The sequence below is a fragment of the Chitinimonas taiwanensis DSM 18899 genome, assembly GCF_900119825.1.
GTDB classification, from domain to species: domain Bacteria; phylum Pseudomonadota; class Gammaproteobacteria; order Burkholderiales; family Chitinimonadaceae; genus Chitinimonas; species Chitinimonas taiwanensis.
Map to the genome: position 1 here is coordinate 57170 of NZ_FPKR01000015.1, position 57671 is coordinate 114840.

At 63.1% G+C, this 57671-nt stretch carries 50 protein-coding genes and 1 pseudogene (2 of these 51 running past the window's edge); 38 read left to right on the top strand and 13 right to left on the bottom strand.

Annotated elements, in window-relative coordinates; all coding sequences use genetic code 11:
• Both BT173_RS17120 and BT173_RS17125 read left to right on the top strand, forming a co-directional pair.
• Positions 1–54, top strand: partial view of a hypothetical protein gene (locus BT173_RS17120; RefSeq protein ID WP_072429891.1) — the end only. It extends 285 nt beyond the left edge of the window; 54 of the gene's 339 nt are visible here — the last part of the coding sequence; the start codon falls outside the window, past its left edge; it ends in the stop codon at positions 52–54.
• A 121-nt stretch (positions 55–175) separates the two neighbouring features.
• Positions 176–1558, top strand: coding sequence for an MATE family efflux transporter (locus BT173_RS17125; RefSeq protein ID WP_308417592.1), 1383 nt, complete (start codon positions 176–178; stop codon positions 1556–1558).
• Between the two features lie 52 nt (positions 1559–1610).
• Here the strand turns inward: BT173_RS17125 and cysK are convergent, their stop codons facing one another.
• Entirely contained in the window at positions 1611–2540 is a 930-nt protein-coding gene (gene cysK / locus BT173_RS17130; protein ID WP_072429893.1) for a cysteine synthase A, read from the bottom strand.
• A gap of 97 nt (positions 2541–2637) precedes the next feature.
• Between cysK and BT173_RS17135 the strand changes: the two genes are divergently transcribed.
• Genes BT173_RS17135 through BT173_RS17145 form a run of 3 tightly spaced genes read left to right on the top strand, consistent with a single transcriptional unit; the run spans position 2638 to position 5346 of the window.
• Positions 2638–3852, top strand: coding sequence for a multifunctional CCA addition/repair protein (locus tag BT173_RS17135; RefSeq protein WP_072429894.1), 1215 nt, complete (start codon positions 2638–2640; stop codon positions 3850–3852).
• A 10-nt stretch (positions 3853–3862) separates the two neighbouring features.
• Positions 3863–4216 carry a phage holin family protein gene (locus BT173_RS17140; protein WP_072429895.1) on the top strand — a complete coding sequence of 118 codons (354 nt, stop codon included), beginning with the start codon at positions 3863–3865 and terminating at the stop codon, positions 4214–4216.
• The gene (locus tag BT173_RS17145) at positions 4213–5346 is read left to right on the top strand and encodes a PrpF domain-containing protein (protein ID WP_072429896.1); all 1134 of its coding nucleotides are present in this window, start codon (positions 4213–4215) and stop codon (positions 5344–5346) included. Before BT173_RS17140 ends, BT173_RS17145 begins: the two co-directional genes overlap by 4 nt.
• Here the strand turns inward: BT173_RS17145 and BT173_RS17150 are convergent.
• Positions 5343–7067, bottom strand: coding sequence for a sensor domain-containing diguanylate cyclase (locus BT173_RS17150; RefSeq protein WP_072429897.1), 1725 nt, complete (start codon positions 7065–7067; stop codon positions 5343–5345). The genes BT173_RS17145 and BT173_RS17150 overlap by 4 nt on opposite strands.
• Before the next feature lie 36 nt (positions 7068–7103).
• Positions 7104–8618, bottom strand: a complete 1515-nt coding sequence (locus BT173_RS17155) for a cyclic-di-GMP receptor FimW-related protein (RefSeq protein WP_072429898.1) — start codon at positions 8616–8618, stop codon at positions 7104–7106.
• A 147-nt stretch (positions 8619–8765) separates the two neighbouring features.
• Between BT173_RS17155 and BT173_RS17160 the strand changes: the two genes are divergently transcribed.
• Positions 8766–10370, top strand: a complete 1605-nt coding sequence (locus tag BT173_RS17160) for an ABC-F family ATPase (RefSeq protein ID WP_072429899.1) — start codon at positions 8766–8768, stop codon at positions 10368–10370.
• A gap of 324 nt (positions 10371–10694) precedes the next feature.
• Complete coding sequence (gene fabG / locus BT173_RS17165; RefSeq protein WP_072429900.1) at positions 10695–11435, top strand: 3-oxoacyl-[acyl-carrier-protein] reductase; 741 nt, start codon at positions 10695–10697, stop codon at positions 11433–11435.
• Between the two features lie 74 nt (positions 11436–11509).
• On the opposite strand, the gene BT173_RS17170 is transcribed toward fabG, so the two are convergent.
• Together BT173_RS17170 and BT173_RS17175 are read right to left on the bottom strand one after the other, a co-directional pair.
• Positions 11510–12766: a L,D-transpeptidase family protein gene (locus BT173_RS17170; RefSeq protein ID WP_072429901.1), complete on the bottom strand. Its 1257-nt coding sequence runs from the start codon at positions 12764–12766 to the stop codon at positions 11510–11512.
• Between the two features lie 6 nt (positions 12767–12772).
• Entirely contained in the window at positions 12773–13876 is a 1104-nt protein-coding gene (locus BT173_RS17175; RefSeq protein ID WP_072429902.1) for a nuclear transport factor 2 family protein, read from the bottom strand.
• A gap of 72 nt (positions 13877–13948) precedes the next feature.
• Here BT173_RS17175 and BT173_RS17180 point away from each other — a divergent pair, with 72 nt between their 5' ends.
• The 3 genes from BT173_RS17180 to BT173_RS17190 are packed head-to-tail and all read left to right on the top strand — an operon-like array spanning position 13949 to position 16647.
• Positions 13949–14302 (top strand): DMT family protein, encoded by a 354-nt coding sequence (locus BT173_RS17180; protein ID WP_072429903.1) that lies wholly within the window; start codon positions 13949–13951, stop codon positions 14300–14302.
• A 57-nt stretch (positions 14303–14359) separates the two neighbouring features.
• Positions 14360–16060, top strand: a complete 1701-nt coding sequence (locus BT173_RS17185) for a glutamine--tRNA ligase/YqeY domain fusion protein (protein WP_072429904.1) — start codon at positions 14360–14362, stop codon at positions 16058–16060.
• The gene (locus BT173_RS17190; protein WP_072429905.1) at positions 16060–16647 is read left to right on the top strand and encodes an HD domain-containing protein; all 588 of its coding nucleotides are present in this window, start codon (positions 16060–16062) and stop codon (positions 16645–16647) included. The genes BT173_RS17185 and BT173_RS17190 overlap by 1 nt, the downstream gene beginning before the upstream one ends.
• A 49-nt stretch (positions 16648–16696) precedes the next feature.
• On the opposite strand, the gene BT173_RS17195 is transcribed toward BT173_RS17190, so the two are convergent.
• Positions 16697–17380, bottom strand: a complete 684-nt coding sequence (locus BT173_RS17195) for a DUF502 domain-containing protein (RefSeq protein ID WP_072429906.1) — start codon at positions 17378–17380, stop codon at positions 16697–16699.
• Positions 17381–17531: 151 nt separating this feature from the next.
• On the opposite strand from BT173_RS17195, the gene hemE reads away from it, so the two are divergent.
• From hemE to ubiD, 5 genes are all read left to right on the top strand, one after another.
• Positions 17532–18596: a uroporphyrinogen decarboxylase gene (gene hemE, locus BT173_RS17200; RefSeq protein ID WP_072429907.1), complete on the top strand. Its 1065-nt coding sequence runs from the start codon at positions 17532–17534 to the stop codon at positions 18594–18596.
• Between the two features lie 406 nt (positions 18597–19002).
• Positions 19003–21162 (top strand): primosomal protein N', encoded by a 2160-nt coding sequence (locus tag BT173_RS17205; RefSeq protein ID WP_072429908.1) that lies wholly within the window; start codon positions 19003–19005, stop codon positions 21160–21162.
• Positions 21162–22898, top strand: a complete 1737-nt coding sequence (locus BT173_RS17210) for a CAP domain-containing protein (RefSeq protein WP_072429909.1) — start codon at positions 21162–21164, stop codon at positions 22896–22898. The genes BT173_RS17205 and BT173_RS17210 overlap by 1 nt, the downstream gene beginning before the upstream one ends.
• A 15-nt stretch (positions 22899–22913) precedes the next feature.
• Complete coding sequence (gene dacB / locus BT173_RS17215) at positions 22914–24365, top strand: D-alanyl-D-alanine carboxypeptidase/D-alanyl-D-alanine endopeptidase (RefSeq protein WP_217651502.1); 1452 nt, start codon at positions 22914–22916, stop codon at positions 24363–24365.
• Positions 24362–25885, top strand: a complete 1524-nt coding sequence (gene ubiD / locus BT173_RS17220) for a 4-hydroxy-3-polyprenylbenzoate decarboxylase (RefSeq protein ID WP_072429911.1) — start codon at positions 24362–24364, stop codon at positions 25883–25885. The genes dacB and ubiD overlap by 4 nt, the downstream gene beginning before the upstream one ends.
• Before the next feature lie 192 nt (positions 25886–26077).
• Here ubiD and BT173_RS17225 read toward each other — a convergent pair.
• A pseudogene (locus BT173_RS17225) lies at positions 26078–26365 on the bottom strand (DUF3579 domain-containing protein); the annotation flags it as partial.
• A gap of 92 nt (positions 26366–26457) precedes the next feature.
• Between BT173_RS17225 and BT173_RS17230 the strand changes: the two are divergent.
• The 14 genes from BT173_RS17230 (at position 26458) to BT173_RS17295 (ending at position 42203) form a co-directional block, all read left to right on the top strand.
• Positions 26458–28437, top strand: coding sequence for an aminotransferase class I/II-fold pyridoxal phosphate-dependent enzyme (locus tag BT173_RS17230; protein ID WP_072429913.1), 1980 nt, complete (start codon positions 26458–26460; stop codon positions 28435–28437).
• 21 nt (positions 28438–28458) lie between these two features.
• On the top strand, positions 28459–30249 hold the full coding sequence (locus BT173_RS17235; protein WP_072429914.1) for a tetratricopeptide repeat-containing diguanylate cyclase: 1791 nt from the start codon (positions 28459–28461) through the stop codon (positions 30247–30249).
• Positions 30250–30389: 140 nt separating this feature from the next.
• Positions 30390–31310, top strand: coding sequence for an ornithine carbamoyltransferase (gene argF, locus BT173_RS17240; protein WP_072429915.1), 921 nt, complete (start codon positions 30390–30392; stop codon positions 31308–31310).
• A 3-nt stretch (positions 31311–31313) separates the two neighbouring features.
• Entirely contained in the window at positions 31314–31685 is a 372-nt protein-coding gene (locus BT173_RS17245; protein ID WP_072429916.1) for a 5-carboxymethyl-2-hydroxymuconate Delta-isomerase, read from the top strand.
• Between the two features lie 19 nt (positions 31686–31704).
• Entirely contained in the window at positions 31705–32922 is a 1218-nt protein-coding gene (locus BT173_RS17250; protein WP_072429917.1) for an argininosuccinate synthase, read from the top strand.
• A gap of 175 nt (positions 32923–33097) precedes the next feature.
• Positions 33098–35470 carry a penicillin acylase family protein gene (locus BT173_RS17255; protein WP_072429918.1) on the top strand — a complete coding sequence of 791 codons (2373 nt, stop codon included), beginning with the start codon at positions 33098–33100 and terminating at the stop codon, positions 35468–35470.
• Positions 35471–35532: 62 nt separating this feature from the next.
• Positions 35533–36309, top strand: coding sequence for a TatD family hydrolase (locus BT173_RS17260; RefSeq protein ID WP_072429919.1), 777 nt, complete (start codon positions 35533–35535; stop codon positions 36307–36309).
• Positions 36306–37073 carry an MBL fold metallo-hydrolase gene (locus tag BT173_RS17265; RefSeq protein WP_072429920.1) on the top strand — a complete coding sequence of 256 codons (768 nt, stop codon included), beginning with the start codon at positions 36306–36308 and terminating at the stop codon, positions 37071–37073. Before BT173_RS17260 ends, BT173_RS17265 begins: the two co-directional genes overlap by 4 nt.
• A 135-nt stretch (positions 37074–37208) precedes the next feature.
• Positions 37209–38528: an NAD(P)/FAD-dependent oxidoreductase gene (locus BT173_RS17270; protein ID WP_072429921.1), complete on the top strand. Its 1320-nt coding sequence runs from the start codon at positions 37209–37211 to the stop codon at positions 38526–38528.
• 260 nt (positions 38529–38788) lie between these two features.
• The gene (gene rpsF / locus BT173_RS17275) at positions 38789–39160 is read left to right on the top strand and encodes a 30S ribosomal protein S6 (RefSeq protein ID WP_072429922.1); all 372 of its coding nucleotides are present in this window, start codon (positions 38789–38791) and stop codon (positions 39158–39160) included.
• A gap of 14 nt (positions 39161–39174) precedes the next feature.
• Positions 39175–39492: a primosomal replication protein N gene (priB, locus tag BT173_RS17280; RefSeq protein WP_072429923.1), complete on the top strand. Its 318-nt coding sequence runs from the start codon at positions 39175–39177 to the stop codon at positions 39490–39492.
• A gap of 27 nt (positions 39493–39519) precedes the next feature.
• Positions 39520–39747 carry a 30S ribosomal protein S18 gene (gene rpsR, locus BT173_RS17285; protein ID WP_072429924.1) on the top strand — a complete coding sequence of 76 codons (228 nt, stop codon included), beginning with the start codon at positions 39520–39522 and terminating at the stop codon, positions 39745–39747.
• A gap of 15 nt (positions 39748–39762) precedes the next feature.
• Positions 39763–40212: a 50S ribosomal protein L9 gene (rplI, locus tag BT173_RS17290; protein ID WP_072429925.1), complete on the top strand. Its 450-nt coding sequence runs from the start codon at positions 39763–39765 to the stop codon at positions 40210–40212.
• Between the two features lie 164 nt (positions 40213–40376).
• Positions 40377–42203 (top strand): GGDEF domain-containing protein, encoded by a 1827-nt coding sequence (locus BT173_RS17295; protein WP_072429926.1) that lies wholly within the window; start codon positions 40377–40379, stop codon positions 42201–42203.
• A gap of 6 nt (positions 42204–42209) precedes the next feature.
• On the opposite strand, the gene trmL is transcribed toward BT173_RS17295, so the two are convergent.
• From trmL to BT173_RS17310, 3 genes are read right to left on the bottom strand one after another with little or no spacing between them, the layout of a single operon-like run.
• Positions 42210–42677, bottom strand: a complete 468-nt coding sequence (gene trmL / locus BT173_RS17300) for a tRNA (uridine(34)/cytosine(34)/5-carboxymethylaminomethyluridine(34)-2'-O)-methyltransferase TrmL (RefSeq protein ID WP_072429927.1) — start codon at positions 42675–42677, stop codon at positions 42210–42212.
• Positions 42678–42679: 2 nt separating this feature from the next.
• The gene (locus BT173_RS17305) at positions 42680–43192 is read right to left on the bottom strand and encodes a cupin domain-containing protein (RefSeq protein ID WP_072429928.1); all 513 of its coding nucleotides are present in this window, start codon (positions 43190–43192) and stop codon (positions 42680–42682) included.
• Positions 43193–43201: 9 nt separating this feature from the next.
• On the bottom strand, positions 43202–43924 hold the full coding sequence (locus BT173_RS17310) for a ComFC family protein (RefSeq protein WP_217651503.1): 723 nt from the start codon (positions 43922–43924) through the stop codon (positions 43202–43204).
• A 58-nt stretch (positions 43925–43982) separates the two neighbouring features.
• Between BT173_RS17310 and bioB the strand changes: the two genes are divergently transcribed.
• The 3 genes from bioB to BT173_RS17325 all read left to right on the top strand — a co-directional run bounded on the left by bioB (position 43983) and on the right by BT173_RS17325 (position 50679).
• Positions 43983–44978 (top strand): biotin synthase BioB, encoded by a 996-nt coding sequence (gene bioB / locus BT173_RS17315; RefSeq protein WP_072429929.1) that lies wholly within the window; start codon positions 43983–43985, stop codon positions 44976–44978.
• Positions 44979–45291: 313 nt separating this feature from the next.
• A complete protein-coding gene (locus BT173_RS17320) occupies positions 45292–48828 on the top strand; it encodes an alpha-1,6-glucosidase domain-containing protein (protein WP_084658822.1) in 3537 nt (1178 codons plus the stop codon).
• A gap of 255 nt (positions 48829–49083) precedes the next feature.
• Positions 49084–50679 (top strand): carbohydrate-binding module family 20 domain-containing protein, encoded by a 1596-nt coding sequence (locus tag BT173_RS17325; RefSeq protein ID WP_175545631.1) that lies wholly within the window; start codon positions 49084–49086, stop codon positions 50677–50679.
• 61 nt (positions 50680–50740) lie between these two features.
• Here BT173_RS17325 and BT173_RS17335 read toward each other — a convergent pair whose 3' ends face one another.
• The 3 genes from BT173_RS17335 to BT173_RS17345 form a co-directional block, all read right to left on the bottom strand.
• Positions 50741–51889 carry a M14 family metallopeptidase gene (locus BT173_RS17335; protein ID WP_072429930.1) on the bottom strand — a complete coding sequence of 383 codons (1149 nt, stop codon included), beginning with the start codon at positions 51887–51889 and terminating at the stop codon, positions 50741–50743.
• 100 nt (positions 51890–51989) lie between these two features.
• The gene (locus BT173_RS17340; RefSeq protein WP_084658825.1) at positions 51990–52385 is read right to left on the bottom strand and encodes a YchJ family protein; all 396 of its coding nucleotides are present in this window, start codon (positions 52383–52385) and stop codon (positions 51990–51992) included.
• Positions 52378–53493: a cupin domain-containing protein gene (locus BT173_RS17345; RefSeq protein WP_072429932.1), complete on the bottom strand. Its 1116-nt coding sequence runs from the start codon at positions 53491–53493 to the stop codon at positions 52378–52380. Before BT173_RS17345 ends, BT173_RS17340 begins: the two co-directional genes overlap by 8 nt.
• 89 nt (positions 53494–53582) lie before the next feature.
• Here BT173_RS17345 and BT173_RS17350 point away from each other — a divergent pair, with 89 nt between their 5' ends.
• The 6 genes from BT173_RS17350 to ccoP form a co-directional block, all read left to right on the top strand.
• A complete protein-coding gene (locus BT173_RS17350) occupies positions 53583–54053 on the top strand; it encodes a peroxiredoxin (protein WP_072429933.1) in 471 nt (156 codons plus the stop codon).
• A gap of 26 nt (positions 54054–54079) precedes the next feature.
• Positions 54080–54565: an FKBP-type peptidyl-prolyl cis-trans isomerase gene (locus tag BT173_RS17355; protein WP_072429934.1), complete on the top strand. Its 486-nt coding sequence runs from the start codon at positions 54080–54082 to the stop codon at positions 54563–54565.
• A 524-nt stretch (positions 54566–55089) separates the two neighbouring features.
• The gene (gene ccoN, locus BT173_RS17360; protein WP_072429935.1) at positions 55090–56541 is read left to right on the top strand and encodes a cytochrome-c oxidase, cbb3-type subunit I; all 1452 of its coding nucleotides are present in this window, start codon (positions 55090–55092) and stop codon (positions 56539–56541) included.
• 14 nt (positions 56542–56555) lie between these two features.
• A complete protein-coding gene (ccoO, locus tag BT173_RS17365; RefSeq protein ID WP_072429936.1) occupies positions 56556–57170 on the top strand; it encodes a cytochrome-c oxidase, cbb3-type subunit II in 615 nt (204 codons plus the stop codon).
• A gap of 14 nt (positions 57171–57184) precedes the next feature.
• Positions 57185–57352, top strand: coding sequence for a cbb3-type cytochrome oxidase subunit 3 (locus BT173_RS17370; RefSeq protein ID WP_072429937.1), 168 nt, complete (start codon positions 57185–57187; stop codon positions 57350–57352).
• Positions 57352–57671: the beginning of a cytochrome-c oxidase, cbb3-type subunit III gene (gene ccoP / locus BT173_RS17375; RefSeq protein ID WP_072429938.1), read on the top strand. It continues 601 nt past the right edge of the window; the window shows 320 of its 921 coding nt (coding positions 1–320); it begins with the start codon at positions 57352–57354; its stop codon lies off the right edge, out of view. Before BT173_RS17370 ends, ccoP begins: the two co-directional genes overlap by 1 nt.

Sequence of the window (57671 nt, forward strand, 5' to 3'; positions counted from 1 at the left end):
GGGCGCGAGCTGGCCTGCGAAGCGCAGATCGCCAGCGCGGCCCAGTACGGCTAGGCGCGCCTGGCTGCGCGCTGTCCCTGTGCGGGGCGGCGTGGGCGGCTAGAATGGGCTGTCCTGCCCTCAGGGCGTTTTTCAAGCGCGCTTTGCCGCGCTGCCTGTTGCCATGCCGCATACCGTGTCCCGCTCCCAGCCTATCCGTACCGAAGCCCGCGCCCTCTGGCAGCTGGCCTGGCCCATGCTCATCGGCCAGCTGGCCACCGTGGGCATGGCGGTGGCCGACGTGGCCATGGCCGGCCATGCCTCGGCTGAGGACTTGGCCGCCGTTTCGTTGGGTGCCTCGGTCTGGTCCATTGTCATCGTCACGCTGATGGGGGTGATGATGGCGGTCAACCCCATCGTCGCCCATCATGTTGGCGCTGGCGAGCACGCTCGCATTCCGCATGTGGTGCGTCAGGCGCTGTGGAAGGCGTTCGGGGTGGGCTTGTTGGCCATGGCCGCTGCCAATCTGTCGGCCCTGGTGTTCGACCATATGCAGATCGAGCCGGCCGTACGCGATATGGCCAAGGCCTTCCTGCATGTGACCAGCTTCGCCTTGCCGGCCTTTGCCTGTTATCGCGTGCTGTATGGCTATAGTGCGAGCCTGAACCAGACCAAGCCGATGATGGTGATTGCGCTCGGGGCGCTGGCGCTGAATGTGCTGCTGAACTGGCTGCTCATCTATGGGCGCTTCGGCCTGCCCAAGCTGGGCGGGGTGGGCTGCGCCTGGGCCACGCTGTTCTGCGTGTGGTTCAACCTGATCGCGCTGATCGTCTGGATGCACCGCGCGCCGGTCTATCGCAGCTCCTGGCCGCTCAGCCATTTCGAGCCACCGCATTGGCCGGAAATCCGCCAGCTGCTCAAGGTGGGGCTGCCAATCGGCGTCACCTATTTCGCCGAGGCAAGCGCCTTTGGCCTGATCGCGCTGCTGGTGGCCAAGTTCGGCACTGCCCAGGTGGCGGCACACCAGATCGCGCTGAATTTCTCCTCGCTGGTCTTCATGGTGCCGCTCAGCCTTGGCGTCGCCATGCTGACCCGCGTCGGCCATGCCTTGGGCGAGGGCGACCCGGTCGCGGCGCGTTTTCGCTCCTGGGTCGGGGTCGGCTTATCGCTGGCTTTCGCCACCTTGTCGGCCAGCTTTATTGCACTCTTCAATTGGCAGATCGCGTCTGCCTATACCTCGGATGGCAATGTGGCTGCGCTGGCCGCGCAGCTGCTGATCTTCGCCGCGCTGTTCCAGCTCTCGGATGCCACCCAGGTTGCCACCAGCTGCGCGATCCGCGGCTATAAGGTGACCCGCCCGCCGATGCTGATCCACCTGGCCGCCTTCTGGGGCTTCTCGCTGCCGCTTGGTTGCGTGCTAGGCCTGGCGCCAGACTGGCTGCCCTGGCGCCCGGTCGAAGCTATGGCCGCCAAGGGCTTTTGGATTGCGCTGGTGGTCGGTTTGACGGTAGCTGCACTGGGCCTGAGCTGGTTCCTCGATAGATTGTCGCGTAGCCGCTTGCCCCGAGCCACCACGTAGAAAAACGGCCCAGCGGGGCCGTTTTTCTTGGGCTGGTACTAGGCAGGTGGCCTCAGTCGACCAGGCCCTGGAACAAGGCCGTGGACAGGTAGCGCTCGCCATAGGACGGGATGATCACCACGATCAGCTTGCCGGCGTTCTCGGGCCGGGCCGCCACCTGCAGGGCCGCCCACACCGCCGCACCGGACGAAATGCCGACCAACAGGCCTTCCTCGGTGGCCATGCGCCGCGCGGTGCTGAACGCGTCCTCGTTCTTCACGCGCAGCACTTCATCGTACAGATCCGTCTTCAGCACACCGGGCACAAAGCCCGCACCGATGCCCTGGATCGGATGCGGGCCCTTGGGACCGCCGCTCAGCACCGGGCTGGCATCGGGCTCGACGGCAATCGCCTGGAAGCTTGGCTTGCGCGCCTTGATCACTTCGGTTATGCCGGTGATGGTGCCGCCGGTGCCCACGCCTGAAACCAGGATATCCACCTGGCCGTCGGTGTCAGCCCAGATTTCCTCGGCCGTGGTTTCGCGGTGGATCTTGGGGTTAGCGGGGTTTTCGAATTGCTGCGGCATGAACCAACCATGCTCTGCGGCCAGTTCCTTGGCCTTGGCAATCGCGCCGCCCATGCCGTCCGGGCCGGGGGTCAGCACCAGTTCGGCGCCATAGCCGCGCAGCAGTGCGCGGCGTTCCTTGGACATGGTTTCCGGCATGGTCAGCACGCATTTATAGCCGCGCGCCGCGCACACCATGGCCAGGCCAATGCCGGTATTGCCCGAGGTCGGCTCAACCACGGTATCGCCCGCGGTCAGTGTGCCATTCGCTTCGGCGGCATTGATCATGCTCACCGCGATGCGATCCTTCACGCTATGGGACGGGTTGAAGAATTCCAGCTTGGCCACCACGCGACCGGGCATTCCCTGTGTGACGCGGTTCAGCTGGACCAGCGGGGTCTTGCCGATCAGCTCGGTAATATCGTTGGCAATGCGCATGGGGGGCTCCTTGGGAATGGGCTTAGGGGGTCTGAGGCGTGATTCTAGGCCAGTCGCGCCGCTACAATGCAGTCGATTCCATTGTTTTGAGCCTGTCATGAAGATCTATACCGTGGGTGGCGCGGTGCGCGACCAGTTGCTGGGCCTGCCAGTCAAAGACCGCGACTATGTGGTGGTGGGGGCAACGCCCGAGCAGATGCTGGCCCTGGGCTACCGCCCGGTGGGCAAGGATTTTCCGGTCTTTCTGCATCCAAGCACCCATGAGGAATACGCGCTCGCGCGCACTGAACGCAAATCGGGCAAGGGCTATAAAGGCTTCAGCGTGTATGCGGCGCCCGATGTGACGCTGGAGGACGATCTGGCGCGGCGCGACTTGACCATCAATGCGATGGCCGAGGATGAGGACGGCGAGCTGATCGACCCCTATGGTGGTCAGGAAGACCTGGCGCGGCGCCTGCTGCGCCATGTGGGGCCGGCCTTTGTCGAGGACCCGGTGCGCATTCTGCGCCTGGCGCGCTTCGCCGCCCGGTTCGACTTTGCCGTGGCGCCCGAGACCCTGGCCCTGTGCCGCGAGATGGTCGCGCTGGGCGAGGTCGACCATCTGGTCGCCGAGCGGGTCTGGGCCGAGCTGGCCAAGGGACTGATGGAGGACCGCCCGGCGCGCATGCTGCAGGTGCTGCGCGATTGCGGCGCGCTGGCGCGTTTGCTGCCCGAGCTGGACGCGCTGTTTGGCGTGCCGCAGCCGCCGCAACACCATCCGGAAGTCGACACCGGCCTGCATATGCTCTTGGTGCTCGATTACGCGGCCGCGCAGGGCTGGCCGCTCGACACCCGTTTTGCCGCGCTCTGCCACGATCTGGGCAAGGGCAATACGCCTGAGGCCGAGTGGCCGCGCCATATTGCCCATGAACAGCACGGTGTCGCGCTAGTCGAGGCGCTGTGCGAGCGCATCCGTGTGCCCAATGATTGCCGCGAGCTGGCGCTGCTGGTCTGCCGTGAGCACGGCAATATCCATCGCGCGCGCGAGCTGCGCCCGGAAACGGTGGTCGAGTTGCTCGGCCGCTGCGATGCCTTGCGCAAGCCCGAGCGTTTTGCGCGCCTCCTGGATGCCTGTCTCGCCGATGCGCGCGGGCGCACCGGGCTGGAAGACTGTGCTTATCCGCAGGCTGCCTATCTGCTCGCCTGCCGTGATGCGGCGCGCGCGGTGGATGCCGGTGCGATTGCCGCCGCCACGGTCGACAAGGCGCAGATTCCGCTGGCCGTGCAACACGCACGCCGTGACGCGGTCCGACAAGTTCCCAAACCCCTGTGAAGGACACCTCATGCGTCTACTCGCCGTCTGGTTGATCAATGCCGTCAGCCTGCTGCTGCTGGCCTGGCTGATGCCGTCCATCCGCGTGGATGGCTTTGCCACCGCGCTATGGATTGCCTTCGTGCTGGGCCTGGTGAATGTGTTTATCCGCCCGCTGCTGCTTTTGCTGACCCTGCCGGTCAATCTGCTCACGCTTGGCCTGTTCACCTTTGTCATCAATGGCTTTTGCTTCTGGCTGGTGGCCGATTGGCTGGGTGGCTTTGCGGTGCCCGGCTTTGGCAGCGCCATCGTGGCGGCCATTGTCTACAGCGTGATCAGCTGGCTGGCCTCCAGCCTGCTGCTGGGCGACAAGGCGCAGGCATGAGCGTGCTGCGCCTGCCCGCCAGCTGGCTGCGCGGCGGCAGTTCGAAGGGCGTGTTCCTGCGCGCCGCCGATTTGCCCGCCGACCCAGAAGAACGTGATCGTCTGCTGGCGCGCCTCTTGGGCAGCCCCGACCCCTACGGGCGCCAGACCGATGGCCTGGGCAGCGGTGTGTCGTCCACCAGCAAGGTGGTGCTGCTCAGCCGCTCGCAGCGGCCCGATGCGGATATCGACTATCTATTCGGCCATGTGGCCATTGAAAGCGGGCGCATCGACTGGTCGGGTAGCTGCGGCAATCTGAGCGCGGCGGTCGGCCCGGCCGCCATCCTGGCCGGTTTGATCGCCGCCCCCGAGGCTGGCGAGCTGTTGGTGCGCATCTGGCAGGTGAACACCGCCAAGCACATCCTGGCGCGCGTGCCGATTCAGGATGGCCTGCCCGCCCAGCATGGCGAGCATAGTCAGGATGGCCTGGCCTTTCCCGGCGCACCCATCCAGCTCGATTTTCTCGACCCGGCCGGCAGCAGCGGCGGGCCACTATTCCCCACCGGCCAGCCCTGCGATCTGCTCGCGCCCGAGGGCATGGCGCCAGTGCCGGCAACCTTGATCGATGCAGCGAATCCCCTCGTCATTGTGGCGGCCAGTGATCTGGGCTTGCAGGGCGATGAGCACCCGGCGCAGCTGAACCAGGATGCCGCGCTGCTGGCACGCTTGGAAGCCCTGCGCTGCCAGGCCAGCGTGCGCATGGGCTTGGCGCCGGATGCGCAGGCGGCCGGTTTGCGCACGGCCACCCCCAAGCTGGCCTGGGTGGCCCCGGCCTGCGCGCACCTGACCCAGGATGGCCGGGCGATTGCTGCCCATCAGGTCGACCTGCTGGCGCGTACGGTGTCGATGGGCAAGGTGCATCAGGGCTTTACCGGCACCGGCACGATTGCGCTCGGCGCGGCGGCGGCCATGGCCGGCACCGTGCTCAGCCGCTTGCTGGGCGGCCCGCTGCAGGGACGGCCACTGCGCTTTGCCCATCCAGGTGGCATCAATGACATCGAACTGCAGATGCAAGCCGGGCGGATAGCCGCGGCGCGGCTGACGCGCAGTGCGCGCGTGCTCATGCACGGCGAGGTCTGGGTGCCGGCCTAGCCGATCCAGGCCTCGACGCGATTGCGGCCCTTGTGCTTGGCCGTATACAGCGCTTGGTCGGCCTGGGCGATCAGCGCATCCATGGCCTGCTCGGGCCGCCATTGCGCGACGCCGAAGCTCAGGGTCAGGCGGATCACGCCGCTCGGATAGCTGATCTGCAGCTCGGCCGCAGCCTGGCGCATGCGCTCGGCCACCCGGCGCGCCGCCTCCAGATCGCTGTCGGGCAGCAGGGCGACGAACTCCTCGCCGCCAAAGCGGGCCAGCACATCCATCTCGCGCAGCCATTCCTGGGCGGCGAGCGCCAGCTGGCGCAGCGCTTCGTCACCCGCCTCGTGTCCGTACAGATCGTTGATCTGCTTGAAATGATCGATATCGAAGATCAGCACCGATAGCGCCGTGTGCTGCCTGGCCTGGCGCTGGACTTCCTGTTGGGCTCGCTCGTGGAAGGCGCGCCGGTTCAGCAGCCCAGTCAGGCTATCGGTATTGGCCTGGGTCTCCAGCTGTTTGACTAGACGCTGGCGCTCTTCCAGCGAGAGCAGCAGGTGGCGGTTGGCGGCATCGAGCGCCTCGGTGCGCTCGGTCACCTGGTTTTCCAGATTGGCATTCAGCTCGGCCAGCTTGGTCTGTTCCTGCCGCAGCGTGGCCAGCAGATGACGCAGCGCATCGGCCAGCAGCTTGGGCTCGTGAAAGCGCTTATGGCTCGGCAGCACGGCATCGGCCTCGCCCGACTGCAGGCGATGGGCGACGCGGGTCAGCTCGCGCAGGGGCTGCGAGATGCGCCCGGCCAGCCAGATGCCGAACAGCGCGAACAGCACGGCGAAGCCCGCACCGATCGTCAGTACGGCGCTACGCAGCTCGCGCACCGGCGCATAGGCCTGTTCGGCATCCTGGCGCACCAGCACGCTCCAACCCAGGCCGGCGTAGTCGCCAAAACCCCGCGTGCTGACCACCGCGGTCAGATACCAGCCGCCATCCGGCCATTGCAGCAGCTGGCCGCCATCCTGATGTGCGCGGGTCAGGCCGGTCGGCAGCTTGGTGGCTTCGCGCCCGGCCGGTGCAAGCAGGATCTGCCCATTGCGGTTGAGCACAAAGGTCTCTACCCCCTTATTGCGCCGCCCCAGGCTGAACACGGTCTGCTCGATATTGCGTGCCCATTCCCAGGACAGGTGCACGCCCAGCACGCCGCTCAAGCGCCCCTGCAGATCAAACACCGGCGCTGCCACATCGACGAAGCGCAGCGGCTCGCCATTGGCGGGCGCGGGCAGCAATTTGGCCAGCAGCTTGGCCTCGTGCACATCGCCGACGAAAGGGCCTTCGCGACCGGCTTTGAACCAGGGGCGCGCGCCGACATTGGCACCCTCAAGCAGGCCGTCAGCAGAGTAGACAACTAGTCCATCGTTGCGGGCAAAGCCTATCCAGGCAATCTCGCCGGTGCTGCGGCGCAGCTTTTCCAGCACCAGGCGGTTATCGCCAACCCGGGTGGCTGGGTCGCGCAGCTGGCGCAGCACGGTCAGCGTGTCCACATCGCGCAGCCTTTCATACAGGCCCATGTCCAGGCGCGAGCGCATCTGCTCGGCCAGCTCGGTCAGCGCGGTGCCGATATCGCGGCGTATCGCGTCCGAGGCGATCTGGTTGATCGACCAGGAAATCACCAGCGCCATCAGCACCGACACCGCGCCAAAGGCGAGTGCCAGGGTGGAGCGTAGCGAAATGGTGGGCATGCGGGTCTCCTGCTGGGGGCCCAAGCGTGGGCGGCCTTATTTATGCGCGGGGGCAGTGGCACTGGCCGCCCCCAGGCTACGCTTTTCCAGAACCTTGAATGGGCACAGCAGCTGGGCCGGCAGGCGCTCGAGCGCCGGGCCGAACTGGATGCGGAACTGTTGCGGGCCAGCTTGTAGTAGCGCCTCGTCTCCCTCGTGATACAGCCCATGGTCTAGCAGCAGGATACGCCCGCCAAACTGGCTATCGGCGCAGAACAGGGCGAGTGCCCTATCGCTGCCGTGCTGCAGGCGTACCAGCTGCACCTGTGGGCTAATGCGCTCGGCACCCACGCGCACCTGACCATCGCGTTGCTTGTGCAGGCGGCGCACCACATACAGGCCGACCTGCTGTTCATGGCGCATGGCCAGCAACTCGCCTACCGCCAGGCGGTCGTCATAGCGCGCCCGGTAGTGAGCGCCGATGCCGCAATGGCTTTCATCGCATAGCGACCAGCTTTCCCATTCCGCCGCGCTGGCATTGCGCTGCAGCGCGCGGGCAATCTGCGCGAGGCCAAGCGCGATCGGCACCGGGCTGTCCTTGGCACGCCGTTCATTGCGCCGCGCGCGCGACTGGCCGGCGCGCGAATAGACGATGGCCAGATCATTGAGCAATTGCTGGCGCAGGCTGAGCGCGAGCGGCTCCAGTGCTGGGCCATCAAGCGGATGCGGGCTCATTTCGCGCAGATGGGTGGCCAGCGGCTCGGTGTCCAGATAGCGATAGCGCTCGCCAACCATATTGCGGCGCAGCTTCATCGGCGGCTTGGTGTCGTCCAGATTGATGGCAAAACTCTGCTCGCGCACCCGGATCACCTTCTCCAGGCGCAGCAGCTTCAGCCATTCGGGCAGCATGCTGTCGAGGTAGTGCAGGGCTTCCGGGCTGCGTCGCTCGGGCTCGGCCAGCTTGAGCAGCACGATATGCAGGTAGTAGCTGCTGATCTGGCTGGGCGCCTCGTGCGGATAGCGCTGCAAGGGCTTGTGCGCGAAGCCGGCCGAGTCGGCGATCAGATAGAGCCGGTTCAGATTGCGCCAGATGCGCGCCTCAGGTTCGAAATTGCGCAGATAGGTCCAGCGTGCCTGCTCGGTGTAATAGGCGAGCGCACGCAGGGTGATCAGCTCAGCCTCACCGGCAAAGCGCGCGGCCGGTTGCTGCGCATGCTGCTTCAGACACAGCTTGTAGGCCGAGGCCAGCTCCTGCCAGCAAGCCATCAGGCTGGGCAGCACCTGGCGCGCAGCGATGCCCTCGATCTCGATTTCGCCCCGGTACACGCTCACCAGCGTGTGCATGAGCGGCCGCGCCTTGTCATCGAATGCCTGCACGGCACGATGGCGTTCCTTCAGGCCGACCTTGGGATTACGGTTCAACGCCGCGACGGCCTTGACGATTTCGGTCAGGGCGCGCAGCGATTCATCGCGCGGCAAATCCACCATCAACCGGGTCAGGGATGGGCCAGAGTCCTCCTCAGCGCGCGCACGCCGCAGCAATGCGTCGATCAAGCCTTTGAAATCGAACATTTTTAATTGTGCCGGACGTTTCAGGTCGACCGGTCGGAGCGGACGGGTATGGTAAAATTAATGAATATTCTCGCACCGCGCCATGCGCGGATTTTTTTATTTTGATGACGTGCGTGCTTTACGCCACGCCAGCCTGGAGTTTTCACGGTGATCAACACCTTTAATATCACCATGCAATTCGGCGCCAAGCCGCTGTTTGAAAAAGTCTCGGTCAAGTTTGGCGGCGGCAATCGCTACGGTTTGATCGGCGCCAATGGCTCGGGCAAATCCACCTTCATGAAGATTTTGGGTGGCGATCTCGAACCTACGGCCGGCAATGTCAGCCTCGATCCGGGCGTGCGCCTGGGTAAGCTGCGCCAGGACCAGTTCGCCTATGAAGACCAGCGCGTGCTGGACGTGGTGCTGCAAGGCCATGCCGAGCTGTGGGCGACCATGCACGAGAAGGACGCCATCTACGCCAATCCGGAAGCGAGCGAAGACGACTATATGCGCGCCGCCGACCTGGAAGTGAAGTTTGGCGAAATGGGCGGCTACGACGCCGAAGCGCGCGCCGGGGCGCTGCTCTTGGGCGCCGGCATCCCGACCGAACAGCACAATGGCCCGATGTCGGAAGTGGCGCCGGGCTGGAAGCTGCGCGTACTGCTGGCCCAGGCCCTGTTTGCCGACCCGGACGTGCTGCTGCTGGATGAGCCGACCAACAACCTGGACATCAACACCATCCGCTGGCTGGAAGACACGCTGAACGAGCGCAACTCCACCATGGTCATCATTTCGCACGACCGTCACTTCCTGAACCAGGTCTGTACCCATATGGCTGACCTGGACTACAACACCATCCAGCTCTACCCGGGCAATTACGACGACTATATGGAAGCTAGCACCCAGGCGCGTGAGCGTCAGCTGGGTGCCAATGCCAAGGCCAAGGAACGCATCACTGAGCTGCAGATGTTTGCCGCGCGCTTCTCGGCCAACAAGTCCAAGGCGCGTCAGGCCACCTCGCGCCTCAAGCTCGCCGACAAGCTCAAGGAGAGCATGGTCGAGGTCAAGCCGTCTTCGCGCCAGAACCCCTATGTGCGTTTCGAGTTCGATGACAAGCTCAAGCTGCATCGCCAGGCTTTTGAGGCGAGCAATCTGTCCAAGTCCTTCGACAAGCCGCTGATCCAGAACCTGAACCTGATCTTTGAAGCCGGCCAGAAGCTGGCGGTGATCGGTGGTAACGGCGTGGGTAAATCGACGCTGATGAAGATGTTGGTTGGCGCACTGAAGCCGGATGCCGGCAATGTGAAGTGGGCCGAGAAGGCCGAGCTAGGCTACTTCGCCCAGGACCATGAGGAAGATTTCGACTGTGATGACAATCTGTTCGACTGGCTCAAGCAGTGGAGCAAGCCGGGCGATGACGACCAGGTGATCCGCGGCGTGCTCGGCAAGCTGTTGTTCAGTGGTGACGATGTGAAGAAGTCGGTGCGCGTGCTGTCCGGTGGTGAGAAGGGCCGCATGCTGTACGGCAAACTGATCCTGCAGCAGCCGAATGTGCTGGTCATGGACGAACCGACCAACCATATGGATATGGAATCGATCGAATCGTTGAACCTGGCGCTTGATCTGTACAAGGGCACGCTGATCTTCGTTTCGCACGACCGCCTGTTCGTATCCTCGCTGGCGACCCAGATTCTTGAATTGAAGGGCGATGGCAGCTATGTCCACTATATGGGCGGCTACGAGGAGTATCTGAGCAGTCAAGGTATTGCGTAATTGCTCTAATTTTGAACTGTTGTAAATCCGCTGCGCTGTGGCGAAATGCAGTAAAAAGTTCAAAGTTCGAGTTGCTACTCTAAGTCGGGCGTACTATAGTTGCGCACATCTTCAGTGCGCCCGATGAACCAAGATTGGGCGATCAAGCCGGCAAAAAGTAGAACCGCCGTCTCCCGAGCCGCCGCAATGGCCGCTCAAGCGAATATATACAAAGAAGAAGCATGGAGCAGACAGAACGCAGTGTCCCGTAAGGGCGCTGCGTTTCCCCTTGTGTATTCGGATGTGTATCGCTGCAATGGCGCAGCAAGCTTAGGGAGAAGATCTATGCGTTTAGCGAACAAAGTTACCGTGATTACCGGCGCCGCCAGCGGCATCGGTCAGGCTACCGCCTTGCGTTTTGCCAAGGAGGGCGCGCGCGTGGTGGTGTGCGATATCAACCAGGCTGGCATCGACAATGTGGTCAGCGAGATCGTCGCAGCCGGCGGCCAGGCCATCGGTTATGTGGTCAATGTGACCGACAAGGCCAGCATTACGGCCATGGTGGCGGGCGTGAAGACGCAATGGAGCCGCGTCGACGTGCTGGTCAACAACGCTGGTATCGTGGCCGATGCCCAGCTGAGCAAGATGACCGACGAGCAGTTCGATCGCGTCATCGACATCAATCTGAAGGGTGTCTACAACTGCACCAAGGCCGTGGTCGATACCATGATTGAACAGGGCAGCGGCGTGATCCTGAACGCGTCCAGCGTGGTGGGTCTGTATGGCAACTTCGGCCAGACCAATTACGCGGCGGCCAAATTCGGTGTGATCGGTTTCACCAAGACCTGGGCCAAGGAGCTGGGCAAGCGCGGTATCCGCTCGAATGCCGTCTGCCCGGGCTTTGTGGCGACGCCCATCCTGAAGGACATGCCGGAAAAGGTGATCCAGGCCATGGAAGAGAAGGTGCCGATGCGTCGCCTCGCCCAGCCCGAGGAAATCGCCAGCGTTTATCTGTTCCTGGCGAGCGATGACGCCAGCTATATCAATGGCGCCGTGCTGTCGGTGGATGGTGGGCTGGTGATTTGATCCGCTTATGTTTACCAATAAAAAACCCGTCCTAGGACGGGTTTTTTATTGCGTATCGGTGCAGGTGCAGCGGCTTAGCCGAGTGCGCCCTCATACACGATGCGCCAGTCGCGTGCCTCACGCTTGAAGTAGAGGCGCTTCTTGCTTTGATTGCTGAGGTTGCTGCTGCGATAGTCCTGCAGGAAGTTCGCCATCAGCAGGTCGCCCTCGCTGCTCGGGTAGCTGAACAGGCTTAGTTCACCGAGGCGTATCTTGGCCCACTGCTTGCCGGCATTCACGGCGACCTTTTGTGCTTTCCATTCCGCCAGCTCCGTCTTGCCACTGCGGAAGTCGCTTGCGTAGTGGCCGAGGTAGTTGCGGGTATCCAGGCTTTCCCAGTCGCGACGCCAGGCTTCCAGCTCGGCTTGCGCTGCGCTGCGCCTGGCCTGCCACTTGGCTTGCGACAGCCATTCAATCGATGGCGTGATTACCACCGGCGTGCCGGGCAGCAGGTATTCGCCCAGGGCGGCCATATCCGGGTTGGACAGTGCCACGCAGCCGTTCGAGGCCTTCGGTGCGCGGCTGTAAGTGTCGTAGGGCACGCCATGCAGCCAGATGCCGCTGCCGGTGCGACCCTGCTGGCGGTCCCAGTCATTTGGATAGCTGAGCGGCCAGGCGCCCACACCATAGAGCTCGGCCAACCTGCCATAGGTCTTGTCCAGCTGCTCGCGCGGCATATGGCCGGTGATGAAGTACACGCCCAGCGGCGTGCGCTGATCGCCCTCACGGCTCTTGTCGAAGCCGAGCTTGCCGATGGTCATATAGAAGTCGAGCACATAGCGCGGCACGCCAGCGTCGTTGCGATACAGGAACAGTCGTGAGCTGCCGGCATCCACGACCACCGCATAGCGCTGGCTGGGGTCGAGCTGGAGCAGATTGGCCGGAATCGCATCGGTCGGTGGTGGTGCGCTATGACGTTGCAGGCGGGCGTTCGCTTCTTCGCGCAGATCGTTAAGCTTGTCATCGACGAAGGGGCTGCTGCCGATGCCGGCCAGCGGTTGCGCGCGCGCCATGAGCAGGTCGCCCTTGAGCAGATGGGCGAGGCGGTAATTCGGGCGATGGCTGAGCAGGGTGTCGACCAGCTTGTCGGCATCGGCCAGCCTGTCCTCGCGAATTGCAGTCACCGCGGCAACGATGACTTCCTCGGGGTGGGCCTTGTCGGACAGCAGCGCGCTTTGGACCAGGGCAGGTGCCAACAGCTTACCCTGCGGCCACTGCATGGAATTGGCGGCCGGGGCGAGATAGAGGCCGGCGGTGAGGCAGACGGCGATTTTCAACCAGGAACGGGACATGAGGTCTTATCCTACCCGCTCTTCTTGAATGAGCCAACGGCTACCATTTCTCTCCAGAATCAAGGTCTTGCCGGTGGAAGTTTCCAAACGATCTGAACGATAGCGCTGAATGAAGCGCACGGTGGCGCGCTCGCCATCGAGCTTGATGCGCAGCTTGTCGAGCTTGACGGAAATCTTCTTCGCGGCACTGATGCGCTCGCGGCGCTGTGTTTCCCAGCTGCTGCGGCTTTGTCCGGCCGGTTTGAAGTCGCGCGCATAGCTGGCCAGATAGGCGCTGACCCGCTTGTCCGACCAGGCATCGGCCCAGGCCAGCACGCTCTTCTGCACCGCGGCTTCCTGTTCCGCTTTGTCATCCCGAGCGGGCTCGGGCGGCTTGGCTGTGGCGGGAGCCGCCGGCTTGCTGACTTCTGCGGGTTTCGCCTGCGGGGTGGGGGCAGGCTTGCTGGCGGGAAGGCTGCTCGGCGGCATGGGTAGGGGCTTGTTGCTGGCAACGACCAGCGGCGCTTGGGTGGGCTGGGGCTTGGCGGTGCTGGCCACCACGCTGGCGGGAGGCGTACTGAGCGTCGGCGTGTTGCCGCGACTCAACAGGTCCTGCACCAGGGCCAGTTTGGTCTGGCTGATGGCGGCTGGCTTGGGGCGCGATACGCCGCTCTGCTTCTGTTCGACCACATCGCGCTGCAGGGCTTTCTCGTAGGCCTGTGCGGCCAGCTTTGCATACACATCGGCCAGATTGGCGTGCGCGGTGGCATAGGCAGGATTGGTCTGCAGCGCCATCTGCAAGGTGGTGCGCGCCCGATCGAGCTGGCCCTGCTGCGCATACAGGGCGGCCAGATTGTTATACGGCTCGGGTAGCTGCGGGTAATCGTTGGTCAGCGCGCTGAACACCTGAATCGCTTCGGCCTGGCGGCCCAGCGCGGCCAGCGCATTGCCGCGCAGCAGGCGCAGGCGGGCATCGCGCGGGGACTTAAGTAGCGCCTTGTCGGCGGCGGCCAAGGCGGCGCTGGCCTCGCCACGCTTGAGGTCGGCAGCAATTTCCTCAGCCACGCCAGCGTGGGCAGGCAGCAGCAGGGCTGCGCAGAGCATCAGACGGGCAATACGGAAAGCGGGCATTGGCTGGACGAGTGGGAGGCTGGCATACAAACTGTCGATTTTATCAGACTCCCCGCGCTCGCCGTGTTTGCCATGCTTGCTCATTTTCCCCCTGGTCTGCAGGCCATTCTGCTGCTGGTCTGCTCGAACATCTTCATGACCTTTGCCTGGTACGCGCACCTGAAGGATATGGCGGCCAAGCCCTGGTATATCGCCGCGCTCGCCAGCTGGGGCATCGCGCTGTTCGAATACCTGCTGCAGGTGCCGGCCAACCGCATCGGTTTCACTGTGTACGACCTTGCCCAGCTGAAGATCCTGCAAGAGGTGATCACGCTGAGCGTCTTCGTGCCCTTCGCGATCTTCTACATGGGTCAGCCCTTCAAATGGGATTTCGTTTGGGCCGGTTTATGCCTGATGGGCGCCGTGTACTTCATGTTCCGCGGCTGAAACCCGCGTATCGGTTAAAATCGCCGCATTGCACACACTTCAAAGCCTTGTCACTACATGAGCAACGATAACAACACGCCCGTCGTCAGCAATTTCATCCGCTCCGCCATCGATGCCGATCTGGCCAGTGGCAAGCATCAGCGCACCGTGACGCGCTTTCCGCCCGAGCCGAACGGCTATCTGCATGTCGGGCATGCCAAGTCCATCTGCCTGAACTTCGGCATCAAGGAAGACTACAAGGCGCGCGGCCTGGCGTCTGAATGCAATCTGCGCTTCGATGACACCAATCCAGAAAAGGAATCGGAAGAGTACGCGCTGAGCATTCAGGAAGACGTGCACTGGCTCGGCTATGAATGGGACGGCCAGGTACGCTGGGCCTCCGACTACTTTGAGCAGTTGTATCAGTACGCAGAAGAGCTGATCGGCAAAGGCCTCGCCTATGTGTGCGAGCTCAATGGCGAACAGATGCGCGAATACCGCGGCGACTTCGGCACGCCGGGCAAGAACAGCCCTTTCCGCGAGCGCAGCGTCGAAGAAAACCTGGCCTTGTTCCGCGCCATGCGCGCGGGCGAATTCGCCGATGGCAGCAAGACCCTGCGCCTGAAGATCGATATGGCTTCGCCGAATCTGAATATGCGCGATCCGGTCATCTACCGCATCCGCCGTGCGCATCACATCCGTACCGGCGATGCCTGGTGCATCTACCCGATGTATGACTACACGCATTGCATCTCGGATGCGCTCGAGGGCATCACTCATTCGCTGTGCACGCTGGAGTTCGCCGACCACCGCCCGCTCTACGACTGGGTGCTCGACCACATCAGCATCGACTGCCATCCGCAGCAGATCGAATTTTCGCGTCTGGAGCTGCTGTATGCGCTGACGTCGAAGCGCAAGCTCAACCAGCTGGTCAGCGAAGGCAAGGTCAGTGGCTGGGACGACCCACGCATGCCCACCGTCAGCGGCATGCGTCGTCGTGGTTACAGCCCGGCTGGTATCCGCCTGTTTGCCGAGCGTTGCGGCATCTCCAAGAGCGAGAACGTGATCGACTACGCCGTGCTGGAAGGCGCGGTACGCGAAACCCTGGAAGCAGAAGCGCCGCGCGTGATGGCCGTGCTTGATCCGATCAAGGTCACGCTGAGCAATTTCGAACCAGGCGTCAGCGGTAGCCGCAGCGCACCGTTTCATCCGCACCATCCCGAATTTGGCGAGCGTGAAGTGCCGCTGGCGGCCACGCTGTATATCGACCGCGACGATTTCGCCGAAGTACCGCCACCAGGTTGGCAGCGCCTGACCCTGGGAGGCGAGGTGCGTCTGCGCTACTCCTATGTGATCAAGTGCGATGAGGTGATCAAGGATGCGGATGGCCGCGTGGTGGAGCTCATCTGTTCGCTCGACCCGGCCACGCTGGGGCAGAACCCGGTCGGCCGCAAGGTCAAAGGCGTCATCCACTGGGTATCGGCCGAACATAGTGTCGCGGCCGAAGTGCGCCTCTACGACCGCCTGTTCACGGTTGAGCGCCCCGATGCGGTGCGTGGCGAAGACGGTCAGTACCTCGACTTCGTGCAGTTCCTCAATCCCGAGTCCTTCAAGACCGTGACCGCCCATGTGGAAGCCGCCGTGCAGGGCGCGGCGCCGGAAACCCGCTACCAGTTCGAACGGCTCGGCTACTTCGTTACCGATCGCCGCGACCATGTGCCGGGCAGCAAGCTGGTGTTCAACCGCACCGTGGGTTTGAAGGACAGTTGGGCTAAGTGATGTCGAACGCCCATCTGATCGCCCAGCTCGACTTCCTACTCGAGCTCGACAAGCTCAAGGCCATTCTGCGCCGTACACGCCCGGCTGGCATGCAGCGGCTGGAGAATTCGGCCGAGCATAGCTGGCATGTGGCGCTGATGGCCCTGCTGCTGGCCGAGCATGCCGAGCCGGCCGTGGATGCCGAGCGGGTGATGAAGATCCTCCTGCTGCACGATATCGTCGAGATTGATGCCGACGATACCTTTCTGTATGACGAGACGGGCACGCTGGAAAAGGTCGCCAAGGAAGAAGCGGCGGCCGAACGCATCTTCGGCCTGTTGCCCGCGGCGCAGCGCGAGGCGTTTACCGCGCTCTGGCGTGAGTATGAGGACCGCGTGACGCCGGAGGGCAAATTTGCCTACGCCTGCGACCGGCTGCTGCCCATGCTGCAGAACCTGGCCAATCAGGGGCAGAGCTGGTTGGAGAATGGTGTGCGCTTCGAGCAGGTGATACGCAAGAACCTGCCAATCAAGGACGCGGCGCCCGGGCTGTGGGACTATGTCTTACCCCGCCTGGAGGCGGCGCGCGCGGCGGGCTGGTTGGCCTGAGCGCGTGAGCATCAAACGATCAAGGCAGCCCCAGGGCTGCCTTGATCGTTTATAACGCGCTGGTCGCGCGCGAGGTTTGCGCCTGCTTTACCGCGGCCTGCAAGTCGGGCGGCGCATCAATGCCCATCGAGACATAGATGCTGCTCAGCTTGTCTACGCCGATCTGGGCCGGCCGCACCCATTCGCTGGGCACATACAGCAGTCCGCCTCCAATGGGGACCGGGGCTGTTGGCACCAGGATGGCCAAGTAGGGCCGCCCATCGATATGCACGGGCTCGGGATTGGGCAGCAGGGCCAGCACGGCTGCACCATCGCCGCTGAACAGGCACCAGACCGGGCTCATGGCAGTGATATCGGCGCCATCCTTCTGATCAAGCAGTCCGACGAAGCGGTCGGCCAGGTTGTACAGGCTGCCAATCAAGGGGATGCGTCGCAGGGTCAGGTCGATCAAGGCATCGATATGCCGGCGCAAGCTCGACTGCACCAGCACACCGAGCGGATAGATAAGCAGCAGAAGCAGCAGGATGCCCAGGCCGTATTCGAGATAGGGCTGGCGGGCGAAGGGCTGGCCTAGCCAGCTGAGCAGGCTGCCGACCACGCTGCCCGGCCCCAGATAGTGGTAGAGCAGCTGGCCAGTCCAAACAAGCAGGCCGACGGTCAGAACGAGTGGTAGCAGGGCAAGCAGGCCGGCCAGCCAGGTGGCGGACAGGCGGCGAAACGGTTGGCTGGGCATGACAAAACACGGGCTGGACGATGGCGGCGAGCATAGGCCAGCGCGCGGCTTTTGTCCCGCATGGCTGGGAGGGTAGGGGGCCGGGCTGGCATAATGCGCGCCTGAATCCTCCCATTTCCATACCGAGCCGCACTGGCGGCCGGGGACCGCCATGAGCCAACTCCAGAACGACACCTTCCTGCGCGCCCTGCTGCGTGAGCCGACCGACTACACGCCACTCTGGCTGATGCGCCAGGCTGGCCGCTATCTGCCTGAATACCGCGCCACCCGCGCACGCGCTGGCAGCTTTCTTGATCTGTGCAAGAACACCGAACTGGCGACCGAGGTGACCTTGCAGCCGCTCGAACGCTATCCGCTCGACGCCGCCATCCTGTTTTCCGACATCCTGACTGTGCCCGATGCGATGGGCCTGGGCCTCTATTTCGCCGAAGGTGAAGGCCCGAAGTTCGAGCGCCCGCTGCGCGATGAGGCGGCGATCCGCGCCCTGCGCGTGCCGGATATGGCCAAGCTGCAGTATGTGTTCGATGCGGTCAGCAGCATCCGCAAAGCGCTCCAGGGTCGTGTACCGCTGATCGGCTTCTCCGGCAGCCCTTTCACCCTGGCCTGCTATATGGTCGAGGGCGGTGGTTCGGATACCTTCAGTAAGATCAAGACGCTGATGTATGACCGCCCCGATCTCATGCACCACATCCTGGCCGTGAATGCCGAGGCGGTGACCCAGTACCTGAATACCCAGATCGAGGCCGGTGCACAGGCCGTGCAGATCTTCGATAGCTGGGGCGGGGCGCTGGCCTATGGCAAGTACCAGGAATTCTCCTTGCGCTATATGCAGCAGATCGTGGCCGGCCTCAAACGTCAGCACGATGGGCGCCAGGTGCCGGTCATTGTGTTCACCAAGGGTGGTGGTCTGTGGCTGGAAGACATTGCCAACTGCGGTTGCGATGCGATTGGCCTGGATTGGACCGTCGACCTTGCCGATGCGCGCCGTCGCGTGGGTGACAAGGTGGCGCTGCAGGGCAATCTCGACCCGAACGCCTTGTTTGCCAATCCGAAGGCCATCGAGGGTGAGGTCGAGCGTTTGCTCGCCAGCTTCGGCCATGGCAATGGGCATGTCTTCAATCTTGGCCATGGCATTTCGCAGTTCACCCCGCCCGAGCATGTGACCGCACTGGTGGATGCCGTTCATCGGCATTCGCGCGCCTACCACGCAGCTTGAGCAAATGCACCAAGAGTGGGCGAGCGATTGTCCTAGCCCACTCGCGCAGTGCCGTGCGCAATGCCAGAAAAAACAGGCACTTAATCGCAGTTGTTCAAGTAAAGCACGGGGAATGGCGGCTAAGTTATGCACAGTGGCCTTCACTGCACCGCGCCAGCTTGTCAAGTCGTGATGTGCGCTGCCTTGATTCGGTGCATTTTTAACAAGTTATTGATTTTTAAGAATTTATTTCCAAGCCTATTTTTTGGGCAAGCCAGCATTTCTCCTGTTGCTACGGGGGTTTACCGAGTTTCCCCAAACTTGCCCACAAAGTTATCCACAGAAAATGTGGACAGTCGCAAAAGCCCTGTTGCGACGGGTGTTTAGGCCTCTTTGGCGGTCCCGAAAATTGTTTGCTTGACAGCCCATGCCCTATCTTCGCGTTGCCCTCGATGTCCCACTGCCCCGCCTGTTCGATTACTGGCTGGATAGCGCCACCCCGGCCGATATTGGCCGGCGCGTGGTGGTGCCATTCGGAAGCCGCCGGCTGGTGGGCGTGGTGCTGGCGATACTGGCCGAGCCCGAATACGAGGCCAGCGCGATCAAGCCGGCCGAGGCGGTACTCGACGATATGCCAGCCTTGCCGGCGCCTGTGCTCGGGTTATTCCAGTTCTGTGCCGACTACTATCAGCACCCGCTCGGCCAGGTCGTGCATACCGCGCTGCCGACCCGTTTTCGCGACCCTAACCCCTACCGGGTGGCCGAGGCCTTGCGTTACCACGCACTCGATAGCGTGGCCCTGCAGGCCCAGGTGCCCAAGCGCGCTGCCCTGCAGCAGCGTCTGGCACAGCTGCTGGCCACGCCGCGTAGCGAGGCCGAGTTGCGCGCCGCGGGCGGCACGGCCTGGAAAACCGTGCAAGCCTGGCTGCAGGATGGCCGTGTACGGGCCGAGCAGCTGCAGCCCGGTGCTAGCGTGGCTGCGCCCGGTCCGGCGCTGAATATCGAGCAGGCCGAGGCCGTGCAGGCGATCAGCGCTGCACAGGGCTTTGCGGCCTTCTTGCTGCACGGCATTACTGGCAGCGGCAAGACCGAGGTCTATCTGAATGCGATTGCTGCCGTGCTGGCGCGGGGCGAGCAGGCGCTGGTGCTGGTGCCGGAAATCAATCTGACCCCGCAGCTCGAGGCGCGCTTCCTGCGCCGCTTTCCGGGCGTGGACATCGTCAGCCTGAACAGCGCTGTGGCTGATGGCGAGCGGGCGGCCGGCTGGGTGCGCGCCGCGCGCGGCGAGGCCAGCATCGTGCTCGGTACACGCCTGGCGGTGTTCACGCCGGTACCGCGCCTGGGCCTGGTGGTGGTGGATGAGGAACACGACGCGAGCTTCAAGCAGCAGGATGGTCTGCGTTACTCGGCGCGTGATGTGGCCGTCTACCGGGCGCGCCAGGCTGGTGTACCCATCGTGCTCGGCTCGGCCACCCCGGCGCTGGAAAGCTGGCAGAACGCCGAGGCCGGCCGCTACCGCCATCTGCGCCTCAGTCAGCGCGCGGTGGTCGGAGCCCAGCCGCCGCAGTGGCGGCTGCTGTCCACCAAGCGCCAGCCGCTGCAGGATGGCCTGCATGCGCGCACCCTGGCTGCGCTGGGCGAGCGCCTAGCGCGCGGCGAACAGGCGCTGGTTTTCCTGAACCGGCGCGGCTATGCACCAGTCATGCACTGCGGTGAATGCGGCTGGATGGCGGCCTGCACACGCTGCTCGGCCCGGCTTACCGTGCACCTGCGCGAGCGCACGCTGCGTTGCCACCATTGCGGTGACGAGGCGCCGCTGCCGCGTGTCTGCCCAGGCTGTGGCAACCAGGACATGAAGCCGCTGGGGCAGGGCACTCAGCGCCTGGAAGACACGCTGGCCGAGCGTTTTCCCGGCGCACGCATCCTGCGCATCGATCGTGACAGCACGCGCCGCAAGGGCAGCTTCGAGGCGGCGCTGCAGGCCGTGCATGCGGGCGAGGTGGATATCCTGATAGGCACCCAGATGCTGGCCAAGGGGCATGACTTCCCGAACCTGACCCTAGTGGCCGTGGTGGGCGCCGATAGCGGTCTCTATTCGGCCGACTTCCGCGCCAGCGAGCGCCTGTACGCGCAGCTGGCCCAGGTGGCTGGTCGCGCCGGACGGGCCGATAAGCCAGGCGAGGTGATTCTGCAGACCGACTTTCCCGAACACCCGCTCTACCAGGCCCTGCTGGATGACGATTACGCGGCCTTTGCCGCCACCGAACTGGCCGAGCGCAAGCTGGCTGGTTTCCCACCTTTTCTGCACCAGGCCGTACTGCGCGCCGAGGCCGACCGGTTGGACGATGCGCTGGCCTGGTTGCGTCAGGCTGCGCTACTGGCGCCACTGTCCGAGGCGGTTACGGTCTGGGACCCGGTGGCGGCCGGCATGATGCGCCTTGCCAATCGCGAACGTGCCCAGCTGCTCGTACAGTCGACCGCGCGTAGCCGCCTGCTGGCCTTCCTGGCCGAATGGATGGTGGCGCTGCGCGCGCAGAAGGCGGGCAAGGTGCGCTGGTCGCTTGACGTCGACCCGCTGGAGCTGTGATGCGACGCTGGCTGGCCATCTGCCTATGGAGTCTGCCCCTGCTTGGCCAGGGTGAAGACGTAATGGATGAATATGAACCCATCGCCCTGGATGGATCGCGTCTGGGCTGGCAGGTGGATGGCAGCCAGCGCGAGGCGGTGCGCCTGTTCTACAGCGTGCGCTACCCAAGCCCGGCCGTAGCCAACTTCTGGCAGGGTAGCCTGGCCGATTGCCAGCCGGGTGAAACCCTCCCTGCGCACCGTCTGGCCACCCTGCGGCGCATCAACTGGTATCGCGCCATGGCCGGCTTGCCGGCCGATCTGCGCGAGGATCTGGCCGCCACACCCAAGGCGCAGGCCGCTGCCCTGGTGGCCGCCGCCAATGGCCGCATCAGCCATGAGCTGAGGCCTGACTGGCGCTGCGCCACGCCCGAAGCGCAGCAGGGCGCACGGTTTTCCGCCATGGCCCTGGGGGTGAGCGGCGTGCAGGCGGTGGATGCCTTCATGCGCGACGCCGGCGCGCAGAATGTCGGCGCCAATCACCGCCGCTGGCTGCTTTACCCGCAGACCATGCGCATCGGCGTGGGCGATGTGGACGGGCCGACGCCTGCCCAGCGTGCCAGCGCCTTTACCGCTTTCGACGAGATGTATAGCGGCAACCGCCCACCTTTGGCGCGTGACTTCGTGGCCTGGCCGCCACCTGGCTGGGTGCCGTATCCGGTGGTGTTTGCGCGCTGGTCGCTGTCGCTGCCCCAGGCTGATTTCCGCGCCGCGCGGGTCAGCATGCTGCGTGATGGCGTGCCGGTGGCGGTGCAGCAGGAGCCACCCAGTGCCGCGGCGGGCGAGCCTACCCTGGTGTGGCTGGCCGAGGGCCTGGGCGATGGCGCGAGCTGGCCATGCCCGGCGCGTGATACCCGCTACCAGATCCGGGTCGAGCAGATCCGCCAGGGTGAGACCGAGCGGCAGATCGAATACGAGGTCATGGTGTTCGACCCGGACACCGCGCATGCCAGCCGGCACGAGGCCCGCGTATTGGGCCCGGCGCAGACCGCGCTGAGCGGCGCGCTTTTCAGCGTGCCCGCTCTGCCTGGCGCTACCGGCCAGCAGTGGCGCGCACTGCGCGTGACCGCCTGGGCGCCGCAGGATAGCGCCGAAGCGGATCTGGGCAATTGGCGTTACCAGGGCGCAGGCGGCTATGCCACGCTTAGCACGCGCCAGCCCGGCGTGGACTTACAGTCATTCCGTCTTGCCCACCGTCATATGGGGGACGAAGTGCTGGAGTTGGCCGATTCGCCCGTGCTGGGCGCTGCCGCCGCGCTGACCTTCCGCAGCCGGCTAGGCATTGCCGGCGCCGACGAGCAGGCGCTGGTGGAAATTCGCCCCGAGGGTCAGGCGCATTGGACGGTGCTGACCACGCAGCGCAGTGCGGGCGAGTCGCGCGCGGTGGATGCGCTCTGGCGTGAGCAGCGCATCGATCTGCGCGACTATGCGCAGCGCCGCGTGCAGCTGCGCTTTCGTTACCGTTTTGACCATGGCGCCTTCTATTCGCCCGAGGATGGGCGGGTCGGCTGGTTTCTGGACGACATCCGCCTTGAGGATGCCTTCCGTGTGCTGGCCAGCACTGAACCGGCGCGTGTCGAGGCCGGTCAGTTCCTGTTTGCACCCGATCAGCCCGGCGCCTGGCGTCTGCAGGCGCGCCCGCTCGTCTATCGCGCGGCGGGCGAATGGGGGGCGCTATGGCCCGTGCAGGTCGATTGAATGAGAGGTGACGATTTGTTGTGTCGATATCTGCTGGGTGGGCTACGCGCCTGCCTGGGGCTGCTGCTGGCGGGCGCCGCATTGGCCGAGCTACCCGAGTCGGTGGCGGCGCGCCTGCGGGCCGTCAAGCTGCCCGAGAGCGCGCTCAGCGCACTGGTGATGCCGCTGGATGGCGGCCCGGCCCGCCTGCGTCATCAGGCCGAGCTGCCGGTCAACCCGGCTTCCACCATCAAGCTCCTGACCACGCTGGCGGCGCTGGAGACCTTGGGGCCGACCTTTACCTGGCGCACCGGCTTCTATACCGATGGTGTGCAGCAGGGCGATACCCTGCACGGGCATCTGTACCTGAAGGGCGGCGGCGACCCGCGCCTGACCTATGAGCGCGTCTGGCAGCTGCTGCGCGAGCTGCGCAACCGCGGCCTGCGCCGTATCGACGGCGATCTGGTGCTCGACCGCAGTTATTTCCAGCTGCCGGCGAGCGAGGACGGTGATTTCGACGAGCAGCCTGAGCGTGCCTATAACGTGGCGCCCGATGCGCTGCTGATGAACTTCAAAGCCTTGCGCTTTGATATGGAAAGCGATGCGCGCGGCGTGCAGGTGCGCGTCGAGCCCGCCCTGGCCGGCATCCGCGCCGGCAGTGTGCAACGGGTACGCACGGGCGACTGCGCGAGCTGGTCGCGCGGTTGGGCGCGGCCACAGATCAGCAGCCTGAGCGATGGCGGGCTGGATGTGCAGCTGCAGGGCAGCTTTCCGCCCAATTGCCGTGCCAGCCGCTATCTGGGTGTGCTCAGCGCGCCCGACTTCGCCAGCCAGCTGACCCGCAGCCTGTGGGCGGAGCTGGGTGGCGAGATTGTCGGCAGCACGCGCGAGGCCAGCGTGCCGCCCGAGGCGCGTCTGCTGGCCGAGCAGCTGTCGGCGCCCCTGGCCGAGCAGATCCGCGATGTGAACAAGCTGTCGAATAACACCATGGCGCGCGCCATTTTGCTGACCCTGGGTGCTGAACGCCCGCAGGCCGGCTTGGACAGCCAGGCCGCCGGCCAGGCCGCGGTGCAGGCCTGGCTGGCTAGCCAGGCACTGCACTTCCCCGAGCTGGTGTTGGAAAACGGCGCGGGGCTATCGCGTACCGCGCGCATCAGTGCCGAGCATCTGGGCCAGCTGCTGCTGGCGGGCCAGCGCAGCGCTTTTGCGCCGGAATTCCTGGCCAGCCTGCCCATCGTCGGCCTCGATGGCACCATGCGCCGGCGCCTGAACAATAGCGAGGTAGCTGGCCGCGCGCGCATCAAGACCGGTACCCTGAACGATGTGAAAGCGATTGCCGGCTATCTGCGCGATAGCGCCGGGCGCGACTGGATCGTGGTTGGCCTGCTCAACCACCCGCGCGCCGAGGCCGGCCAGGCTGCGCTCGACGCACTGCTTGAATGGGCAGCCCTGCCCGCAAACCCAAACCCCGAGACCGCCGCACCATGAAATACCACGATCTGCGCGACTTCATTGCCCAGCTGGAAGCGATGGGCGAACTCAAGCGCATCAAGACCCCGGTTTCCAGTCACTTGGAAATGACCGAGATCTGCGACCGCGTATTGCGTGCCGAAGGCCCGGCCCTGCTGTTCGAGAATGTGCCCGGCCACAGCATGCCGGTGCTCGGCAATCTGTTCGGCACCCCGCGCCGTGTGGCGCTCGGGATGGGCGCGCAGGAAGTCAGTGCGCTGCGCGAAATCGGCAAGCTGCTCGCCTATCTGAAGGAACCCGAGCCGCCCAAGGGCTTCAAGGATGCCTGGGAGAAATGGCCGATTCTGAAGCAGGTGCTGAATATGGCGCCCAAGGTGCTGAAGAAGGCGCCATGCCAGGATGTGGTGTGGGAGGGCGAGGCGGTCGATCTGCACCGTATCCCGATCCAGCACTGCTGGCCTGGCGATGTGGCGCCCTTGATTACCTGGGGCCTGGTGGTCACGCGCGGGCCGCACAAGCCGCGCCAGAACCTCGGCATCTATCGCCAGCAGCTGATCGGCAAGCGCCAGCTGATCATGCGTTGGCTCGCCCACCGCGGCGGCGCACTCGACTTCCGCGAGCATGCGATCAAGCATCCGGGTACGCCGTTTCCGATCTCGGTGGTGCTCGGCTGCGACCCGGCCACCATACTCGGTGCGGTCACGCCGGTGCCCGATTCGCTGTCTGAATACCAGTTTGCTGGCCTCTTGCGTGGCAGCAAGACCGAGCTGGTCAAGTGCATCGGCAATGATCTACAGGTGCCGGCCAGCGCCGAAATCGTGCTGGAAGGCCATATCGAGCCGGCCGAGAAGGGTTGGAGCGGCGTGAGCGAGGCGGGCGTGCCGATGAAGGAGATCGGTGGCTATCTGCATGCGCTGGAAGGCCCGTATGGCGACCACACCGGCTACTACAACGAGCAGGACTGGTTCCCGGTGTTCACGGTGGCGCGTATCACCACACGGCCCGATCCGATCTACCACAGCACCTATACCGGCAAACCGCCCGATGAGCCGGCCGTGCTGGGGGTGGCCCTGAACGAGGTGTTCGTGCCCATTCTGCAAAAGCAGTTTCCCGAGATCGTCGACTTCTACCTGCCGCCCGAAGGCTGCTCGTACCGGATGGCCATCGTCAGCATCAAGAAGGCCTACCCGGGTCACGCCAAGCGGCTGCTGTTCGGCGTGTGGTCCTTCCTGCGCCAGTTCATGTACACCAAGTTCATCATCGTGGTGGACGACGATGTGGACACGCGCGACTGGAAGGAGGTGATCTGGGCGATTACCACACGCATGGACCCCACACGCGATACCACGCTGGTGGACAGCACGCCGATCGACTATCTGGACTTTGCCTCGCCGGTATCGGGCCTGGGTTCCAAGATGGGCCTGGATGCCACCAATAAATGGCCGGGCGAGACCACGCGCGAATGGGGCGTGCCGATCAGCCACGATGCGGCAGTCAGCGCCAAGGTGGATGCGATCTGGGCTGAACTCGGCCTGTAAGCCAAGCGCAAGCCGAAACGAGGCCGGCCATCTGCGCGCTGCAGATGGCCGGCCCTGGTCTTTTGGCACTGTCCTGGTGCAAAAATCAAAAAATGGAGTTTTTGCTCGCGACGTGGCGCAGCTTGGCGAGTGGCCAGGTGGCCGCTGCAAGCACCGGGACGGCGATCAGCCCAGGAACTGGTTCGGGTAGTGCTCGTCCAGCAGCTGACGACAATCGACCACACGCAGGTCGTTGTCCTTGGCGAAGCTCATCAGGAAGCTGTAGACACGCGGGTCCACCTTTTCCAACTGCTTGTCGATGGCAACGCAGCGGATGTTTTCCATCACCATCGGGCGGACATAGGGGGCGTAGGACAGTTTCTGGTCCATGCCGAAAGTCGAAAGAATGCCGGATAGGCGCTCTGCCCAGTCAGACGGGCGAAATTCACGGCCACTTTTGGTCAGGCCTTGGATGATGACTTCGTACGGGTTGCAAATCATCTGTTATGTGCTTGGGTAGGTGCTTTGGATTATTCTTGCTGGCTGGCGCGGCGATCCCGCCCACTACCAAAGAATAGAAGGGGAGACATGAAATGCCGAAACCGGTGAGCCGTATTTTACTGGTAAACGACGAGAAGCTGGTGCTCAAAGCACTTGTTAAGGGGCTGAACGCCGCGGCTCGTCAGCTGGACAACCCGCTGGGCATTACCTTTGCCGGCGTGGAGAGCAGCGCCGAGGCGCTGGCTGCGATCCAGGCCGATGGGGAGATCCAGGCGGTGATCGTGGATGACCAGCTGCCCGGCGACAGCGGCAAGGCACGCGGCAAACAGCGCCTGAGCGCGCTGAATCTGGTGCACGAAATCCACGCACTGCGTCCCGAACTCGATGTGTATGTGCTGATTGCGCAGGAGAACGAGGACGAGGTGGTCAACACCCTGCTGTGCGAGACCGTGGATGGTTATTTCTACCGCGATGACCCTGACTATCTTGGCTGGTACCGCATCCTGAATGCTCAGCTGCAAGAGCGCGCGCACACGCCGTTCTACGACAAGCTCAAGCAATACGTGTTCATGGCCAAGGATGCCTGGCACACCCCGGGCCACAGCTCGGGCGACAGCTTGCGCGGCAGCCCCTGGGCCGAAGATTTCTATGAATTCATGGGCGAGCACATCTTCAAGGGCGACCTGTCCTGTTCGGTGCCCATGCTCGATTCGCTGCTGCACCCGACCGGCATCATCGAGGAGGCACAGCAGATCGCCGCCAAGGCCTTTGGCGCGCGGCGCACCTTCTTTGCCACCAATGGCACCTCCACCGCCAATAAGGTGATTCTGCAGACCCTGCTGGCGCCTGGCGACAAGCTACTGCTCGACCGCAACTGCCACAAGTCGGTACACCACGGCGTGGTGATTTCCGGCGCGCTGCCCGTGTATCTCGATTCGAGCACCAATGAGGAATACGGCCTGTTCGGCCCGGTGCCCAAGGCGGTGATCTTCCGCGCCATCGAGGCGAACAAGGATGCGCGCGCAATGATTCTGACCTCGTGCACCTACGACGGTCTGCGCTATGACCTCAAGCCCATCATCGAAGCCGCGCACCAGCACGGCATCAAGGTGATCATCGACGAGGCCTGGTATGGTCATGCGCGCTTTCACCCTGAGTTCCGCCCCACCGCGCTCGAATGCGGCGCCGATTTCGCCACCCAATCCACCCATAAAGTGATGAGTGCGTTCTCGCAGGCCTCGATGATCCATGTGAACGACGCGAGCCTCGATGAGCATGTGTTCCGCGAGAACTACAATATGCACACGTCCACCAGCCCGCAGTACAGCATGATCGCGAGCCTGGACGTCGCGCGTAAGCAGATGAGCATGGAAGGCTACAAGTTGCTCAGCCGCACGCTAGCGCTGGCGGCCGAGCTCAAGGAGCTGATCAATGCCACCGGCGTGTTCCGCGTGCTGGAGCTCGACGACCTGCTGCAGGACGAGGTGAAGGGCGATGGCGTGCGCCTCGATCCGACCAAGATCACCGTGGATATCTCGGCCTGCGGCTACACGGTGGACGAGCTGCAGAAGCTGCTGTTCGAGCGCTTCAATATTCAGATCGAGAAATCGACCTTCAACACGATCACCCTGCTGCTGACCATCGGCACCACCAAGAGCAAAGTGTCGCGTTTGTACGACGCGCTGATGCGCATCAGTCGCGAGGGGCGCGCACCGCGTCGCCTGTATCGCACCCCGGCGATTCCGCACTTCACTAGCCTCAAATACCTGCCGCGCGATGCGTTTTACTGCGGTGGACAACTTGCCCCGCTGCTGGACGAAGCCGACCAGGTCAACGCCAAACTGGCCGGCCGGATTAGCGCTGACCAAATCGTGCCTTATCCACCTGGCATACCGGTGCTGGTGCCGGGCCAGGTTATTACCCCCGAGATCATCAGTTACCTGGTCAACCTGCTGCGTAGCCAAAAGCAGGTCGAACTGCATGGGGTGGTGTTCGACGGCTGGCTGCCCTGTATCCGCGTGTTGACCGATGCCGACGAACAGGGGCTGCGCCCGCTGGACGCCGAGGTTTGAAACGCGGATGCTAGGCGGATAATGAAACACTTATCGACAGCCAAGGCGACCGAACTGGCTGAGCTGGACCGCTTGAATGCCGAAGCTTGGCACAGCCAGTACGGAGACCCCCTGCACGGCCGCGAGCTGGCCGAGCAGGTGCGTCTGCGCGCGCGCGCGCTGGGTGATGCGCGTCGCGAGGCCTTCGCCAGGCTGACCCTGGCCAGCTACCAGATGCGCCATGGCGACCGCGCGCTGGCCGAGGCGGAGTTTCATGCGCTCAAGCGTCAATTCGAGCAGAGCGGTGATCTGCTCGGCCAGATGCGCGCAAGCTTCGGCATCTCGGCCCTGTATGGGCGTGCCGGGCGGGTCGAGGAATCGTATGCGGAGCTGATCTGCTATCTGGCCGATCTGAACGACGCCGACCCGGTCGATGCGACCATGATCTTCAATGCGCTGGGCGCCAGCAGCGTGGATGCCGGCCAGCTCGACGAGGGCATGCGCCATTACTACCGCGCGCTACGTGCGGCGCGCCAGCTTGACTCGCCTGACCATCTGGCCCTGGTGCTGTCTAATCTGGGCGATGCCCAGCACGGTGCGGGCAATTACGAGGATGCGATCCGCTTCCTGGTCGAGGCGGACAGCATGGTGGCGCGCTCGCGCCTGGCGGCGTTGGCGCCGATGGTGGCCAGCAATCTGGCCATGTGCCAGCTGGCCATCGGCGCGCATGAGGCCGCGTACGAGACGATTTCCCCCTATCTGGACATGAATGCGCACACGGTGCGTATCGGCCGCTCGGATGCCGCCTTCTTCCAGGCGATTGCCGCGCACACCTTTGCCGCACACAGCGATTGGCAGCAGGCGCGTGCCATGCTGGATAAGTCGCTGCAGTCGGCTGAGCAAAGTGGCGACGTCAAGGTGGTCACGCATTGCTTCTGGGTGCTCGGTCTGGTCGAGCGCGGTTGCGGTCATCTGGAAGAAGCGCTGGCCGCGCTACGCGAAGCGCAGAACCGTCTCGACCAGCAGCACGATCCTTATTACCAGATCCAGATTCCACGTGAACTGGCCCGCACCCATGCGGCGCTTGGCCAGTGGCATGAGGCCTATATCGCCATGGAGCGCTACCAGCAGTACTACCAGCGCATCCAGGGCAGTGCCGCGCGGGCGCGCACTCAGATGACGCAGATCCAGAGCGAGCTGAGCGAAGCCGAGCGCGAGCGCGATTTCGCACGCGTCAAACAGGCCGAGGCCGAACGCGCGCGCGCCGAGCTGGAGATGCTTAACCGCGAGCTGGCGGCCAAGGTGGTGGAGATTGAGCGACTGCAGGAGCAGCTGCGCGAGCAGGCCATCCGCGACCCGCTCACCGATCTGTACAACCGCCGCTATCTGCAGCAGGCGCTGGCCAGCGAGTTGCAGCTGGCCGAGCGCCGTCACTACCCGCTCTGCGTGGTATTGATCGATCTCGACCACTTCAAGTCGGTCAATGACCGGCATGGTCACCCGGTCGGTGACCAGGTGCTGATCGAATTGGCCAATCTGCTGCGCGCCAATATCCGTGGTTCGGACTTTGCCTGCCGTTTCGGCGGCGAGGAGTTCTGTCTCGTACTGTCCGATATCGGCCAGGAACTGGCGCTGACGCGCACGCAGAGCTTGCTGGCGGCATTCTCTGCCCTGCAGTTATGCAGCGGCTTAAGCGGACAGACCTTCTCTGCCGGCATTGCCCAGTATCCGCTGCATGGGCACGATGCGCAGGCGCTGCTGCGGGTGGCCGACCAGGCGCTCTACCGTGCCAAGGCGGCCGGGCGCAACCAGGTGCTCCTGGGCGGACAGTAGGTGGATTGTCGGCTGCGCCCGACATGTCCATATTCCATAAATTCGTGTCGCATAGCTGAAAATCCTGCTTGACCAGCGCTTGCTGCATCGGGGAAGCTCAAACCTTTTCCCGTTTCGCAACAAACCCCTAAGGTTCCAGCATGAGCGTCAGGCACTTTCTCCAGTTCACCGACTTTACCCGCGACGAGTACGAGCACCTGTTCGCGCGCAGCCGAGTACTGAAAGATCGTCTGCGCCGAGGCGAGCTGTATCAGCCGCTGGTGGGCAAGACTCTGGCGATGATCTTCGAGAAGAGCTCGACCCGCACGCGCGTGTCCTTCGAAGCCGGCATGAATCAGTTCGGCGGCCATGCCATGTTCCTGGCTAGCAAGGACACCCAGCTTGGGCGCGGCGAGCCGATCGAGGACGTGGCACGCGTGATCGGCCGCATGTGCGATATCGTCATGCTGCGCACCTATGAGCAGCGCATCGTCGATACCTTCGCCGCCTACTCGAACGCGCCGGTCATCAATGGCCTGACCAATGAATACCACCCCTGCCAGACCCTGGCCGACATCTTCACCTATATCGAGCACCGCGGTTCGATCGAGGGCAAGACCGTGGCCTGGATCGGCGACAGCAACAATATCTCGCGCACCTGGCTGCAGGCGGCCAAGATCTTCAACTTCAAACTGCGCCTCGCCTGCCCCAAGGGGTATGAGATGCAGGTGATCGATGGCATCCACTACGGTAGTGAGCATTTCGAGCAGACCAATGATCCGCGTGCAGCGGCCGAGGGCGCCGACCTCGTGTCCACCGATGTGTGCGTGTCCATGGGCTATGAGCGCGAAAGCCTGCAACGACGCGTCGACTTCCTGAATTACAAGGTCAGCAGCGAGCTGATGAAATTGGCCGATAAGGATGCGGTCTTCATGCACTGCCTGCCGGCCCATCGCGGCGAGGAAGTCGACCCCGAGGTGCTGGACGGCCCGCAGTCCATCGTCTGGGACGAAGCCGAGAACCGTATGCACACGCAGAAGGCGCTGATCGAATTCCTGCTGCTGGGCCGCGTGGACAATTAAGCCATGCCGCATATCGTCATCGAATACAGCGACAACCTGCCCGAGGCTCCCGATTTCCGCGCGCTGTTCGCCGAGTTGCATGGCGCGCTGGTCGGCCTGGGTGATGTGAAGCTGAACGACATCAAGAGCCGCGCCATCAAGCTCAGCGACTGGTATGTGGGCGATGGTGCGGCCAGCCATGCCTTCGTGCATGTGAAGCTGCATCTGATCAATCGCCGCACGGTTGAATTCAAACGACGAGCCGTGGCGGCCATGCAGACCGTGGTCGCCGCCCATTTTGCGCGCGCACTGGCCGAGCGCCAGTGCCAGCTGTGTTTTGAAACCATCGATATCGATGGCGAGACCTACGCCAAGACCGTCTCGCCGCAACTTTGAACTGAAGCAGGAAGCTCCCATGTCCGACATCAAGAAAGTCGTCCTCGCCTATTCGGGCGGCCTCGATACCTCCGTCATCCTCAAGTGGCTGCAAGACACCTACCAGTGCGAAGTGGTCACCTTCACCGCCGATATCGGCCAGGGTGAAGAGCTGGAGCCGGCGCGCGCCAAGGCGCTCAAGTTCGGCATCAAGCCGGAGAACATCTATATCGACGACCTGCGCGAAGAGTTCGTGCGCGACTTCGTGTTCCCGATGTTCCGCGCCAATACCGTTTACGAAGGCGAATACCTGCTCGGTACCTCGATCGCCCGCCCGCTGATCGCCAAGCGCCAGATCGAGATCGCCAACGCCACCGGCGCCGATGCGGTGTCGCACGGCGCCACCGGCAAGGGCAATGACCAGGTGCGTTTCGAACTGGGTTACTACGCGCTTAAGCCCGGTGTGAAGGTGATTGCCCCGTGGCGTGAGTGGGATCTGCTCTCGCGCGAAAAGCTGCTTGCCTATGCCGAAGCAGCCGGCATCGATATCGATATGAAGCATAAGCAGGGTGGCGCACCGTACTCGATGGACGCCAATCTGCTGCATATCAGCTTCGAAGGTCGTCATCTGGAGGACCCCAAGGCCGAGGCCGAGGAAAGCATGTGGCGCTGGACCGTCTCGCCCGAGGCGGCCCCTGATGCGGCCGAGTATGTGGACCTCGAATTCGAGCGCGGCGATGTGGTGGCGGTGAACGGCGTGCGCCTGAAGCCGCATGAAGTGCTGGCCAAGCTCAATGAACTCGGCGGCCGTAACGGTATCGGCCGTCTGGATCTGGTCGAGAACCGCTATGTGGGCATGAAGAGCCGCGGCTGCTACGAAACCCCGGGCGGCACGATTCTGCTCAAGGCCCATCGCGGCATTGAATCGATTACCCTCGACCGCGAAGTAGCGCATCTGAAGGACAATCTGATGCCGCGCTATGCCGAGATCATTTACAACGGCTACTGGTGGAGTCCTGAGCGCCGCGCCATTCAGGCGCTGATCGACCAGACCCAGGAACGCGTGAACGGCTGGGTACGCGTCAAGCTATACAAGGGCAGCGTCAGCGTGGTCAGCCGCGATTCGAAGGATTCGCTGTTCGACCAGACCATTGCCACCTTTGATGATGATGGCGGCGCCTACAACCAGAAGGATGCCGAGGGCTTCATCAAGCTGAACGCCCTGCGCATGCGCATCGCCGCCGCCAAGCGCGGTTGATAGCCTGGCGGGCAAGCGCTGACCTTGCCGCCGGTAAACCCTAACAGGCTCACGCTACGGCGTGGGCCTGTCTGTTTTTGGGCGCAGCCAAGGACTGGGCGTTTTCAGATTGGGGGCGGGCAGGGTAGATTGGCCGGCATTCGAAAAGCCGCCATCTGGCGGGCTGGGGGAGAGCATGCGGCGCGTGGCGGTCTGGCTGAAGTGGACGGTGGGGATGGTGCTCGGGCTGAGCTTGCTGGCGGCGCTGACCCTGTGGCTATTCCTGCGTGGCAGCCTGGCCAAGCTCGATGGCCAGCAGGTATTGGGCGGCTTGCAGGCGGCGGTCAGCGTGACGCGCGATGCGCTTGGTGTGCCGACCGTGCGCGGCACCAATCGGCTCGATATTGCCCAGGCCACCGGCTATCTGCATGCGCAGGAGCGCTTCTTCCAGATGGATCTGCTGCGCCGCGTGGCGGCCGGCGAGCTGGCTGGTCTGGTGGGGGCGGCCGCGCTCGATACCGACCGTGCCCATCGCCTGCACCGCTTCCGCGCGCGCGCCGAGCAGGCACTGGCTCGCCTGAGCGAGGCCGACCGCAGCCTGTTGCAGCGCTATAGCGCCGGGGTCAACCAGGGTCTGCACGATCTGCGCAGCCGGCCGTTTGAATATGGCCTGCTGGCTAGCCAGCCAGCGCCTTGGCAGCCGGCCGATAGCCTCCTGGTGGTGTGGGCCATGTATTTCGATCTGCAGGGCAATCTGCCCAAGCGTGAGCTGGCGCGTGGCTGGCTGCAGGCGCATAGCACGCCCGAGCAACTGACCTTCCTGCTGCCCGAGGGCTCGGCCCTTGATGTGCCGCTGGATGCCGAGGCGCTGCCACCGGCCACGGTGCCCTTGCCCATGCGGGGGCCGGACTGGTTTGGCCAGCCCGCAGCGGCGATCCGCCCTGGCAATGCTGCGCGTAGCTCGGTAGGCAGCAATAACTGGGCATTGGATGGCACGCGCAGCCAGCATGGTGGCGCGATCCTGGCCAACGATATGCACCTGGGGCTGCGCCTGCCGCACATCTGGTATCGCGCCGACCTTGTCTACCCCCAGGCCGATGGCAGCACGGCGCGCATCACCGGCGTGACCCTGCCGGGTGCGCCCTTGGTGGTGGTGGGCAGCAATGGCCGGGTGGCCTGGGGCTTCACCAATAGCTATGGCGACTATCTCGACCTGATCGAGCTGGAGGCTGATCCGGCCAATCCACGCCGCTTCCGTAGCGCGGCCGGCTGGGAGCTGGTGCGCGAGTACCGCGAAACGCTGAGCGTGAAGGGCGAGGCCGCGCAGTCCTTGCTGGTGCGGGAGAGCAGTCTCGGCCCGATCCGCCAGATCGGCGAGCGCTGGTATGCGCTGCGCTGGGTGGCGCACGATGCAGGTGCAGTAAATCTGGAACTGGCCCGACTCGAGCAGGCCGGCGATCTGGCCGCCGCTCAGGCCGTGGCCAACCGGGCCGGCATCCCGGCCCAGAATATGCTGGCGGCCGATGCCAGCGGCCAGATCGGCTGGACGATAGCCGGCCCCTTGCCTGCGCGTGATGCGAGCCTGGCCAGCAGCTTCCCCTACCGCGCCGGCAGCCTGCCCGTCTGGCAGGGGCTGCGCGCGCCAGACGATTATCCACGCTGGAACCTGCCGGCCGATGGTCAGCTATCCACCGCCAATAGCCGCCAGCTGGCGGGCACCGAGTATCGCAAGCTCGGCGATGGCGGCGCCGACCCGGGGGCGCGGGCGCGGCAGATACGCGATGCGCTGCGTGGGTTGACGGGTGCGGACGAGCGTGCCGTGCATGCCATCGGCCTCGATAGCCGTGCGCTGTTCATGCAGGGCTGGCGCGAGCGTGCCTTGCGCACCCTAGATGAGGCGGCCGTGCAAGGTCGGCCCCTGCGGGCCGAGTTCCGCCGCCTGCTAAGTGACAGCTGGCAGGGCGAAGCCAGCCTGGATTCGGTCGGCTACCGTTTGGCGCGCGGCTATCTGTATGCGCTGTATGCGCAGGTCTTCGGCGGGCTGGATGCGCAGCTGAACCAGCTGGAGGCTGGGGCTGACTATGATCTGGCCAACCCGCGCTGGCCGCTGGTGCTGGCGCAGCTGCTCGATGCACGCCCACCGGGCTGGTTGCGCGGGCGCGACTGGCGGGCGCTGGAGCTGGCTGCCATCGATAGCGTGATTGCCGAGTTGGGCCAGGACGGCCGGCCGCTGGCGGCTGCTACCTGGGGCGAGCGTAATACCGCGCGCATCGCCCACCCGTTTGCCAAGCTGTTGCCGCCCCTGGCGCGCTGGCTGTCGGCGCCGGCTGATGCCATGCCCGGTGACGAGCATATGCCGCGCGTCAGCGGGCCGAGCTTTGGTCAGTCGCAGCGCATGGTGGTGTCGCCCGGACGCGAGGCGCAGGGCATTCTGAGCATGCCGGGCGGGCAGAGCGGCCATCCGCTCAGCCCTTACTTCCTCGCTGGCCACGCCGCCTGGGTGCGCGGCGAGCCCACGCCCTTCCTGCCCGGCCCCAGCCTGCACACACTGACATTGCTGCCGAACTAGGCGCATGATCGCGTTAGAATCCACGGGCGCGCTGGCGCCCGTTCTTATTCCGGCTGGACACCATGTTTATCGATTCCCACTGTCACATCGACTTCCCCGAACTGGCCGAGCGTGCCGACGAGCTGATGGCCAATATGGCCGCCAACCAGGTCAGTCATGCGCTGTGCGTGTCGGTCAACCTGCCCGAGTGGCCGCGCGTGGTGGCGATGGCTGAGCGCTATGCGCATGTCTATGCCTCGGTGGGCGTGCATCCCGATTATGAGGATGAGGTCGAACCGAGCGTGGCCCAGCTGGTGGCATTGGCCCAGCACCCAAAGGTGATCGCGATTGGCGAAACCGGGCTCGACTACTACCGGCTGCAGGGTGACCTCGAATGGCAGCGCGAGCGTTTCCGCGTGCATATCCGTGCCGCGCGCGAAGCCGGCAAGCCGCTGATCATCCACACGCGCAGCGCCGCCGAGGACACGCTGCGCATCATGGCCGAGGAAAAGGCCAGCGAGGCGAGCGGCGTCATGCATTGCTTTACCGAATCGCAGGCAGTCGCCGAAGCGGCCATCGCGCAGAATTTCTATATCTCGTTCTCAGGCATCGTCACCTTCAAGAAGGCCGAGGAGCTGAAGGAAGTGGCGCGCACGATTCCGCTCGAGCGCATGCTGATCGAAACCGACTCGCCCTATCTCGCCCCCATGCCGTTTCGCGGCAAGCAGAACCAGCCCGCCTATGTGAAGCATGTGGCTGAACATATCGCCGACCTGCGCGGCATCAGCGTGGCCGAGGTGGCGGCCGCCACCACCGCCAATTTCAAGCGCCTGTTCAAGCTGGAGGGCGTGCTGGCATGAGCGTGGAGGTGCTGATTCTCGGTTGCGGCTCCAGCGCCGGCACGCCGGCCATCGGCTGCCCGTGCCCGACCTGCACCTCGCCTGACCCGCGCAACCGCCGCACGCGCGCGTCCTCGGTGCTGCGCGCCAATGGTCTGAACTTCCTGATCGACAGCGGCCCCGATCTGCGCACCCAGGCGCTGCGCGAGGGCCTGACCCAGGTCGATGCCGTGCTCTACACCCATCCGCATGCCGACCACCTGAATGGCATCGATGATCTGCGCGCCTTCTGCTATGTGAACAAGGCGCCGCTGCCCATCTTCGGCAATGACTTCATGATGCAGGACGTGCAGAACCGCTTTCACTACACGACGCTGCCGCCCGGGCCGTGGTGGGACAAGCCGGTGTTGCAGCCCACGCCGGTGGTGGGGCCGTTCTGCCACCGTGGGGTGGAGATCGTGCCGATTCCGGTCCTGCATGGGCGCTGGACCATCTATGGCTACCGCATCGGCCGCGTCGCCTATATCACCGATGTGTCGGAGATTCCGGAAGCGAGCTTTGATCTGCTGCAGGGCCTCGACCTGCTGCTGCTCGACTGTCTGCGCAATCAGCCGCACCACACCCATTTCGGCGTCGAGCAGAGCATTGCCGCCGCGCAGCGCATCGGCGCGCGCCACACCGTGTTTATTCATATGACCCATGAGCTCGAATACCACGCGCTCAATGCGCGCCTGCCGCATGGGATGGAAGTCGCCTACGACGGCATGCGCCTGATCTCGGCATAAGCTGCGCGCCTTTGGTGCTTAGACGCGTGGGCCGGGCTGGCTAGAATGACGCTCGGCAGGCTGTTTACCGCTGCGGCTCGGTGTGCCTGGGCCGGGCCGCAGCGGTAAACAGACTAGGCAAAAGGGTGGTGGTGTATGGCGGACGCAGCGCGATGTCCACGTATCGTGATTGTCGGTGGCGGAGCCGGGGGGCTGGAGTTGGCCACCCGTTTGGGCGACAAGCTGGGCAAGCCCGGCCGCGCCGAGGTGGTGCTGGTGGATGCGCAACGCACCCATATCTGGAAGCCGCTGCTGCACCAATTGGCGGCCGGTAGCTACGACAGCCACGCCGAAGAGATTGAATACCTAGCCCAGGCACGCTGGCACCATTTCCGTTTCCGTCAGGGCAAATTGGTGGGGCTGGATCGCGCGGCACGCGAAGTCTTGATTGCGCCGCTGATCGATAGCGAAGGGCGCGAAATCCTGCCCGCGCAGCGGCTGACCTATGACTATCTGGTGCTCTCGGTCGGCAGCCAGACCAATGATTTCGGCACGCCCGGCGTGCAGGACCATGCGATCTGCCTCGACAGCCCTGCCGCGGCACGCCATTTCCACGAAAGACTGATCGATGCCTGCCTGCGCGCGCAAAGCCTGCCGATGGAGGCGGGCAAGGGGCGTATGAGCGTGGCCATCATCGGCGCGGGCGCCACTGGGGTGGAGCTGGCCGCCGAGCTGCATGCCGCCGCCCATGTGCTGACCAGTTTCGGTCTTGAGCATATCAACCCGGATACCGAGCTGAAGATCGTGCTGGTGGAAGCTAGCCCGCGCATCCTGGCGGCCCTGCCCGAGCGCCTGTCGGTGGCGGCGGCGCATGAGCTGCGCAAGCTGGCGGTGGAGATACACAGCAATGAGCGGGTGGTGGAGGTGAATGCCGAAGGCGTACGCATGGCCAGCGGCAAGTTCATCCCGAGCACGCTCACCGTCTGGGCGGCCGGCATCAAGGCGGCAGACGGGCTGCGTGAGCTGGGCGGTCTGGAGACCAACCGGCTCAACCAGATCGTGGTGGATGGCACGCTGCGCAGCACGCGCGATGAGCGCGTATTTGCCTTTGGCGACTGCGCGGCCTGCCCGAATGGCCAGGGCGGCTGGGTGCCGGCGCGCGCCCAGGCGGCGCACCAGCAGGCCGCGCTGCTGGCAGCCAATATCCAGCGCGCGCTGCTCGGCAAACCGCTCAAATCCTTCCGCTTCCAGGACTATGGCTCGCTGGTGTCGCTAGCCAGCTATTCCTCGGTCGGTTCGCTGATGGGCAGCCTCTCGAAGGGCAGCCTGTTCGTGGAAGGGCAGATCGCCAAGCTCATGTACTGGAGCTTGCACAAGCAGCATCAGATGGCACTGTCAGGCTTCTTCCGTACCGTGCTGATCACCTTGTCCGAATGGCTGGACCGCGTGCATAGGCCGAAGATCAAGCTGCACTGATGCTTGTGTGAGGGATGAGGTGTAAGGCGTGAGGTGTAAGGCGTGAGGGGGTGATGCTTGGGTGCGGCTGCGCCGCATGTGGGGCTTGCGTGGTTCTGGGGAGGACCATCACACTGAATCCGCCTCACGCCTCACGCCTCACGCCCTAAATGCCTGATTTTCTTGCCTGCCCGCCAGCTTCAAGGCTAGAATGTCCGGCTTTCCACCCTTGCCTCACCGCTACCGCATGGCGGGAGGCTTTAAATCCGCAAGGAGATCACATGCGACACTACGAAATCGTGTTCATCGTGCATCCCGATCAAAGCGAGCAAGTGCCCGCCATGATCGAGCGCTACAAGACGATGATTACCAACGATGGCGGCAAGATCCATCGTCTGGAAGACTGGGGCCGCCGTCAAATGGCTTACCCGATCCAGAAGATGCACAAGGCTCACTACGTGCTCATGAACATCGAGATCAGCCAGGCTACTCTGGATGAGCTCGAGCATGCCTTCAAGTTCAACGACGCTGTGCTGCGCCACCTCACCATCCGTACCGATGCTGCCGTTACTGAGGCATCGCCGATGATGAAGGAAGAAAAGTCCAAGTCGCTGACCCCGGCCGCAGAGGCCAAGGAAGCGGCTGCTGCCTGATTTAGGCCAGTGGCTTGAACGCGCGTAATCAGGTTGTTGTTACCGGCCGACTGCTGGATGTCGAGCCGCTGCGTTACACCCCAGCCGGCATTCCGGCGCTTGAATTTCGGCTAGTCCACGATTCAAGCCAACCAGAAGCCGGTGTCAGCCGGCAGGTACAGTGCGAAATCGCCTGTGTCTGCCTAGGCGACAAGGCCAAAACGCTCGCGGTGCTGGGTACGGATGTGGAAATCGTCGTCAAAGGTTTTCTCGCCGCCCGCAATCAACGTTACAAGCACAGTCTGGTGCTGCACATCAGCGACTGGAAACGCGTTCAGCTGCCAAGCACTTAACGTTTATTTGAATTCATAGAGGTCATCATGTCCCGTCATCTGTTCAAGCGTCGGAAGTTCTGCCGCTTCAGCGCCGAAGGCATCAAGCACGTCGATTACAAAGATGTAAATCTGCTCAAGGATTTCATCAACGAAAACGGCAAGATCATCCCGGCTCGTATCACCGGCACCAAGGCCCGTTTCCAGCGTCAGCTGTCGGACGCCATCAAGCGCGCACGTTTCCTGGCGCTGATGCCTTACACCGACAAGCACTAAGCCGGAGTAAAGACTATGCAAATCATTCTGTTGGAAAAAGTAGCCAACCTGGGCGGCCTGGGCGATATCGTCAATGTGAAGCCTGGTTACGCCCGTAACTTCCTGATCCCGCAAGGCAAGGCCAAGCGTGCTTCGGAAGCTAACCTGAAGGCCTTCGAAGCTCGCCGCGCCGAGCTGGAAGCCCAGCAAGCCGAAATCCTGGCACAAGCCCAGGCTCGCGCTGAAAAGCTGGAAGGCTTTGCTGTGACCGTGGCACAGAAGGCTGGCGTTGACGGCCGTCTGTTCGGTTCGGTGACCAACCAGGATCTGGCTGAAGCGATCACCGCCGCCTCCGGCGTGACCGTGGCCAAGATGGAAGTGCGTCTGCCGGAAGGCCCGTACAAGGCCATCGGCGAGTACGACCTGGTTGTCGCACTGCACCACGATGTGGTTGCCAATCTGAAGGTGACGGTTGTCGGCGCTTAAGCCCCTACAACAGCCATCGCAGTGTGAAACGGGCGTTCGAGCAATCGAACGCCCGTTTTGTTTGTGGCCCCGGATGGCCGGCATGCGTGGATTTCACGGCATGCCAGGGCCCTGAATCCTATAATCGGCCCACCTTTCTGCTTCCCTATTGATCTGCTGCCGGCATGAGCTCCAAGTTGACCAACCCCACCGATCTGGCCCGTGAGACGCTCAAGCTGCTGGCGGCACGCCGTATTGCACCGACGCCCGAGCGTTACGAGGAAATCTACTTCGAGATCGCCGAGGGTAAGCCGCGCCAGGGCGGGGCGGGGCAAGCGCTGCTGGCCGAGCTGCTGGCGGCTTTGCATGCCCTGCCCAAGCAGACGCCCGAGCTTAAGCGCCAGATTGTGCAGATTGAAAAAGCTGGCGTCGCGCGCGACTGGTCGGTCATCCCGCCCGTGCTGCTGCAGGCCATCGAGGCCCAAGGTGGTCAGGCCAGCCTGACCCGCGCCTGGGCCGAGCTGATCCGTGAGCTGATCAATCAATGGGATCTGCGCAGCCCGCATTTCACCGCCACCCGCAAGCGCGAATCACTGGCCAAGGTGTTGCTCAATTTCGGCAACTATCCGAATCTGCTCAACGAAAAACTCGATGCGCTGGTGCGCAGCTGGGCTGATGGCGCGGGCGGCGGCGGTGAGATTACGCCGCTTGAGGAAGAGGGTGCAGTGGTCGCTGCCTCCAGCGAAGTCGCCGTGTCGATGCAGGCGTCGGCAGCGACCGCGACGAGCGGTCCGGCTGCGGGTGACTGGCAGCGCTGGCGTGAGCTATTGAGTGCGGCCTTGCGCCAGGGCCTGGCCGAGCGGCTGATTGGCTACCCAGGCCTGCAGGAGGAAGCGAGCAGCCTGGCCTTGGCGGCCGAAGCAGTCAGCAGCGAGCAGGGGCTGGAATTTCTGGCCCAGCGCCTGCGTAAGTTCTGGACTCAGCTGGCGGTGCAGACCGAGCACGATGAGCGGGTGACCGCCGCCCTGGTCAATCTGCTGCGCCTGCTTAGCGACAATCTGCTTGAGATGTCGGGTGCCGATGACTGGGTACGTGGCCAGGTGGCGGTGGTCAATGATCTGCTCGCCAAGCCGCTGAGCATGAACCGGCTCTATCAGATCGAGACCGGCTTCAAGGAGGTGTTCTACAAGCAGAGCATGCTCAAGCACAACCTGGACGAGGCCCAGGAAACGCTGCGCAATATGATCTCGCTATTTATCGATCGCCTGGGGGGCATGGCCGAGAGCACTGGCGGCTACCACAGCAAGATCGAAGCCTATGCGGGCCGTATCGAAGCGGTGCGCGGCATACCCGGCCTGAACCAGCTCTTGGACGAGCTGATGCAGGATACCCGCAGCATGCAGCTCGATATGGCCCGCTCGCACGAAGAGCTGGTGGCGGCGCGCAGCGAGGCGCAGGCGGCTGACCAGCGCATCAAGGAACTGGAAAACCAGCTGCGCGAGATCAGCGAGAAGATCCGCGAGGACCAGCTGACCGGCGCACTGAATCGGCGCGGTTTCGATGAGGCCTTCATGGCCGAGATCGCGCGGGCCGAGCGCAGTGGCAAGCCGCTGTGCCTAGCCATGCTGGATATCGACAACTTCAAGAAACTGAATGACCAGCGTGGCCACCAGGCCGGTGATGATGCGCTGATCCACCTGGTCAAGGTGGTTAAGGAAGTGCTGCGCCCGACCGATATCGTGGCGCGCTATGGTGGCGAGGAGTTTGTGGTGTTGCTGCCCGAACTCTTGCTGACCGAAGCGGCCAGCGTGATGCAGCGTGTGCAGCGTGAGCTGACCCGACGCTTTTTCCTGCACAACAATGAGCGGGTGCTGATCACCTTCTCGGCCGGGGTGGCGCGCTATGAGCCGGGCGAGGACGCCGAGCGAGCGGTTGAGCGCGCCGACCAAGCCATGTACCAGGCCAAGAAATCGGGTAAGAACCAGGTGATCAGTGCATCAGGCGCGGCCTGAGACGAGCTAGGACTGGGCGCCGACGAAATCGTGCTGGCGCCAGGCCTCGAACACCGTGACCGCCACCGCATTGGACAGATTGAGGCTGCGGTTATCGGGTCGCATCGGCAGCTTGATGCGTTGCTCGGCGGCGAAACCATCGCGCAGCTCGGCCGGCAGGCCGGCGGATTCGCGCCCAAACAGGAAGACATCTCCAGCCGCATACTGCACCTGGTCATAGCGGCGCGAGCCGCGCGTGGTCATCGCGAAGATGCGCCGCCCAGCCAGCGCGGTCTGGCAGGCCTGCCAGTCCTCATGCACCTGCATGCTGGCGTACTCGTGATAGTCGAGCCCGGCGCGGCGCAGCTTAGCGTCGTCGAGCGGAAAACCCAGCGGCTTGACCAGATGCAGCTCGCAGCCAGTATTCGCGCACAGGCGGATGATATTGCCGGTATTGGGGGGAATTTCCGGTTGGAACAGCACAACAGCGAACAAGATTAATCCTTTAAGCAAGTGGTGCGCAGCGCATCGGGCAGGCCGTCATGCCCACCCAGTGGGCGCTCGGGTACATCAGCCCAGTGCAGCGCGCCGATGGCGGCATTGTGCTGCGCATGCAGCGGGTAGTGCACCTGGTTGTCGGCCCGTTTTGTGTCGCCGACCACCAGGAGGCGCACCGGGGCTGAGGTATTATTGATGAATGTGTGGGCGAGGCCGTCGCCAGGCTTGAAGCCGACGCCATCGCCGGGCTGTAGGCGGTACAGGCTGCCATCGAGCCAGATATCGGGCGCGCCCTCCAGCACATAGACGAACTCCTCCTCGGTCTTTTCCGCATGCGGCCAGGAGGTACGCCGCCCCGGCGGCAGATATTCATGATGGATGCCCAGCCTGAGCAGGCCGAAGTGACGACCAAAAGGGGCGCCGATGCTATGCCGTTCCGCGCTGCCTGGATAGCTGCTGTCGTCGGCTTGCTGGATATCTTGGTAATGGGTGATGCACGCGGGGCGTGACATGGCGGACACTCAGCTCAGGGTGCGGGCCAATACCCAGCAGTCGACCCGCTGTGCACCGGCCTTTTTCAGGGTGGCGGCAACTTCGTTGAGGCTGGCGCCAGTGGTCATCACATCGTCGACCACGGCGATATGCAGGCCGCTCAGCGCTTGCCGGCAGCGGAAGGCCTGCTTGATCGCCGTGCGCCGTGCTTCACGCGGCAGGCTGGCCTGCGGTGGTGTGAGCTTGATTCTCTCCAGTACATCCTGGTGCCATGGGCAGTCCAGCGCCTTGGCGACCGCCTTGGCCAGCAGCTGCGACTGATTGAAGCCGCGCTCGCGCAGGCGTTGCGGGTGTAGCGGCATGGGCAGGATCAGGTCGGGGCGCGCTGCATCGCGTAGCGCCGCGTGCAGGCCGTCGGCCAGCGGCCTGGCCAGCAGCAGCTGGCCCGAGTACTTGAAGGCCGGAATCAGTCTATCCAGCGGCCAGGCATAGGACCAGGCCGCCACGGTGTGATCGAAAGCCGGCTGCTGCTGCAGGCAGTCGCCACAAGGCGCGCCTTGCGGCGTGGGCAGGGCGCAGACCGGGCAGTGCGCGGTCGGCAGGCGCGGTAAGTCCTGCTCACAAGCCGGGCAGAGTGCGTGCGGGCCGCTGTCGGCCGCGCATAGTACGCAGCTTTGCGGCAGCGCATGGGCATAGAGCTGCCGCCCGGCCAGGGCAAGCTTGTCGAAAAAACTTCGCCGTAAATTTGACAATGTGGTCTGACCAGCCAAGAATTCGCCCCAATTCTAACAAATCGTGCCCAAGACCCTTATGAATCAAGCGATTGCTTCCCAAACGCTGGCCTTTCATCGCCCCGTTAAGCCGCATGCCGAAACCGCGCGCTGGACGCCCGAGGCGGTGGCAGAGCTGTTTGCCTTGCCCTTCAATGATCTGCTGTTCCGCGCCCAGGGCGTGCACCGTACGCATTTCGATGCGAACCGAGTGCAGCTGTCCACCCTGCTGTCGATCAAGACTGGCGGTTGCCCGGAAGACTGCGGCTATTGCCCACAATCGGTGCGCTACGACACCGGTGTGAGCAGCCAGGAGCTGATGCCGCTGGATGAGGTGCTGGCTGCCGCCCAGGCCGCGAAGGCGGCCGGTGCATCACGCTTTTGCATGGGCGCCGCCTGGCGTGGTCCCAAGCAGCGCGATCTAGACGAGGTCAAGCAAATGATTGCCGGCGTGAAGGCGCTGGGCATGGAAACCTGCGCAACCCTAGGCATGCTCAAGGAGGGCATGGCAGGCCAGCTCAAGGACGCCGGTCTCGATTACTACAACCATAACCTCGATACCGCGCCGGAGAAGTACGACGATATCGTCGGCACGCGCGCTTACGATGACCGCCTCGATACCCTGCGCCAGGTGCGCGAATCGGGCATGCATGTGTGCTGCGGCGGCATTGTCGGCATGGGGGAAAGCCGCGAGGAACGTGCCGGTCTGCTGGCCCAGTTGGCCAATCTCGATCCGCAGCCCGAATCGGTGCCAATCAATAATCTGGTCAAGGTAGCCGGCACGCCGCTGGCCGATGTGGACGGCATAGACTGGAGCGAGTTTGTGCGTACCATCGCGGTGGCGCGCATCGTGTTGCCGCAAAGCTTTGTGCGTCTGTCCGCCGGCCGCCAACAGATGCCGGAGGCCGTGCAGGCCTTGTGCTTCCTGGCAGGCGCCAACTCGATCTTCTATGGCGACAAGCTGCTGACCACCGGCAACCCAGAGTGCGATGGCGACCGTGCGCTGTTCGCCAAACTGGATATTCAGCCGCTGTAAACCAAGCCCCCGCAACACGGAATGGAGTAATTGCTCTTTTCTTGTTACATAAAACGCCGCGCGGTTTCTGCGCGGCGTTTGTGTTTTTGCTCGTAATTAGAGTACCTGCTCTTGTCTAAGGCCTTGTCAATACAAGGGCTGCGGGCACGCTTGGAATATGGGGTCAATTGGGGCTTGACCGCGCGAATTCACTCCGTCACAAATGGGTAAGTTCAATGGAAAATCACGTAGTTTCAATACGGCGACTACGCGGTGTTTTGTTGTAACGCACAAAAAACCTGCCCTAATGGGGCGTAATACGGAGTGAAGACCGATGAATGCCAGCCGCTTTTCAAGCAGCTGGGCAAGGTTGCGCCTGTTTGGCGTGGCCTTGGCCGGCAGCTTTCTGCTTAGTGCCTGTGGTGGTGGAGGCGATGAGCCCGAACCGCCCGTCCAAGGTGATATCGCAGCCTGCGATGCCACCAGTTTCCAGAGTGTCCTATTTAGCGTGCCTGCTGCCGGCGGTGGTGGTGGCACCCCGCCTACCGGCACTTCCCTGACCGTGCATTACAAGCGCCTGGACGGTAATTACACCGGCTGGCAGCTGCATACCTGGGGGGCTGGCAAGGACCCGGGCTGGAACGCCGGTTACAACGTCAGCAGCACCGATAGCTTCGGCGCCGTCTACAAGCCGGAACTGGCTGCCAGCAGCGGCAGCGTCGGTTATCTGTTCCATAACGGCGATACCAAGGACCATGCGGGCGCCGACCAAAGCTATACCCTGGCCGCGGGCGCCAATGAGATCTGGCGTATCGAGGGCGATAACACCACCTACACCAGCAATCCTGATGCGAGCGGTCCGATCGACCTGACCAAGCTGCGCGTGCATTACAAGCGCTACGACGGCCAGTACGCCGATTGGGGGCTGCATTTCTGGGATGGCGCGGGCGTGAATGTGACCGGGCTGACCCTGCCGACCTGGAATACGCCAGCGGCCTTCAGCAGCATGCCCGGCTATAGCGCGGGCGCCAGCGAGGTCGTGTTCGAGCTGCCAGTGCTCAACCCCAAGGATGACGCCAGCCGTACCAAGGTGGAATTCATCATCCACGGCATGGGCGGCGCAGGTAAGCCGAGCAATGACGATAAGGATGGCTGGAGCAGCAATATCACCGTCAACTTTGCCGGCCTGCAGGTCAGCAATCAGACCGCTGATATCTATCTGGTTCAGCAGGATGCCAAGGTCTACACCGCCGCGCCCGATACGCGCAGCGTGTCCAGCACCGATGCCCAGGCTTACTGGCTGAGCAAGCAGCTGCTGAAGTGGCCGAAGGTCGATGCCTCGGGTGTGTTCAAGCTTTACCACTCGAAGCATGGCCAATTGGCCGTAGCCAAGGATGCGGCAGTCAGTGGTGCCGATGGTGCGCTGACGCTGGAGCTGGCCGCCGCGGTGCCGAACGATGTCGCGACCCGCTTCAAGTTCGTGGCACCGGGCGTAGTGGTGCAGGTGAAGGCGGCGGATCTCGACAAGCTCGCCGATCTGCACACCCATCAGTTGCTGCTGGTGCAGGAAACGGCCGATGGCAAGGTGCAGAACGCCACCAGCGCCCAGCTGGCCGGTGCGCTGGATGACCAGTTTGCCGGTGCCGCTGCGCTGAATGATCTGGGTGTGACCGTGGCTGGCGGCAATACCGCCTTCAAGCTGTGGGCGCCAACCGCGCAAAAGGTGATGGCCTGCGTGTATGACAGCGCAAGTGGCAAGGCAAGCTCGGTGGAAAGTCTGAGCCGCGATGCCGCGACCGGTGTGTGGAGCCTGAGCAAGGCGGCCGATCTGTCCGGCAAGTACGTGACTTATCTGGTCGATGTGTTCGTGCGTGGTACGGGCGTGGTGCGCAACCGCGTGACCGATCCGTATTCGCTCAGCCTGTCGGCCGATTCCAAGCGTACTTATATCGCTGATCTGTCCGCCGCCAACCTCAAGCCGGCCGATTGGGACAGCACGCCTGCCCCGCTGTTGACCGAGCAGGTTGATATGTCGATCTACGAGTTGCATGTGCGCGACTTCTCGATCAACGACAGCACGGTGCCCGAGGCGCTACGCGGCAAGTATCGCGCTTTCACGGCCGACAACTCAAACGGCATGAAGCATCTGAAGGCGCTGGCTGCAGCCGGTCTGACCGATGTGCATCTGCTGCCAGTATTCGATATCGCCACCGTGCCGGAGACCGGTTGCGTCAACCCGGCCATCCCGAATGCGGCGGCCGATTCGGAGCAGCAGCAGGCCGCTATTGCCGCGGTGAAGGACAGCGACTGCTTCAACTGGGGCTATGACCCTTACCACTACACGGCACCGGAAGGCAGCTTTGCCACCGACGCGAACGATGGCGCTAAGCGCATCATCGAATTCCGTGAAATGGTGCAGGCGCTGCACAAGGCTGGTCTGCGTGTGGGCATGGACGTGGTGTACAACCACACATCGTCCTCGGGTCAGAACGAGAAGTCGGTGCTCGACCGCATCGTGCCCGGTTATTACCACCGCCTGAATGCGACTGGAGGCGTGGAGAAGTCGACCTGCTGCGACAACACCGCGACCGAAAATCGCATGATGGCCAAGCTGATGATCGACTCGGTGCTGACCTGGGCCACCCAGTACAAGATCGACTCCTTCCGTTTCGACCTGATGGCGCACCAACCGCGCGCCGTGATGGAAGAGCTGAAGACCAAGGTCGACGCGGCTACCGGCAAGGATATCTTTCTGGTCGGCGAAGGCTGGAACTTCGGTGAAGTGGCCGATGGCGCGCGCTTCGTGCAAGCCTCGCAGCTTTCGCTCAATGGTTCCGGCATCGGTACCTTCAGCGATCGCGCGCGTGACTTCATTCGCGGTGGCGGTCCCTTTGACGGCGGCGTGAATCTGGTGCGCAACCAGGGCTATATCAATGGCCTGTTCTATGACGCGAACGCCGAAGGTGGCGGCCGTGCGGCGACCGATCTGATGTGGGCGGCCGATGTGATCAAGGTGGGCCTGGCCGGCTCGATCCGCGATTACAGCCTGCAGACCCATTGGGATGAGACCCGCCAGCTGCAGAATATCGACTACAACGGCCAGCCGGCTGGCTATGTGGTCGACCCGAAGGAAGTGGTCAACTATGTGGAGAACCACGACAACCAGACGTTGTTCGATATCAATGCCTACAAGCTGCCGCTGGGCACCAGCAAGGAAGACCGTGCCCGCGTGCAGATGCTGGCCGCTGCGCTGAATAGCTTCAGCCAGGGTGTGGCTTACTTCCATGCTGGTATCGACACGCTGCGTTCCAAGTCGCTCGACCGTAACAGCTACAACTCGGGCGATTGGTTCAACCGCATCGACTGGAGCTACACCGATAACTACTTTGGCACCGGCGCACCGGGCAAGGACGATAACGGTGATAACTACAGCGTGATCAAGCCCTTGCTGAACAATGCCAATATCAAGCCGGGTGCGACAGAAATTGCCTATGCACGCGATGTCTTCCGCGAGCTGATGGCGATTCGCGCCAGCAGCACGCTGTTCCGTCTGCGTGAAGCGGCCGATATCAAAGCCCGTCTGAAGTTCTACAACACCGGTTCGACCCAGGTACCAACCGTCATCGTCGGCCACCTGGATGGGGCGGGCTATGCCGGCGCCAATTACCAGGCGTTGATGTACTTCGTGAACGTGGGTACCAGCGCCCAGGCCATGAGTATTCCGGCCGAGAGCGGCAAGGCCTATGTGCTGCACAGTGCCCAGGCCAACGGTGTGGATACACGCGTGAAGGCAGCAGCAGCCAGCGCCTGTACCAACACCGGCACCTTCACTATCCCGGCCCGTTCGGCCGTGGTGTGCGTGGTGCAATAAGGTGGCCGAGGTGCAAGGCATCGCTCCTAGCGCCGATGCGCGGCGCGCTGAGTGCACCTCAACCTGGGCCGGTGGGACGATGCTGAGCCTCGTCCCGCCCGTCCTGCTGTAAGTTCCGGCCGCCTCGGCAGAGGCGGCTTTTTTACGTCCGCGTTGTACTGAAAAGGAGTAACGCCAACCCAGTGATCAGGACTTCCCCCCCCAGAAAACATGGCTTAGCCATCAATCCAATAAAAGCTAAATCGGAGTGACAACATGAATCTGCACCACCCTCTGTGCGCCAGCCTGCTGGCGATCGCAGTTGCTGCCGCCTTGCCTGCGCTTGCCGCAACCGAACAATCCAAGTCCAGTACGGCCATCCTGTTCCAGGGCTTCCACTGGAATTCGGCCAATGGCCTGCTGTACAGCGATCTGCAAGCCAAGGCGGCTGATCTGAAAGCGCTGGGCGTGACCCATGTCTGGTTCCCGCCGCCATCGGATGCCGCCGCCACCCAGGGCTATCTGCCCCGCCAGTTGAATAAGCTCGACTCCAGCTACGGCAGCGAGGCCGCGCTGACCGCCGCTACCGCAGCCTTGACGGCGCAGGGCATTGCCAGCGTGGCCGATGTGGTGATCAACCACCGTGTCGGCACCGCCAACTGGGCCGATTTCACCAATCCGACCTGGGACTGCCGCGCGGTAGTGAACAGCGATGAGTGGACCGGCAAATGCGGCAATGCCGACTCGGGCGATGGCTACGCCGCGGCACGCGATATCGACCATAGCCAGACCTTTGTGCAGAACGACATCAAGAGCTGGGTCGGCACCCGTCTGAAGAATGCCGGCTTCAGCGGCATCCGCTACGACTATTCCAAGGGCTATGCGCCGAGCTATGCCGGCATCTATCACGATGCGATGGCGCCGGGCTTCTGCGTGGGTGAGATCTGGACCGATCTGAACTTCAATAATGTCGATGCCCACCGCCAGCTGCTGATGAACTATGTGGACGGCACCGGTGGCAAGTGCGGCGCCTTCGACTTCACCACCAAAGGCCTGCTCAACCAGGCGCTCAGCTACAACGAGTACGGCCGACTGCGCGATGGCAGCGGCAAGCCGGCCGGTGGCATAGGCTGGTGGGCGCAGAAGATGGTGACCTTCGTGGACAACCACGATACCGGCCCATCGGAAAGCTGCGGCGTGGGTCAGAACCACTGGCCGGTACCGTGCGACAAGGTCATGCAGGGCTATGCCTACATCCTGACCCACCCGGGCATCCCGACCATCTACTACCCGCATGTGTACAACTGGGGCATGAAGGATGCGATCAAGGCCATCGTCAATGTGCGCAAGGAACAGGGCCTTACCTCCACCTCGGCCGTGGCCATCCAGCGTGCCGAGAACGGCCTCTACGCCGCCATCATCGATGCCAAGGTGGCGATGAAGATAGGGGGTACTGACTGGAATCCGGGTAGCGGTTGGACCTTGCGTGCCTCGGGCAGCAATTACGCGGTATGGACCAAGGGCACGACCACCACGCCGGGCTGCACCGCGGTGCCGGTCACCTTCAGCATCGCCAATGCCAGCACGGTGAGCGGACAGAGCCTGTATGCGGTCGGCAACCAGACGGTGCTGGGCAACTGGACGCCGGCCAATGGCTTCAAGCTGACCGTCCAGGGTACGGGCTCAAATGCCACGTGGAGCGGCACCGCCCAGCTGCCACCGGCCACGGCCATCCAGTACAAGTTCGTGAAGTGGAACGGCAGCAGCGCGACCTGGGAAAGTAACCAGAGCACCAGCAGCGGCAACCGCGAAGCGACCACGGCCGCCTGTGGCAGTAGCAGCACGCTGAACGGCGGCAACTTCAAGTTCTGATCTGCGTCGGCGTTAAAAAGCCCTGCCAGTGCTGGCAGGGCTTTTTTGTGGGTACGCTGTCTCAGCGGGTCCGGTCGACTACCGCCAGGATGGCCTGCAGCACGCTGGCGCCGAACTTCTTCGAGCGCTCGCCGCTCCAGCCATATTCCTCGTCGGGCAAATTGGCGTTGTCCTTGAACGGCATTTCGATGGTGTAAGCCAGGCAGTCGAACTGCTGTCCCACCCAGTTGGTGGCCAGGGCCAGATTGGCCTGGCCCGGCTCGTCCTTCTCGTAGCCGTGCACGTCCTGGAAGTCGGGCGAGGCCACCTGCCAGGCATCCTTGAAGGCATTTTCCAGGCGGTGCAGGCGGTCGCTGTAGCCGGGGTTGCCCTCGCAGCCCGCCACGAAGTTATAGGGCTGTGCCTCATCGCCATGCGCATCGAGGAAGAGGTCGATGCCAGTGGCCAGCATCTTCTCGCGCACCAGGAAGACCTCCGGGCTGCGAGCCAGAGTTGGGTTCTGCCATTCGCGGTTCAGATTAGCCCCGGCGGCATTGGTACGTAGATTGCCGCGCACCGCACCGTCCGGGTTCATATTCGGCACCACATAGAACACGCATTTATCCAGCAGCACACGGCTGGTCGGGTCATCGCCATCCAGCAGGCGCTCGAGGAAGCCTTCCACGAACCATTCGGCCATGGTTTCGCCCGGATGCTGGCGGGCAATCAGCCATACCTTCTTGCGCTGCGCCTCCGGCGTGTTCGATTCGCTGTCGGTGATGCGCAGCAGGTCCATATCGCGACCATCCAGCGTCTTGCCCAGATGCTCGATCTCGACCTTGTCCGAGTCGGCGGCGAAGCCCAGCAGGTCGAGGTGGCGCTCGTGGCTATAGGGCTCGAAATAGGCGAAGTACAGGCTATTGCTGACCGGGGTCACGCTAGCGCTCATTACCTGGCCATCGAATTCGGTCGGGATGCGGAACCAGTGCTGGCGGTCGTAGCTGGCCACCACGCGGTAAGCACGCCAGTCCGGATAGGCGGAATTGCCGGCATTCAGAAAACGCAGGCACACCGGCAGGCCGGCCGCGCCCTGCAGGCGGAAGTGGAACCACTGCGCGAATTCGCTCGCGTTGTCGGGCTTGATCTTGAGCTGGATGTCGCGGTGATCGGCAAGGCTGACGACCTCGATCGAACCGGAATCGAACTGGGTGCTGATGCTGAGCGTGCTCATGGGCTTCCTTATGGGCGGCTAGGCAGCGCCGCGGCTGGCATATCCGCTTAGGACGTGCCGGGCGCAGGCTGCATGACAATCAAAACGGCAGCAGGGCTGCTTATTCCGCTACATCGCCATCCACGTAATACCAACGATTGCCGTGGCGGACGAAGTGGCTTTTTTCGGTCATCTTGGCGGCGCGGCCACCAATCTTGTACTTGGCGATGAATTCCACCGTGCCTTCCAGACCATCCACACTCAGCTCGCTGCCAAGGATGTTCAGCCCCACCCACTTGATGTCATCGCCGAGTTCCAGCTCGGCGGGGCGGGTGTCGGGGAACCAGCTGTACAGCAGGTAGTCGGCCTTCTTCAGCACATAGGCGGCATAGCGCGAGCGCATCAGCGCTTCGGGCGTGGGCGCATGCACTTTCTCCATGTGGTACATGAAGCAGCAGTCCTTGTAGGACTTGCCGCTGCCACAAGGGCAGTCGGTCGGGAATGCGTATTTAGCCAAGGTGCAGGTATCCGTATTGGTAACAGGTGTAGAGAACCGCGCTGACGGCGGCCGGGTAGGCCTGCGCGGGCAGCTGGCGCCGATTGGCCAATTGCTGCAGGGCAGGGCGCGCATCGGCCGGTACGGCCAGCGCTTCGCCATTGATATAGAACTGGCTGTCGTCGAACAGCAGCACGGTCTTCAGATCGAGCCGTACGCCCTGCTTGGTCAGCTTGCTGGCGAAGCTGCGCTCGCTCAGCTCATCCTCCGGGCCGTCATAGAACACATGCGCCTTCGGTTCGGAGAAGTAGTGGCCGACAAAGCTGCGCACATCGTCCTCGGTCCAGCGTATGCCATTCAGCATCGTGGCGATGCGAGCGACGAAATCGTCGGGCAGTCGCGCTGGGTCTTGCGGCAGCTGTAGATCGGGATCGGCGTACAGTCCGTCCAATGCAATGCGGTCGCGCAGGAAGTCGAGGAAGGCGCCGCCTATTTCCTGCGCGCTGGGCGCACGGAAACCGACCGACCAGGTCTGGCCGGGTTCGAGTGCCACGCCTTCATGCGCATACTTGGGCGGTAGATAGAGCATATCGCCGTGTTCGAGCACCCATTCCTGCTCGGGCTCGAAGTGCTGAAGGATCTTCAGCGGCGCATCGTCGACCAGGCTCAGATCAGTCTGCGAGGAAATGCGCCAGCGCTTCTTCCCGCCCACCTGCAGCAGGAACACATCGTAGCTGTCGAAATGCGGACCCACGCCACCGCCGGCTGGCGCATGGCTGATCATCAGGTCATCGAGGCGCACATGGGGGATGAAATCGAAGCGGTGCAGCAGTTCGGCGGCAAAGGCATTGTGATGGTTGACGTTCTGCACGAGTACGGTCCAGTCGCCCGCGGCCAGGCGCTTGAAGCGACTAAGGCGGAAGGGGCCGGACTCGCACGACCACTTGCCCTGCTTGAATTCGATCAGGCGTGATTCGACATCTTCTTCGCTGGCCAGCGCAAACAGGTCAGCCAGCTGCGGTTGCCAGTCGAACTGGGTGACGGCCTGCCGGATCAGCAGCGGTTTCTTTTGCCAGTAATCGGACAGAAATTGCTCGGCTGTCAGATTCCCGAGTAGCGATTTGGGCATCTAGGCTATATAGGGGAAAAGTGAGTTGAGCCGGATTATCGCATCCGCCGCCCGCCCACGCAGCAGGAGGGTTTTTTCCGGAGGTATTTATGCTGGAACCCGGTCAAGTCGCACCCGATTTCGAACTACCTGATGCCGCCATGGACATGGTGCGCCTATCCGATTTCCGCCAGCAGCGTCAGGTCGTCCTGTATTTCTATCATCGCGACGATGATCCTGGCTGTACGGTAGAGGCGCTGGAGTTTTCCGACTTGGCCGAACATTTCGATAGGAGCGGGACGGTGGTGCTGGGCGTGAGCCTGGATGACCCGTTCTGTCATGAGGCGTTTCGCGACCGGCATGGCCTGCTGGTCCGTCTGCTGTCCGATAGCGAGGCCCAGGTTTCCCGCCACTACCACACGCTGCGCGAGGTCGAGCGCAATGGCGTGGTAAAATTCGGCACCATCCGCTCCACGTTCATCGTCGACCGTTCCGGCACGCTGCGTCACGCGCTGTATAACGTTGCTCCGCGCGGGCATGCGGCGGATGTCCTCAAACTCATTCAGCAACTCGATGCCTGACGGCATCACCCCAAGGAAATCCGCCCATGGAAATCGTGAAGAACTCGGTTGTCGCCCTGCAATACGAAATGTTTGATGCCGAAGGCAGCTCGCTGGACAAGACCCAGCCGGATGAGCCGATGGTTTACCTGCATGGCGGCTACGACGGTATTTTCCCGGCTGTGGAAGAAGCCCTGCACGGCAAGAAGGTCGGCGAGAAGATTGATGTGACCATGGAACCCGATGATGCCTTCGGTGAATACGATGCCGAGCTGGTGCGTATCGAACCGCAGGACGTGTTCCCGGCCGAGCTGGAAGTCGGCATGATGTTCGAAGCCGATGATCCTGAGAGTGGCGATGTGATGCTGTTCACCGTGACCGAGATTGCCGATGGCAAGGTCGTGGTCGATGGCAACCATCCGCTGGCTGGCAAGCGTATCCGCTTTGTCGCCACCGTAGCCGAAGTCCGCGCCGCCAGTCAGGAAGAGCTCGAGCACGGCCATGTGCATGGCCCGCACGGCCATCATCACTAAGCGTTGCATTTGAATTGAAAGCGGCGGGCCTTGGGCCTGCCGTTTTCATTTGGGTTTTTGTTTGCTGGCGGACTATAGCTAGCAATAAGTCGCGCAGGGCACGCGGTACTGACTGGCTACCAGAATGACAGCGCCTATTGCACTGATGCTGCTAGCTGAGAATCGTTCTCTGTATATATCGTTAATGCTGCGCAAATCCAGTCTGGATGCGCCTTGCAGAGTAATTGCTCGATTGCCCGCAGGGTGGGCTTGGCGGTAAAATTTGTTGCGTCGCAGCAGCTTAATCCTTGTTATGCAGGCTTATTTCTCAACCGCGCCCCGCACTGCCTTAGTGCGCCTCTGGCGCGGTTGATGCATATCAAGATCGCGATTCCGAATGCCCGTTAGGCTGTCTAGGCATTTTGGAATGCCGATGTTGCCACGTTATCTAGTTCGTTTTGGTACGGCCCCGGCCGTCACCCAGCTTGCCCAGGTCACGCAATCCAAATCGTGGCCTATGTTTTTTCGTGTTTTCGGAGACTTCCATGCAAGCCAATTCGGCGCTTGAGCCCCAGACTGGGGTGGAGACCTTCAACTACCGGGTGGTGCGGCAGTTCAGCATCATGACGGTCGTCTGGGGGATTGTGGGCATGCTGGTCGGGGTGATTATCGCCGCCCAGATGGCTTGGCCAGAACTGAACTTCGGTCCGTATTTCCATTTCGGCCGTTTGCGTCCGCTGCATACCAATGCGGTGATCTTTGCCTTTGGTGGCTGCGCGCTGTTCGCCACCAGCTACTACGTGGTGCAGCGTACCTGCGGGGTGCGCCTGATTTCCGACAAGCTGGCGGCGTTCACCTTCTGGGGCTGGCAGCTGGTCATCGTACTGGCAGCTATCACCCTGCCGCTGGGCTTTACCTCGGGTAAAGAATACGCTGAGCTCGAATGGCCGATCGATATCCTGATCACCATCGTCTGGGTGTCCTATGCCATCGTGTTCTTCGGCACCATCGCCAAGCGCACGCAAAAGCACATCTATGTGGCCAACTGGTTCTACGGCGCCTTCATCCTGGCCGTGGCCCTGCTGCACATCGTGAACAGCATGGCTGTGCCGGTCAGTATGTGGAAATCCTACTCGGTCTACGCCGGTGCCGTGGATGCCATGGTGCAATGGTGGTACGGCCACAATGCCGTGGGCTTCTTCCTGACCGCTGCCTTCCTCGGGATGATGTATTACTTCGTGCCCAAGCAGGCTGGTCGCCCGGTGTACTCGTATCGCCTGTCGGTGGTGCACTTCTGGGCTCTGGTATTCACCTATATGTGGGCCGGCCCACACCATCTGCATTACACCGCGCTGCCAGACTGGACCCAGTCGGTGGGCATGACCTTCTCGCTGATCCTGTTGGCACCCAGCTGGGGCGGCATGATCAACGGCATCATGACCCTGTCGGGCGCCTGGCATAAGCTGCGCACCGATCCAATTCTGAAGTTCCTGATCACTGCGCTGTCCTTCTACGGCATGTCGACCTTCGAAGGTCCGATGATGTCGATCAAGACCGTGAATGCGCTCAGCCATTACACCGACTGGACCATCGGTCACGTGCACTCGGGTGCCCTAGGCTGGGTGGCGATGATCTCGATCGGTTCGATCTACTACCTGATTCCGCGTCTGTTCGGCCGTGAAAAGATGTACTCGATCAAGCTGATCGAAGCGCACTTCTGGATGGCAACCCTGGGCGTGGTGCTGTACATCGCCGCGATGTGGGTCTCCGGTGTGACCCAGGGCCTGATGTGGCGTGCCACCAATGCTGACGGCACGCTGACCTATGCCTTCATCGATTCGGTCAAGGCCAGCTACGACTACTACTACATCCGTGTACTGGGTGGTGTGCTCTACCTGGGCGGCATGTTCCTGATGGCCTACAACATGGTTCGCACCATCATGCAGGGCAAGTCGGTCGATGCGCCTATCCCGGCCTTGCAGCACGCTCACGCCTAAGCTGAGAAATCGTCATGAATAAGATCCAGAAACTGATTGAAGAGCATGTTGGCTACCTGATCGTGTTCACGCTGATGATCATCAGCGTGGCCATGCTGGTGGAAATCCTACCGCTCATGTACTCGAAGTCCACCACCAAGCCAATTCCGGGCGTCAAGCCTTACGACGCGCTGCAGCTGGCTGGTCGCGACGTCTACCTACGCGAAGGTTGCTACAACTGCCACTCGCAGATGATCCGTCCCTTCCGTTCGGAAACTGAGCGCTATGGTCATTACTCGGTAGCGGGCGAGTCGGTCTACGACCATCCATTCCAGTGGGGTTCCAAGCGCACCGGCCCGGACCTGGCCCGCGTGGGAGGCCGCTACTCGGATGAGTGGCATGTGGTTCACCTGAACAACCCGCGTGATGTGGTGCCCGAGTCGAATATGCCCGCCTTCCCCTGGCTGGCGACCGGTAAGCTCGACCCAGCCAAGGTGCAGGCCAGCATGACGGCGCTGCGCAAGGTTGGCGTGCCCTACACCGATGCAGAAATCGCTGAGGCACCCAAGCTGGTGGAAGGCAAGACCGAGATGGACGCCGTGGTGGCCTATCTGCAAGGCCTGGGTCTGGCGCTGAAGGGCATCCGTTAACCGGGAGTGTGGCCATGGACATCAATCTGTTTCGGCAAATCATCACCGTCGCAGGCCTGGTCTGCTTCGTCGCCATCGCCCTGTGGGCCTATGGTCGACCAGCGGCCGGCCGCTTCGATGAAGCCGCCATGCAGCCGATCAATGACGACGACCTGCCGCACGAGCAGGCCGGGAGTAAATAATGAGTGATTTTATTAGCCAATTCTGGGGCTATTGGGTAGCCGGCATCGTCTTCCTGTCGCTGCTCTGGCTCACCTATCTGCTCAAGTCGCAGAGCGTGGTCAAGCTGCCCAAGGGCCAACAGGCCGATGTGACCGGGCACAAGTGGGACGGTGACCTGGAGGAGTACAACAACCCGCTGCCGTTCTGGTGGATGGGCATGTTCTACATCACGATCGTGTTCGCCGTGGTTTACCTGATCCTGTATCCCGGCATCACTATCTTCCCGGGTGTGAAGGCCTGGAGCTCGGTCGGCCAGTACCAGCAGGAATCGGCCGCCAA

What these genes read in the sequence shown, in the direction of transcription:
- cysK (WP_072429893.1), bottom strand. Translation starts at nt 2,540, where the DNA reads ATGCGCATTGCCAACGATATTACCGAGCTGATCGGCAAGACCCCGCTG.
- BT173_RS17135 (WP_072429894.1), top strand. Translation starts at nt 2,638, where the DNA reads ATGAAGATCTATACCGTGGGTGGCGCGGTGCGCGACCAGTTGCTGGGC.
- BT173_RS17140 (WP_072429895.1), top strand. Translation starts at nt 3,863, where the DNA reads ATGCGTCTACTCGCCGTCTGGTTGATCAATGCCGTCAGCCTGCTGCTG.
- BT173_RS17145 (WP_072429896.1), top strand. Translation starts at nt 4,213, where the DNA reads ATGAGCGTGCTGCGCCTGCCCGCCAGCTGGCTGCGCGGCGGCAGTTCG.
- BT173_RS17150 (WP_072429897.1), bottom strand. Translation starts at nt 7,067, where the DNA reads ATGCCCACCATTTCGCTACGCTCCACCCTGGCACTCGCCTTTGGCGCG.
- BT173_RS17155 (WP_072429898.1), bottom strand. Translation starts at nt 8,618, where the DNA reads ATGTTCGATTTCAAAGGCTTGATCGACGCATTGCTGCGGCGTGCGCGC.
- fabG (WP_072429900.1), top strand. Translation starts at nt 10,695, where the DNA reads ATGCGTTTAGCGAACAAAGTTACCGTGATTACCGGCGCCGCCAGCGGC.
- BT173_RS17170 (WP_072429901.1), bottom strand. Translation starts at nt 12,766, where the DNA reads ATGTCCCGTTCCTGGTTGAAAATCGCCGTCTGCCTCACCGCCGGCCTC.
- BT173_RS17175 (WP_072429902.1), bottom strand. Translation starts at nt 13,876, where the DNA reads ATGCCCGCTTTCCGTATTGCCCGTCTGATGCTCTGCGCAGCCCTGCTG.
- BT173_RS17180 (WP_072429903.1), top strand. Translation starts at nt 13,949, where the DNA reads ATGCTTGCTCATTTTCCCCCTGGTCTGCAGGCCATTCTGCTGCTGGTC.
- BT173_RS17185 (WP_072429904.1), top strand. Translation starts at nt 14,360, where the DNA reads ATGAGCAACGATAACAACACGCCCGTCGTCAGCAATTTCATCCGCTCC.
- BT173_RS17190 (WP_072429905.1), top strand. Translation starts at nt 16,060, where the DNA reads ATGTCGAACGCCCATCTGATCGCCCAGCTCGACTTCCTACTCGAGCTC.
- BT173_RS17195 (WP_072429906.1), bottom strand. Translation starts at nt 17,380, where the DNA reads ATGCCCAGCCAACCGTTTCGCCGCCTGTCCGCCACCTGGCTGGCCGGC.
- hemE (WP_072429907.1), top strand. Translation starts at nt 17,532, where the DNA reads ATGAGCCAACTCCAGAACGACACCTTCCTGCGCGCCCTGCTGCGTGAG.
- BT173_RS17205 (WP_072429908.1), top strand. Translation starts at nt 19,003, where the DNA reads ATGCCCTATCTTCGCGTTGCCCTCGATGTCCCACTGCCCCGCCTGTTC.
- BT173_RS17210 (WP_072429909.1), top strand. Translation starts at nt 21,162, where the DNA reads ATGCGACGCTGGCTGGCCATCTGCCTATGGAGTCTGCCCCTGCTTGGC.
- ubiD (WP_072429911.1), top strand. Translation starts at nt 24,362, where the DNA reads ATGAAATACCACGATCTGCGCGACTTCATTGCCCAGCTGGAAGCGATG.
- BT173_RS17230 (WP_072429913.1), top strand. Translation starts at nt 26,458, where the DNA reads ATGCCGAAACCGGTGAGCCGTATTTTACTGGTAAACGACGAGAAGCTG.
- BT173_RS17235 (WP_072429914.1), top strand. Translation starts at nt 28,459, where the DNA reads ATGAAACACTTATCGACAGCCAAGGCGACCGAACTGGCTGAGCTGGAC.
- argF (WP_072429915.1), top strand. Translation starts at nt 30,390, where the DNA reads ATGAGCGTCAGGCACTTTCTCCAGTTCACCGACTTTACCCGCGACGAG.
- BT173_RS17245 (WP_072429916.1), top strand. Translation starts at nt 31,314, where the DNA reads ATGCCGCATATCGTCATCGAATACAGCGACAACCTGCCCGAGGCTCCC.
- BT173_RS17250 (WP_072429917.1), top strand. Translation starts at nt 31,705, where the DNA reads ATGTCCGACATCAAGAAAGTCGTCCTCGCCTATTCGGGCGGCCTCGAT.
- BT173_RS17255 (WP_072429918.1), top strand. Translation starts at nt 33,098, where the DNA reads ATGCGGCGCGTGGCGGTCTGGCTGAAGTGGACGGTGGGGATGGTGCTC.
- BT173_RS17260 (WP_072429919.1), top strand. Translation starts at nt 35,533, where the DNA reads ATGTTTATCGATTCCCACTGTCACATCGACTTCCCCGAACTGGCCGAG.
- BT173_RS17265 (WP_072429920.1), top strand. Translation starts at nt 36,306, where the DNA reads ATGAGCGTGGAGGTGCTGATTCTCGGTTGCGGCTCCAGCGCCGGCACG.
- BT173_RS17270 (WP_072429921.1), top strand. Translation starts at nt 37,209, where the DNA reads ATGGCGGACGCAGCGCGATGTCCACGTATCGTGATTGTCGGTGGCGGA.
- rpsF (WP_072429922.1), top strand. Translation starts at nt 38,789, where the DNA reads ATGCGACACTACGAAATCGTGTTCATCGTGCATCCCGATCAAAGCGAG.
- rpsR (WP_072429924.1), top strand. Translation starts at nt 39,520, where the DNA reads ATGTCCCGTCATCTGTTCAAGCGTCGGAAGTTCTGCCGCTTCAGCGCC.
- rplI (WP_072429925.1), top strand. Translation starts at nt 39,763, where the DNA reads ATGCAAATCATTCTGTTGGAAAAAGTAGCCAACCTGGGCGGCCTGGGC.
- BT173_RS17295 (WP_072429926.1), top strand. Translation starts at nt 40,377, where the DNA reads ATGAGCTCCAAGTTGACCAACCCCACCGATCTGGCCCGTGAGACGCTC.
- BT173_RS17305 (WP_072429928.1), bottom strand. Translation starts at nt 43,192, where the DNA reads ATGTCACGCCCCGCGTGCATCACCCATTACCAAGATATCCAGCAAGCC.
- bioB (WP_072429929.1), top strand. Translation starts at nt 43,983, where the DNA reads ATGAATCAAGCGATTGCTTCCCAAACGCTGGCCTTTCATCGCCCCGTT.
- BT173_RS17320 (WP_084658822.1), top strand. Translation starts at nt 45,292, where the DNA reads ATGAATGCCAGCCGCTTTTCAAGCAGCTGGGCAAGGTTGCGCCTGTTT.
- BT173_RS17325 (WP_175545631.1), top strand. Translation starts at nt 49,084, where the DNA reads ATGAATCTGCACCACCCTCTGTGCGCCAGCCTGCTGGCGATCGCAGTT.
- BT173_RS17335 (WP_072429930.1), bottom strand. Translation starts at nt 51,889, where the DNA reads ATGAGCACGCTCAGCATCAGCACCCAGTTCGATTCCGGTTCGATCGAG.
- BT173_RS17345 (WP_072429932.1), bottom strand. Translation starts at nt 53,493, where the DNA reads ATGCCCAAATCGCTACTCGGGAATCTGACAGCCGAGCAATTTCTGTCC.
- BT173_RS17350 (WP_072429933.1), top strand. Translation starts at nt 53,583, where the DNA reads ATGCTGGAACCCGGTCAAGTCGCACCCGATTTCGAACTACCTGATGCC.
- BT173_RS17355 (WP_072429934.1), top strand. Translation starts at nt 54,080, where the DNA reads ATGGAAATCGTGAAGAACTCGGTTGTCGCCCTGCAATACGAAATGTTT.
- ccoN (WP_072429935.1), top strand. Translation starts at nt 55,090, where the DNA reads ATGCAAGCCAATTCGGCGCTTGAGCCCCAGACTGGGGTGGAGACCTTC.
- ccoO (WP_072429936.1), top strand. Translation starts at nt 56,556, where the DNA reads ATGAATAAGATCCAGAAACTGATTGAAGAGCATGTTGGCTACCTGATC.
- BT173_RS17370 (WP_072429937.1), top strand. Translation starts at nt 57,185, where the DNA reads ATGGACATCAATCTGTTTCGGCAAATCATCACCGTCGCAGGCCTGGTC.